Source organism: Streptomyces sp. Act143 (genome assembly GCF_003143935.1).
Lineage (GTDB): Bacteria > Actinomycetota > Actinomycetes > Streptomycetales > Streptomycetaceae > Streptomyces.
The window spans coordinates 5,224,946-5,280,905 of record NZ_QFRX01000001.1; the positions used below are offsets into that span (position 1 = coordinate 5,224,946).

The following is a 55,960-nucleotide window of genomic DNA, read 5'->3' on the forward strand; positions in this document are numbered from 1 at the left end:
CAGCAGCTGCAACGACGCCGTGTCCGCCGCGTGGACGTCGTCGAGGACGAGCAGGACGCCGCCGCCCGAACCGGGCGCGCCGCCCGAACCGGGCGCCGCGGCCAGCGCCAGCAGCCCCGAGACCGCCGAATGGATACGCTCCCGCTCGTACTCCGGCCCCCCGCCCCACGCCGGCGCCGACCCGGTCCGGCCCAGCGCGGGCAGCAGGGCCGCCAGTTCGGGGTACTCCGCGGCGATCCCGGCCCGGTCCTCGACCGAGCGTCCCGCGAGCCAGCCCTCCAGGGCCTCCACGAACAGCCCGTACGGCGCCTGCGGCCCCTCGTCGTGGCCCGCGCCCCACAGCACGGCCGCCCCGTTCGCCGCCGCCCGCCGTGCCGCCTCCGCGGCCAGCCGTGTCTTGCCGATGCCGGCCTCGCCGGCGATCACCGACAGGGCGGGGCGGGCGGGGTTGAGCAGGCGTTCCAGCTCCGCCCGGCGGCCCACGAACGGTGCCTCGGAGAGGGAGCGCAGCACGGCCGGGGGCGGGGGCGCCGGGCGCGCGGGGGCGGGACGTCGTACCGCCGTCGGGTCCGTGGCCAGGGCCGCGCGGTGCAGTGCCTCCGTCTCGGGGCCGGGCAGCACGCCCCACTCGGAGTCCAGGGCGCGCCGGCACCGGTGGTACTGGGCGAGCGCGCGGCGGCGCATGCCCTGGCGGAGGTAGGCGGCGATGAGCACCCGGTGGGCGCGTTCCTCGGCGGCGCTGTCGGCCAGGACGGCACGGGCGGTGGCCGCGGCCCGCTCGGTCTCGCCGTCCGCCAGACAGGATTCGGCGAGCGCGAGCCGTACCGAGTCCCGCAGCGCGTCGAGGCTCTCCCGCCGGGCCTGCACCCAGGGGGTGTAGCGGTGCTCGGGGAGCAGCTCACCGGTGAACGCCTGCAGGGCGCGGGCCAGCTCGGCGGTGCTGCCGGAGCGCAGCGCCCGCTCGGCGAGGCGCTCGGCGTGGTCGGCGTCGATCCACACCGTCTCGGCCGGCAGCCGCAGCAGCGCGCCCTCGCCGACCAGGTACGCGGAGGGCAGCCGCGGGGTCAGCTCGGGTTCCAGGGCGCGGCGGGCGGCGTGCAGGGCGACGCGGAGGCTGCCGAGGGCGGCGGGGGTGCCGGCGGTGTCGGGCCAGCACATCTCGATGATCTCCTCGCGGTGCCGGACGCGGCCCGGGGAGACGGCGAGCAGCTCGACGAGCCGCCGGGCGCTGGGCCGGGGCCAGCGCGCGGCCACGGGGGCGCCGTCGGCGCGTTCGGCACGGAAGCCGCCGAGCAGGTACAGCCGCAGGACGGGCGGCGTCGTACGCCGTCCGCCGTCGTCCGCCGGCTGTGTATTTCCGCTGGTCATGAGGGCGGCACTCTAGCCCGGCTTCCTGCTCCGGCGGGATTCGCGGTCGCCTGCGCGGCAGTCGGCGGGCGGCGGGCGGCAGGCGGTGAGGGTGAGGGGGCACGGGGGTACGGGGTACGGGGGTGCGGGGTGCGGGGGCCCCGCATTTCACGCTCCAAGAGCAACCTCATCGGCGCGCGGGGCCCCCAGGTGTATCCCTACCCCCCACAGGAGGGATACGGCGGCTCCCGTCCCGAGGGGCATGACCCTGCCCTGCTGCTGGCCAATGTTCGGAACAGGGCCGAGGAAGACGACCTTAGGCAGCGAGCGTTACTGACGAATTACTGAGTCTTTAGGTCCGGAATGCGGACAATCCCGTGCTTCATCTCCCGTATTCCGTGCGCTGGTTGACCGTCGGTTGACCAGCTCGCGGGGAATTCCGGACCGATTCCGGACCGATTCGCGGGCGAGCCGGGAACCGGCCCGGCCCTAGATTCGGCGCATGCCCCCGATCCCCTCCGGAACCCTGCCCGTCCTGCCGTACCGCAAGCCCACCAAGGGCCGCGACTACTGGGTCCTGGACGACGTCCTGCCCGACGCGCACGCCGTACGGGAGCGGTGTCTCGCCAAGGACGACTGGGTCGAGGGGTATCCGCACCGGCCGGAGACCTGGCCGGGGCTGCGGGCCATGCCCGGTCTGGAGCCGGGGGAGCTGGCGCGGGTCGAGCGGCTGGTCCGGCAGGCCACCGGCGCCAAGGAGCTGTGGGTGCAGTCGGCGCCCGGCGGCGGCACCCTCAACCACAACTGCGTGCAGGTCGTCGGCGAGGGCGAGAGCACGCCCCGCCCGCACACCGACTCGCGCGCCCTGTGCCGGTACGCGGCGGTGCTCTACCTCAACCCGGACGTCCCCAAGGACTGCGGGACCAGCTTCTACCGGCAGTCCCTGCCCGGCGGCCGGCTCGGCGGCAACGTGGTGCAGGCCCCGCACAACAACCTCGTCGAGGCGCTCGGCACCCGGTTCGTGGCCCCCGACGCCTTCGAGGAGGACGTACGCGTACCGCACCGCTTCAACCGGCTGCTGCTCTACAACGCCAACCTCGTGCACAGCGCGACCGGCTACTGCGGCACGACGCTGGCGGAGAAGCGGATGACGGCGGTGTTCTTCTGGATGGCGTGAGCGACGCTCAGTAGCGGACCGCCCGGGCCACCTCGGTCGTTCCGTCGCCGGACAGGTCGCGGTTGCTGCGGGCGGTGGCCTTCTTGGTGCCGCCCGCGGGCACGTCGGAGACGGTGACCGCGACCGCGTCCGCCAGGTCGCCGCCCCCGTCCTTGAAGTTCACCTGCACCAGGAAGGACTTCTGCGAGCCGGCGGTGTTGCGGACGGTGACCTCGACCGTGGTGCGGCCGTCGGAGCCGGTGTCCGGGGCGCCCAGGGTCACGTCGTCCTTGACGTCCACACCGCTCTTGACCTCGTCGAACTTCTCCCCCGCCGCGGCCGTCGCGGAGGCGTACACGTCCGTGGCCCGGGAGGCGACGGACGCCGCCTTGCTCGCCACGGAGGAGGGCGTGTCGTCATCGGAGCAGCCCGTCAGTGAGGTCAGCGCGGCCAGCGCGGCGAGGGCGACGACGGCGGTGGGGGCGCGGTACGTGCGGTAACCGGTCATGGCCACCAGTGAAGGCCCCCGGGCCCGGCCCCGCACCCGGGCCGTCACCCGAACGGCGCAGTCCCCGTGGGCACCGCCCCGCACGCGCGCGGATGGTCGAAGCATCACCGAGACCGACGCGCGGACCCGCGCGAGAGACGGGGTACGGACATGACCCAGCAGCCGCACACGACACCGTCCAGCACGCCTCCCATGTGGGACCAGGGCCACCAGCAGGCCGAACCCGCCCCGCCGCCCGGCCGGTCCGGCGGTGAGTGGGCCACCGGCGGGCTGGTCTTCGCCGGTGTGCTGATGCTGGTCAACGGGGTGCTGGCGATCCTCCAGGGGATCTCGGCACTGGCCAAGGACGACGTGTACCGCCGGGTCGGCGACTACATCTACAAGATCAACCTCACCGGCTGGGGCTGGATCATGCTGGTTCTCGGCGCGGTCCTGGTGGGCGTCGGCTACGGCGTCCTCAAGGGCGCCTGGTGGGCCCGGATGACCGGCATCTTCCTGGCGTCGGCGGCGATGGTGCTGCACTTCCTGTTCCTGCCGTACTCGCCGGTCTGGTCCGGGCTCATGATCGGCGTCGACTTCTTCGTCATCTGGTCCCTGGCGACCGCGCCCGGCACCTCCGGCGCCGCACGGCACGGCAGGGCCTGAACCGGACCGCATGAAGAGGGGCCGCTCCGCCCGTCCGGCGGGGCGGCCCCTGCCGTGGGTCCGCTGTCAGGCGTGCCGGACGTGATCAGACGTGTCCGGCGTGCCGGACGTGATCAGACGCGTCAGACGTGTCCGAGGCCGCCGCTGCCGAAGCCTCCGCTGGACCCCGGCAGCCAGCGCCGACGGTTCTGGTCCTTTCCTCGTTTGCTGCCCGAGTGATGGAGCTGGTACGGCATGAGCCGTTCCTGCTCAGCGAGCGGGAGCTCGTCCGGTTCCCGCATCTCTCTGATCTCGTGGACCGCGCCGGTGCTGGGAAGACTGGGCTGTTCCTCGGGACGCGGCCGGGGGAGTTCTCGGTCCCGGACCCGCATGCCGAACTGTACGGCCCAGATCAGTGCCCCGGCGATGACCGCGCCACCGACGAATGCGGCGATCACGTTGAGCACATCGCTCCCCGCGGCCGCGACTACGAACGCTGCCGTACTCATGTGGCAATTATCGCCGAAACGGCAGAAATAGGGAGTCCTGGATTCCGAGGAACGCGCCTTCTCCTCGCTCCGTTCCAATTGAAGGGAAGAACAGAGGAGTTGGGCCCACGACGGATCACGCCGGCCGGCCAAGACCCCGTCGTCGGCAGTGACGATCTGTGGCGCGCCGGTCGCACCGCGTACGCCGTCCAGCACCGCCCGGCCCGCCGACCTCTACGGCTTCCGGAACAAGGTGGGCCACACCTTCGGCCTGGACGACTTCTACGACTGGACGCCGACCGGCCAGTGCTGTTTCCTCATGGAGGCCGGATCGGCCACGCGGATCATGGAGTTCGACCAGTGGATGCCGCGTGACTTCCGGCGCCGACTGAAGGGCCGTTAAGGCCACTTGACAGCGTGGGCGGGCGACGTGGACAAGGTCCTGGTGACAGGCGGCAGCGGTTTCGTGGGCAGCCACCTGGTGAAGCGGCTGCTGGAGCGCGGCTACCAGGTCCGTACGACGGTCCGCTCCACCGCCGACACCCGGAAGACCGGCCCCCTGAACGCGATGCGGGCCCAACACCCGGACCGGCTCGCCCTGTTCGAGGCGGATCTGCTCGCCGACGGCTCCTTCGACGAGGCAGCCCGGGGCTGTACGACCGTCTTCCATGTCGCCTCGCCGTTCCTCATGCCGGAGAAGATCAAGGACGGGCAGCGGGACGTCGTCGACCCGGCGCTCCTCGGCACCCGCAATGTGCTCGGCACGATCGAGCGCACACCGACCGTCCGCCGCCTGGTGTTCACGTCCACCGTCGGCGCGATCTTCGGCGACTACAGCGACGTCCTGGAGATGAAGGACCGCACGCTCGCCGAGGAGTACGTCAACACGACCAGCACGGTGGCGAACAACCCGTACCACTACGCCAAGACGGTCGCCGAGCGGGCGGCCTGGGACGCGGCGGAGGCCCAGCACCGGTGGACCATGGTGTCGGTCAACCCCGGTCTGGTGCTGGGGCCTTCGCTCACCCCGGCGTCCGAGTCGGGCAGCCTCTTCCTCCTGGAGGAGCTCTTCAAGGGCTACTTCTTCTACGGTGCCCCGGACTTCAGCTTCACCACGGTGGACGTGCGGGACCTCGCCGACGCGCACATCGCGGCGGCGGAGAACGCGGACGCCCACGGCCGGTACATCGTCGCGGCGGCGGAGATGACCTCCTTTCACGAGATGGCCCGCATCCTGCGCGCCCACTACCCGCGCGACCTCCGGCTGCCCCGAACCCGCCTGCCCCACTGGCCGGTTCGGGTCCTGGGTCCCGCCTTCGGTCTCACCCAGGACTACATCCGCAAGCACCTGGGCATCCGCTTCCGCGTCGACAACAGCCGGAGCGTCCGTGAACTCGGCCTCACCTGCCGGCCGGTCGAGGAGACCCTCCTCGACCACTACCGGGCATGGCGGGGATGACCTCGTCCGGGTCGGACGTCGGCGCGTACCGTTCGCGGGCGCCCGGCGCGAGGTCGGCGTGGACGGCGCGGGCGACGCGCTGGATCGTCGTGACGCCGTACGTCATCGTCGTGTTGCCGTGGCTGAGGACGGCGAGGGTGTAGTCGTGGCCGCCGCCCCGGAAGGCGCCGACGCTGTGCACGCGCCAGCCGTTGAAGGAGCGGGGCAGCCAGCCGTTCTTGAGGTGCACGGTGGCCGCCGCCGGGGCGCCCGCGGAGACGCCCCAGCGCTGGGCCGGCACGACCTTCGCCATCAGGCCGAGGAGGTAGGCCCGGGAGGCGGACGTGAGCACCGAGTTCCTCGTGGTGACCAGGTCCAGGAGGCGGAGCTGGTCGGCCACGGTGATCCGGGTCAGGCCCCAGTAGCCGTACGGGTTCGGCTCGGTCGCGGTCATCCGGGCGGCCGTGAGGAAGGCGCGTACCTTCGCCGTGCCGAGCCGCGCCCACAGGGTGTCCGTCGCGCTGTTGCTGGACCGCGTGATCATCGCGGTGGCGAGGGACTTCTCGGACTTGGTCAGGCCGCGGCCGTCCCGCTGCGCGTCCCGGAGCAGGGCCGCCAGCACGGTCACCTTCACCACGCTCGCCGCGTCGAAGAAGGTGCCGGGGCGCAGGGTGCAGGTGGTGCCGCTGGTCCGGTCGTGCAGGCCCACCGCGACCGTGCCCGCGCGTCCGGCCAGGGCGGCGGTGATGTGGGCGCGCAGATCGGCGGCGAGCTCCGCGTCCCGGGAGGCACAGGTGACGCGGGGCGCGAACTCGGCCGGGGCGAGCGGGGCGGCGCCAGTGGCCGGGGCGGCGCCGGTGGTCGATGCGGCTAGTGGGGCCGCGGTAATCGGTGCGGCTAGTGGGGCCGCGGTGATCGGTACGGCTGGTGCGACCGGTACGGCCCGTGCGACCGGTACGGCCCGTGCGACCGGTACGGCCTGTGCTGCCGGTTCGGCCGCGGTCAGCAGGGGCGCCAGCAGAACGACCACGAGCCAGGCGCCGGTCGTGCGTAAGCGAGGGGAGAGAACCATCGGGACCGCCCTTCCGTCCCTCCCAGCTCACCTGACCCGGCGGGCGGAGGAAACGCGTGGCGGCCGAACGGGTGAGCGGGTCAGGCGTCGCGGGGCACGACCGTCACCCGGTGGAAGTTGCAGGCGCCCGAGGTGTCCTGCTGGGGCGCCTGATGGGCCTTGAGGGCCATGCTGACCAGGCTCAGCAGCAGGTCGACGTCCGTGTCGCAGTCGAGGTGGACGGTGACCCAGCGGGAGCCCGGGACCAGCCGGATGGCCGTCGACTCCGAGAGGTCGCCCGCGAAACGGTCCAGGGCCCGGTCGGTGAGATGGAGGTCCACGTCGTGGTCGGAGTGGAAGTGCACGATCTCGCTGCGGCCGGCGTGCAGGGCGCGTCCGGTGCCACAACTGGCCTGTCCCGTCCGGAGATCGGGCCAGACTTGCAGGCGCTCCAGGGCGCGCTGAGCGGGCGTCATGCCCTCATCGTCGCCCGCTCACCGCTTCGCTACCAGAGGTTGAGCGAAACGTAACCCGCGCGTGAGGTGGCCGACCGCGTTCCTCCCTTCGGACGAACTCCGGCGCGACTTTCGGTTCAACAGGCAACCCCCGCACATCGTTTACCAGTCTCACAGGTTGCTCACAGATCCCGTCCGGGCGCGTTGGGGTGCGCCCGTCCCGCCGGTCGGCGGGGTGGGGCCGTGGGCTGTCCAGTCCGATGCCACTGACCATGGCACTCGCAGACGAGGAACCGATGACCAGTCAGCACCATCGCAGCCGCGCCCGACGCGTGGCGCTCGCCGCCTCGGCGGCGCTCACCGTCGTCGTCACCGGCGCCGGGGCCGCTCCCGGAGCCGGTGCGGCGCAGGCCGCCACACCCGGCAAGCCGAAGCTGAAGCTGATCGCCGCGTCGAACTCCGTGACGCTCGACCGGTGGGAGGGGGAGCCCGGGGTCTACCTCGACCTCGGGACGTACGTGACGGTCGACAACGCGCCGCTGGAGTTCCAGGTGAAGCGCAAGTCGTACAAGGACCCGGTCGTCGCGCAGCAGATCCTGCGCGACGCCAAGGGGAAGAAGATCGGGACGAAGGCCCTGCCCGCGGGGCTGGTGAAGGACTTCTCCGGGCTGCCCGGCTTCCTGGAGGTGTCCGTCAAGGACGCCCAGGGCAAGGAGGTGTCCACGTCCAAGGGCACGTTCTGTCCGAACAACGCCTCCGGCCGGCTCCGCCCGGACGCCCCGGCGACCTCGCACTACCCGGAGAGCTGCCCCACCAACCCGTTCACGCTGGGCTCGGTGTGGGGCGTGGAGAAGGGCTGGGCGGCCAACTCCTCCACCGTCGACTACGACAAGCCGGTCGACCTGCCGGCCGGTGAGTACACGGCCAAGGTGTCCGTCGCGAAGAAGTACCGGGACCTCTTCGGCATCCCGAACGACCAGCGGACCATCAAGGTGACCGTCCGCCAGATCACCGACGGCGGCGGGGGCCAGGGCCGTGGCATGTCTGCCATGCACGGCGGCCATGCCATGAGCGGCCACTCGATGTCCGGCCACTCGATGTCCGGCCACTCCATGGCCCACCACTACGGCCCGCGAGGCGCCGACGAGCCCACCCCGGGCGCCCTCTCGCACGCCCTGGAGGACCGCGGCCTGGCCCACCACCTGGGCGACGGCACCGGTCACACCGACGGCTCCCGGATCGCCCCCGCGCTGAAGCCGGCGAGCAAGCGGCCCACCGGCCGGGCGGGCGCCCCGGCGAACGTGCCCAAGCCCGACCTGCGGTCGCTGCCCGCCTGGGACATCGCCATCACCGACGGCGAGGACGGCGACGTGCCGGGCAAGGACTACCTCGCCTTCAGCGCCAACGTCTGGAACGCGGGCCCGGCGCCCCTCGTCGTCGACGGCTTCCGCAAGCCGGGCGCCGATCTGATGGACGCCTACCAGTACTTCTACGACGCCAAGGGCAAGCAGGTCGGGTACGCGCCCACCGGCACCATGGAGTGGGACCCGCGGGTCGGGCACGAGCACTGGCACTTCACCGACTTCGCCAGCTACCGGCTGCTCGCCGCCGACCAGCACGAGATCGTCAAGAGCGGCAAGGAAGCGTTCTGCCTCGCCAACACCGACGCGATCGACTACACGGTGAAGAACGCCAACTTCAAGCCGTACAACACCGATCTGTCGACGGCCTGCGGCCAGCAGAACTCCATCTCGGTCCGTGAGGTCCTCGACGTCGGCTCCGGCGACACCTACACCCAGTACCGCCCCGGCCAGTCCTTCGACGTGACGGACCTGCCGAACGGCACGTACTACATCCAGGTCATCGCCAACCCGTCGAAGCGGCTTCAGGAGACGAACCTCGGCAACAACGTCGCCCTGCGCAAGGTGATCCTGGGCGGCGAGCCGGGCAAGCGCACGGTCAAGGTGCCGCCGCTGGACCTGATCGACGCGCCGTAGCCGGGCATGTGAGGTGAGCGCACGCCCGTGCGGGTCTCCTTCCGGGGGCCCGCACGGGCAGCCGGGTGCCGCCGCCTTCTCCACGCCGGCAGGCTCCGACACCCGTGGTGCGGACGGGAATTGTGAAACATGGCGTGACGGGTGGGGGAGATTCCGCACCGGAGTCCCGGGGAGGCGGCCGATGCGCGAGAGGCTCGGATCCCGCAGGGCCGATGTCGCCGTGACGTGAACCGGCCGCCCTGCCGCGCAATCGCCCCGGAAGGCCCTGGAACGTGAACGCTCGCACCCCCCACAGAACCACCGCTCGCCTCGCCCTGGCGGCCGGCTCCGCCCTCCTGCTCACCTCCTGCGGGGTCGTCGACGCCGCCGAGGGCGGCGGTGAGCAGAGCCCGGCGAAGGGCGACGACATCACGGTGGGGCTGCTCCTGCCGGACAAGGACACGACCCGTTTCGAGCGGTTCGACCACCCCCTCATCAAGGCGCGCGTCGCCGAACTCACCCACGGCAAGGGCAAGGTCCGGTACGCCAACGCCGGTGCCAGCGCGAAGCAGCAGAGCCGGCAGTTCGGCCAGATGATCGACGCCCGCGTCGACGTCGTCCTGGTCGACGCGGTCGACGCCAAGGCCATCGCGCCGGACGTCCGCAAGGCCAAGGAGGCGGGCATCCCGGTCATCGCCTACGACCGTCTCGCCCAGGGCCCGATCGACGCCTACATATCCCACGACAACGAACTCGTCGGCGAGGTGCAGGGCCGTGCCGTCGTCGAGGCGCTCGGCGACAAGGCCGAGAGCAGCAAGATCGTCATGCTGAACGGCTCGCCCGCCGACCCCAACACCGCCCGCTTCAAGCAGGGCGCCCTCGGCGTGCTCCAGAACAAGGTCGTCATCGCCAAGTCCTACGACGTCGAGGAGTGGCTGCCGAAGATCGCCGAGGCGGACATGGCGAAGGCCATCGCGGCCATCGGCGTCAACGACATCGCCGCGGTCTACTCGGCCAACGACGGCATGGCGGGCGCGGCGATCGACGCCCTGAAGAAGGCGGGCGCCACGACGATCCCGCCGGTGACCGGCCAGGACGCCGACCTGCCGGCCGTGCAGCGGATCGTCGCCGGCGAGCAGTACATGACCGTCTACAAGTCGTTCCTGGAGGAGGCCAACGGTGCCGCGGAGATCGCCGTGGCCAAGGTCCAGGGCCAGGACATCATGTTCGACGCCCTGACCCAGGACTCCGTGGACAGCCCCACCCGCAACGACATCCCGTCGATGCTGGTGCCGGTGGTGGCGCTGACCCGGCACAACATCGAGGAGACGGTGATCAAGGACGGGGTCTACACGGTCAAGGACATCTGCACGGCGGCCTACGCGGCCAGGTGCGCGGCGATCGGCCTGGGCTAGGGCGGGCCGGCCGGCCTGTGCGGCCTGGCCCGATCAACAAGAACCTTCTAGGGTCGGGGACATGTCTCTGACCGCGGCGGACGTCAACCGCTTCGAGGCCTCCAGGTATCGCCTGCAGGCGCTGGCCTACCGTCTTCTCGGCACCGTCGCGGAGGCCGAGGACCTCGTGCAGGAGACGTTCCTGCGGTGGCAGGCCGCCGACACCGAGCGCATCGAGGTGCCGGAGGCCTGGCTCACCAAGGTCCTCACCAACCTGTGCCTCAACGAACTGACCTCGGCCCGCGCCCGGCGCGAGACCTATGTCGGCCAGTGGCTGCCCGAGCCGCTCCTCGGCGGCGACCCCATGCTCGGCCCCGCCGACACGGCCGAACAGCGCGAGTCGGTGTCGTACGCCGTGCTCACCCTCATGGAGCGGCTGACGCCCAACGAGCGCGCGGTGTACGTGCTGCGCGAGGCGTTCGACTACCCGCACCGCGAGATCGCCGACATCCTGGACCTCACCGAGGCCGCCAGCCAGCAGATCTACCACCGGGCCAAGAAGCACGTCGCGGACGGCAGGGCGGGCAGGGCCCGCGAGGAGGTCGGCGAGGCCGCCGCCCGCCGGATCGCCGAGGAGTTCCTCGCGGCGGCGACCAGCGGCGACACGGGCTCCCTGGTCCAGCTGCTCACCGGCGACGCGATCAGCGTCGGTGACGGCGGCGGGAAGATCCCGGCGCGCACCACGCCGTTCACCGGCGCCGTGGCGGTCGCGAAGTTCCTGTGGGGCCTGTTCAAGCCCGCCGAGGTCAAGCGCGGCTACGTGGGCGGCCGGGCCGAGATGTACGCCTGGACGGCGAACGGCGAGCCCGCCGCCGTGGCGGTCGTGAACGGCCGGGTCGTGGGCGTCATGAGCCTGGAGGTCACGGACGAGGGCATCGTCGCGGTCCGCAACCAGATCAACCCCGACAAGCTGGAGCGGGCGACCGCGCAGTGGGCTGCCGTCGACCACGGAGAGCCCCTGCGCCTGGTGTTCTGAACGACTGGTGTTCTGAACGACTGGTGTTCTGAACGATTTGGTGTTCTGAACACCATCCAGGGAGATGTGGCTCAGGTCACATCCGCTATCTGTCAGGGATCGACGGCCTGTCCGGTTCAAGATGCGCAACCGAACCGGACAGGAGCATGAATCATGAAGCACCGCATCGTCGTCCTCGGGGCCGGATACGCCGGAGCGATCGCCGCCGGGCGCATCGCCCGACGGCTGCACCGCGAGGACGTCCGGATCACCCTCGTCAATGCCGAGCCCGACTTCGTCGAGCGCGTCCGGATGCACCAGCTGGCCGTCGGACAGGACCTCCCGCCCCGCCCGCTCGCGGACGTGTTCGCCGGCACGGGCGTCGAGGTCCGCGTCGCCCGGGTCACCTCGGTCGACGTCGAGGCCAGGACGGTCACCGTCCTCGACGGCACGGCGGAGGACCGACTCGACTACGACACCCTGGTCTACGCCCTCGGCAGCGGCTGGACCGACCAGGGTGTCCCCGGTGTCGCCGGGCACGCCCACCAGATCGCGAGCCGCCCCGGCGCCCTCCGGCTGCGCGAGCGCCTCACCGAACTGACCGCCGGCGCCCCCGTGGTCGTCGTCGGCGCCGGCCTCACCGGCCTCGAACTCGCCACGGAACTCGCCGAGACCCGGCCCGACCTCGACGTCCGCCTCGTCGCCCGCGGCGGCCTCGGCGACTGGCTGTCCCCGAAGGGCCAGGCCCATGTTGCCGAGGTCGTGGCGGACCTGGGCATCACCGTCCACGAACACACCACGGTCACCGCCGTCGAGGCCGGCACCGTCCACACCACGACCGGCTCGATCCCGTCGGCCGCCACCGTCTGGACGGCCGGCTTCGCGGTCCACCCCATCGCCGCCGCCACGACCCTGGAGGTCACCGGCACCGGTCAGATCGTCGTGGACGGCACCATGCGCTCGGTCTCGCACCCCGATGTGTACGCCATCGGCGACGCCGCGTACGCGATGGGCCCCGGCGACAAGCCGCTGCGGATGTCCTGCGCCTCGGGCACACCGGCCGCCTGGCAGGCCGCCGACGCGATCGCCGCGCGCCTCGCGGGCGTCAAGATCCCGAAGGGGCTGATCCGTTACTTCCACCAGTGCATCAGCCTGGGCCGCAAGCAGAGCCTCATCCAGATGGTGAAGGCCGACGACACGGTGACCGACCACGCGTGGGCGGGCCGCGGGGCCGCCGCCTACAAGGAGTTCATCTGCAAGGGCGCGTACTGGAGCGTGGCCAGGCCGCTGATGTACCCGGTGCGGCGCAGGAAGGTCGTGGCGCGGCCGGCGGCGGAGCGCCGGCAGCGGGCGGCCGAGACCACTGCCGCGTGAGCCGGGCGGCGAGGAGCTTCAGCGCCGAGCGCCGGCCCGCTGATCCGGCTGTGCTCACCGTCGCGCACCCGTACGAACCAGTCGCACGGGTGCGCGGGAGGTGTCACAGCGTGACCGGCACGCCTCCGAACGTGACCACCAGGCTGCCGTTCGAGGCGAAGGACCAGCCCAGGGCGCCCGCGTACGACGAGCAGCGTGACCCGTTCGTGCCGGACCAGAACTGGTTGGAGCTGTCCGCGTCGCCCACGTAGCGGTCGTTGGCGCCGCTGTTGCAGGACGTGTTGGAGCGGAAGACGGACGTACCCGTCTCGAAGTTGAAGTTGCGTTCGGTGTTGCTCACACCGACGTTGCTCGTGATGGTCATCGAGCCGGGGTTGGAGTTGTACGTGAACCCGTGGTGACCGTTGCCGTAGGCGATGCTGTGCCGGACGACGTGGTTGACCGCGATGGAGTCGCCGCCGAGCTTGTAGCCGTTGCGGTCGCCGTTGCCGGACTGGGAGCCGTCGCTGAGCCTGCCGTTGTTGTAGGACAGGGAGTACTCGATGGTCACCGGGCCGATCGCGCCGGTGTCGGTCTTGGTGTAGAGGTCCCAGCCGTCGTCGATGTTGTTGTGCGAGACGGCGTACCGGAAGACGTTTCCGGTGCCGGTCGTCAGCTTCGCGGCGAAGCCGTCCGCGTCCTCGCCGTCGGAGTCGGCGTTGTCGTGCGACTCCGCGCTGAGGACCAGGTTGTCGGACGGCCACTGGCTGCTCGGGGTGGAGGAGGAGATCCGGCCGAGCTGGAGACCGGTGTCGCGGTTGAAGCGGGTCACCGTGCGCTCGATGACGTTGTTGCTGCCGCCGACGTAGATGCCGTTGTCGCCCGCGCGCTCGACGACGAGGCCGTAGATCTTCCAGTAGTCGGCGAACAGCTGAAGACCGCGGTTCGACGAACTCTCGCTCTGCGCGCCGAAGTTGAGGACCGGGGTCTCGCCCGGGTACGCGGACAGCAGCGTACGGGCGCTCGCCGAGCCGTTGCTGCCGGCCGGGATGGTCACCGTGGAGGAGTAGGTGTACGTGCCGCCGCGCATGTAGATCGTGCCGCCGGCCGCGATGCGGCTGATCGCCGAGGTCAGGGTGGTCGGCGCGGACGCCGTGCCGGCCGCGCTGTCCGTGCCGGTGGGGGAGACGTACAGGGCCGTGGCGGAGGGCGGGGTGGTGGTGCCGGACGACTCCACGTCGATGTAGTCGATGTTGGCCAGGCCGTTGGCGCTGGTCGGGTTGAGGCGGATGGTGTTGCTGCCCGCGTTCACCGGCACGGTGAACGTCTTCGTCGCCCAGGTCGTCCACGCGCCCGTGCCCTCGAAGGACGCCGAGGTGGTGGTCGAGCCGTTGACGATCACGTCCGTGGCGCGGGCCGTGCTGGTGCCGTTGGCGAAGCGGACGCTGACGGTCGCGGTGCCCGCGGCGGAGGCGGAGACGGTGAACTGGGAGTAGGCGTTCGCGGCGTTGGTGCCGTTGCAGTAGCCGCTGCCGGAGTAGCCGGTCCACTCCGTCTCGACGGCGCCGGTGCAGACGGCGGGGGAGGTCTCGGCCTCGTAGCGGGTGGTGGCGGCGTGCGCGGTGGTGCCGGAGAGGGCGACGAGGGTGCCGGCCAGGAGGCCGACGGTCGCGACTACGGGTCTCGTCCGGTGCCCGGAGAGCTGGGTCATGGAGCCGTGCCCTTTCTGTTGCGGGTTGGGGTGTGGCACCGTGGCGGTTCGCGTGAATGAACGCGCCACGGGGCGCGGCACCTCGTGCAGAGAAGGGAAAGCGCTTTCTCGGGACCGTAAGGGCCTGCAATGTACGCGTCAATAGACGTGTACATGATTGCTGTTCATGACCATGAACTCGTGGAGGCTCACGTCGGACCGCGGCGACCTCCCTGAGCCCGGTGCGGCAGGGCGGGGGGTTGTGTGGTCCACAGCCGGCAGGTCAGGCGGAGGGAGGGCCTGTGGGGGCCCGCGTCCAGGCCCTCCCCGCTCTCAGCTCTCCGGGTTCGCCTTGGGAGCCGCCTGCTGCACGACCTCGAAGGACCACAGCGTCGCCCCGGTGGCGGCGGGCTTCGGCCGCTCGGTGCCGTCCGCGGCGCCGCCCTCGCCGCCGCCGTGCGAGGCCCGCCCCATCCCGGCCATCCACTTCTCGAAGTGTTCCTCGCTGCGCCAGCGCGTGTACACGAGGTAGGTGTCGGTGCCCTCCATCGGGCGCAGCAGCTCGAACCACTCGAACCCGTCCGAGCCCTCCACGGCTCCGGCCCGAGCGGCGAACCGCTTCTCCAGGACCTCGCGCTGCTCCTCGGGAACGGTCAGGACGTTGATCTTCACGATGCTCATGCGTTCATTGTCACCGCAGGTGTCCGCGCCGGAGCTCCGGGACCCGTGGGGTGCGGGGGCTCGCGGCCGCAAGGACCCGCTCGGCGACCCTTGACGGGGCGGGAGACCGCTCGGCATCTTGGGAGCGCTTCCAGGCAGACAGTCGGCCCTTCTCTGCCGGTCCCCCTCTGCCGGCCCCTCCGCTGTCCGCAAGCGCACCCGACTGGAAAGCGTGGCCCTCATGCAGAGTCAGACCAAACGCCGCCTGTCCCCCGCCGACCTCGACGCCCTGCTGCGCTCCTCGGCCGGAATCGGCGGCCGGCCGGAGGCCGAGCTGACCGACGGCTGTTACAACACGGCCTACCGCGTCCTCCTCGACGACGGCCGTCCCGCGATCGTGAAGCTGGCCCCGCTGCCGGAGGTGCCGGTCCTGCGGTACGAGCGCGGGATCATGGCGACGGAGGCGATGGTCTACCGCCGCATCGCGGAGCTCCCGGACGGTCACGTGCCGGGCCCCGAACTCCTGTATGCCGACGACGAGTTCCTCATGGTGTCCCTCCTGGAGGGCACGCCCTGGGACAAGGTGGCGGCGACCCTCTCCCCGGCCGCCACCAGCACCCTGCGCCGCGAACTGGGCGCGGTCACGGCCCGGTTGAACACCCTCACGGCCCCGGACGGCCGGTTCGGCTACCCGGCGGCGGAGTCGGGCCTGTCGGGGCCGGACTGGCGGACGGCGTTCACGGTGATGGTGGAAGGGCTGCTGGAGGACGCGGAGCGCTGGAACTCGCGGCTGTCCGAAGAGCCGGACACGATCAGGAAGTTGGTGGCCGAGGGCGGCTACGCGCTGGACGAGGTCACCGAGCCCCGCCTGGTCCACTTCGACCTCTGGCCGGGCAACGTCTTCGTCAACGGCGGCGACAGGCCCCGTGTCACCGGCCTCATCGACCATGAGCGCGCCTTCTGGGGCGACCCGGCGGCCGAGCTGATCTCCCTGGCCTTCGGGGGCGACGTGGGCCCGGACAGCGACGTGGTCGCCGGCTACCTGGAAGCCGGCGGCGCCCTGGACTTCACCCCCGCCTTCCGGCACCGCCTCGCCCTCTACCAGCTCTACCTGGGCCTGATCCTGGTCGTCGAGGACGGCCCGCGCGCCACGGACGACACGGAGCACGTCGCGTGGACGGGGGAGTACCTGGCGGAGGCGGTGGCCCGGGTGCGGGCGCTGGGGTGAGGCGACGGCTCGCCCCCCGGCCTGTCGGCCTTGCCGTGCGCTGATTCCGGTACCGGCGTGCCCGCCCCCGGCGGAACTCCATCGCTTGTCGAGCGGTGCGGTCGAAGCTGGGGTGCGGGCCGAGGCGCGAGGCCATGACAGACCCTCCTTGACCGGGCCCCGGCCGGGGCCACTGACAACGGCGCCCGGCGAGTGATACCTTCACGAAGGAATTTTTTTGGCGCCCGGCACCGTGCCGGGCCCCGAGGGGGAGGTTCTGGGAATGACGCTGGTGGCGGGAATGGACCGCGGGGTCCGGGTCGACGCGGGGCGCAGGCCCACCTACCTGGTCTTCTGCGACGTCGACGAGACGCTCATCGACTGCAAGAGCATGTTCGACTTCCTGCGCTTTCAGCTGGTACGGCGGTTCGGGGAGGAGGGCGAGCACCGGTACCGGCTGATCGAGGCCGACCTCAAGGGGCGGTCCGCCGCCGGGGTGCCCCGGGAGGACGTGAACCGGGCCTACTACCGCTCCTACGCCGGGGAGAGCGCCGAGGAGATGGCCGCCCTCGGGCGGGAATGGTTCGCCCGCGCCGCCTCGGCCCCCGGGTTCTTCATCGCCGCCACCGTCGCCGAGCTGAACCGGCACCGCGCCGCGGGCGCCGAGATCGCGCTCGTCTCCGGGTCCTTCCCGCCCTGCCTGGACCCCGTCGCCGAGTACGTCGGCGCCCGGTACGTCCTGTGCTCCTCGCCCGTCGTCCACGAAGGCCGCTACACCGGTGAGCTGACCGAGCCCGTGATCGGCGAGGGCAAGCGGGCGGCGGCCCTGCGGCTGCTCGCCGAGCACCCCGGCGTCAATCCGCGCGACTGCTTCGCCTACGGCGACCACCCCTCCGACTTCCCCCTCCTCGACTGCGTCGGCCACCCCCGTGGCGTCGGCGACGACCCCGTCGTACGGGGCTACCTCGCCCGGCGTGCCGACCGGGCCGCGGTGGCCGTCTCCGGGTGCGCGCTGGCCTGCTGGTCCATGGGCCGCGACGAGCAGTCCGAGGGCTGCTCCGGGGAGTGCGCCCTGCCGCTCGGCTGAGGTCACGCGACGGCACACGGGGGAGGGGCGGAGGGCTGCTGCGGCCCTCCGCTCCTCCTCTGTGCAGGGGTGCGGGGTCAGTCGATGCTCCGGCAGATGTGGGGCTCCAGCTCCGCGTCGTCCGCGTCGCCCGCGAGGTGGAGGACCGGTCGCCGTGCCTCGGTCCCGGTGGCCGGCAGGTGCCGGGTGGCGGGGACCCGGGAGAGGGAGGGGCCGCGGGAGAGGGAGGGGACGCGGGGGAGGGAGGGGACGCGGGGGAGGGAGGGGACGCGGGGGAGGGAGGGGCTCTTTGTCTTCGCCATGGTGATCATTCACCTCGCCCCGGCCAGTACCGGCTCCCGCACCTCTGCCGCCGCCCCTGCCGCCGCCTGCGCCGTCGGCACCTGCGCCTGCGTCCGGACCCGCGCCGGGCGGGCATGTGCCGTCGGGGCCCAGCGGAACAGGGCGGAGCCGACCGACATGCCGCCCCCGAAGGCCGACAGCACCGTCAGGTCGCCCTCGGTGAACAGACCGCGGCGGTGCGCCACGTCGAGGGTGATCGGGACCGACGCGGCACCGGTGTTGCCGTGGTGGGCGAGGGCCAGGTGCATCCGGGCGGTGTCCAGGCCGAGCGCGGGCCACACCTCGGCGAGCATCACGCCGTTCGCCTGGTGCGGGACGAAGTGCCGTACCGCGCGCGCCGGTACGCCGGCCCCGGCCAGCAGCTCGTGGACCGCGGCGGGCAGGTTGTCGTGCACGAAACCGCGCACCCCGCGTCCGTCCATCGTGAACCAGTGCGCGCCCTCCGCGACCGTGGCCGCCGACGCCGGGCGCCTGCTGCCGCCGGCCGGCACGCTGATCAGCCGGTGCTGGTCACCGCGCGTGGTCAGGCTGGTGGTGATGCCGCCGGTCCCGGCCGGCACCGGCCCGAGGACGACGGCCCCCGCGCCGTCGCCGAACAGGATGGCCGTCCTGCGGTCCGCCGGGTCCAGGATGCGGGAGTAGATGTCCGCGCCGATGACCAGGGCGTACGGCCCCTGCCCGGACGCGTCGCGCGGCTCGGCGCGCAGCATGCGGTCGGCGGCCGTCAGCGCGAACATGAAGCCGCTGCACACCGAGTTGACGTCGAAGGCGGCGGCCCGGCGGGCCCCGATGAGGTCGGTGACGATGGCCGCGGTGGCGGGCTGCGGGTGGTCGGGGGTGGAGGTGGCGACGACCACGTACGTGATCTGGTCCGCCGTCAGGCCCGCCTGGTCCAGGGCGCGCCGGGCCGCCTGCGCCGCGAGGTCCGAGGTGGCCTCGTGCGGGGCGGCGCGGTGTCGTCGTCGTATGCCGGTCTTGCGTTCGATCCATTCGGCGGTCACCCCCGCCGCCGCACCGACCTCGTCGTTGTGGGCGACGGTCGCGGGCAGGTAGGAGCCGGTGGCGATGATGCCGATCGGGGTGCTGTCGGACATGGGGAGTCTCCTCGTACGAAGGGGCTTTCGCGACGGGTCAGTTGGCGGGCTCGGTGGTGAACTCGCCGAAGCTCGGGCCCTGGAGTTTCAGCTGGGCGTGGATGTCGCCGCCGAGACCGAAGTGGCCGATGGCCCCGCCGTAGTTCTGCTGGTAGCTCATCCACAGCACGACCACGTTGATCACCCGGTTGGCGCCGGGGGTGCCGGGCGCGGGGAAGGGGTTGGGGAGGGTCGCCCGGTAGTGGGCCATGCCGTTGCTGTCGCTGATGAAGGCGTTCGGCACGCCGAGCGGACCGGGACGGGTCGGGCCGGCCGGGTCGAGGTCGTGCTCGCGCAGCGACATGACCGTGTAGAGGCTGTCGGGGATCAGGCCGGTGAAGGCGAAGGAGAAGTCCGCGCCGCGCCGGTGCGCCGGGACGTGCACCTCCAACTGGCCGCGCGCCTTGGCCCATTGGCCCAGGGTGATCGGCTCGCGCACCTTCGGGCCGTCCTCCTCGCGCAGGTCCGGGATGGGGGCGCCGTGCAGCGGGTAGCTGGGGCGGCGCACGTCGTGGGCGTCGGGCCGCTGCTCGGGGGCGAACAGCATCGGGTAGTTGTTGCAGGGCAGCGGGAGGGGCAGCGTGAACAGCTGGACCTGGGCGTCGGGGCCGGTCGGGTCGGTGAGGTCGAGTTCGCGGACGATGTCGTACGGCAGGTTCTGGCCGAGCGGGGGCAGCGGGCTGTCCGGGGAGACCACCGCGCCGCCCCAGGTGGAGACGGTGGTGCCGTCGGGGCCGGGCCGGTTGACGCGGCCGATGACGACGAAGTCGCCGTTCTCGTCGACGATCTCGCTCGGCGGGTAGAGGGGGCCCTGGGTGGTGACGCTGAGGTCGTAGGTCCGGGTCATGGGGGCGGCCGGGACGGCTGCGGGGGCAACGGGGACAGCGGGGGCCGTGGGGGCCACGGGGGAGATGGTCATGTCGGGTGCTCCTTCGCCGACGCCGGGGAGTGAGAGGGAAGAGGGACGGCCGGCCGCGCAACGCCGCGCTCAGTGCACAGGGGTTCCGCGGCCGGCCGTGGGACGGGGGAGGGTGGGGCGTCAGGCGGTGACGCGCTCGTAGATGCGGGTGTACAGGCCGTTGTCGCCTCCGGTGATGTAGGTGTCGCCCGCCTCGCGGACGATCTGCTGGTAGCGCGGCGAGGTGAAGGCCTCCATGTACTTCGCGGGGTCGGCGTCGAAGCCGGACACGAACATCACGCCGGGCTCGGTGCTGGCCAGGGAGTGGAAGGCCTGGAAGCTCTTGACCTCGTCCGTGGTGCGCACGACGTCGAAGATGGTCTCCTCGCGCCAGGCGCGGTACTGCCGGTAGACCCGCGGCACGACCTCGACGTGCCGCATCTGCACGTAGTGCGTGTCGGGCAGGGCGCCGGCGGCCGGCTTGGGGGCCTCGACGAACTGAAGGAACTGGCGGCGGAAGTCGCCCTCGCCCAGCGGGCCGACGGCCTCCCACAGCTTCCACCAGTCGGCGCGCAGCTCCTCCATCCGCTCGAACCCGTCGGTCAGCGGGGCGAGTTCGAGGACGGAGTTGCTCTCCAGGCCGCGGTAGAGGATGCGGCCGTCGAAGCCGGACGCGTCGTTGTGGGCCTGCCAGGCCTCGGCGACGGCGTCGATCTGCTCGGGCTTGGCGAACAGCTCGGTGGCGGTGATGAGGGCGGCGGAAGCGGACATGGTGGTTCTCCTTGGGTGGGTTGCTGAACTGGTGTGTGTATGAGGGGAGTTGCGGCGGAGCCGGGGCGGCTCAGGCGCCGACCAGCGCCGGCTGCTCGACGGTCACCCGCGTGGCGGCGTTCCGCACCGTGTGCTCCACGGCGAACCGGCCGCGGCGGTGCTCCTTGGCCTCGATGACCGGGGCGTCGAAGGCGGTGTAGGTGACGGTGGTGAGGGAGGCGCGGCGGTCGGCCTGGTGGAGGGAGATCTCCGCGGCGAAGGACAGCCGGTCGGGGTTGTCGAGCTCGGCGCGCAGCGAGTGGTAGACGACCGTGGCGTCGACGGGGAAGAGGAAGTTCTCGAAGTCGGTGTTCATCGATTCGATGACGTAGTAGTAGGAGCGGTCGAGGTAGCGGCAGGCGTGGTAGCGCTCGCTGACCGCGAGGAACATCTGCCGGGCGGCCTCGACGGCGACCATGCCCTGGACGTGCTCGCCGGTCTGGTGGTCGAGGAGCAGCTCGTTGTCGTTGTGGACCCGCAGGGTCGCGGAGAACAGGTCGGCCCCGTCCCGCCTGAGGTCGGCTATCAGGGTGTTGCAGCTTCGGTGTTTGTGGGCCTCGCCGCGGCCGGCCAGGGCGGTGGGCCGGAAGTCGAGGTCGAGTCGGTCGCCGAGGCCGAGCAGCAGGGCCGCGTCCCGGACGAGGTCCGCGTCCTCGGCGGTGACGCCCTGACCGGCGCGCACCCGGACCGGCCGGTTGTCCCAGGAGTACACCCCGAGGCGCATCTCCTCGATGAACTGGCTGACGGTGACGACGTCCTGCTGGGCGGCGAATCCGGCGAAACGGTCACCGACGAGCAGCAGGGTCCGGAGGGTGGCTGTGGCTGACATGCGTTTCTCCTTGGTGAGGGAGGAGCGTCGAGGTCGAACGGATACCGCAGGTGGAACGGGTACGGCTGACGTGCCGGACGTGCGGGACGCAGGGGCCTGCCGCCGTTTTCCGCACCGGATCTCCTGGGGATTCCCGGGGTGGCGGGGCCGATGTGAAAGACCGTAGAGGAGTCGCGGTGAGAGTGCAACCATCTAGTTGGTTTTTCTGAACCATCCAGTTGGTTGCAGGGTGGACTACGCTGGTCCCATGGCTGAGACACCCAAGGCGCAGGCGACCCGCGCCAAGCTTCTGGAAGCCGCCGAGGCGGAGTTCTCCGAGCACGGCCTCGCGGGTGCGCGCGTGGACCGCATCGCCGAGCGCTCCGGCGTCAACAAGCAGCGGATCTACGCCTACTTCGGCAACAAGGAAGCCCTGTTCTCGGCCGTGATGGCCAAGGTCTACGCCCATATGTCGGACGCCGTCCCCATCCCCGTCACGGAGGAGGGGCTGCGCTCGTACGTCGGCGAGGTCTTCGACTACCACCGCCGGTCCGACCTCGTCCGGCTGCTGGCCTGGGAGGGGCTGCACTACCGCGACAAGCCGATCCCGGACGAGAAGGAGCGCGAGGCGTACTACGTCCACAAGACGGCCGCGCTCAGCCTCGCCCTCGGCGTCGACGACCCCGCGACCGCCGCCCGGGTGCTCATCGCCCTGATCGGCATCGCCTCCTGGCCGTTCATCGTGCCCCAGCAGCGCCGGCTGATGCTGGGGCCGGACGGGGACACGGAGAGCGGGTGGGCGCTGCTGCGGGCGAGCGTGGTGGCGCACGGGCACTCGATCATCGACAACGTGCTGCAAGGGTCCGTCTGACGCCCGCCGCGCCCCGCGGGGGCCCGTTCGGCTGAGGGAGTCCGGAGTGTTCCGGGCTCCCTTTCTGCTGGTCGGGAGCGGTTGAACCATCTGGTTGGTTCTTAAAAACCAACTAGATGGTTGCGCACGCTCTCCAACCCGGCTACCTTCTTCATCACCAGGCCGAACCCGCCTCGACCGGGTCGCCGGTCAGATCTGACGTCTCGTCACCTGCCGTCTTGCGTACGGGAATTGAGGAAGCCATGAACGCCACCCCTGTCATCGTCGTCTCCGGCGCCACCGGAGGCATGGGCTCGGCCGTCGTCGAGGAGCTCGCCCGCTCGGACGCCACCGTCGTCCTGCTCGGCCGGGACGCGGGCCGCCTGGAGCGGACCCGGCAGGAGATCGACGCCCGCACGGGCGGCGCGGGCCGGCTCGTGACCTACGAGACCGACATCAACTCCGCCGCCTCGGTCGACGCCACCGTCGCCGCCCTGGTCGCCGGGCTCGGCCGGGTGGACGGCCTGGTGCACACCGCCGGCGACGGCCCGCTCGCCCCGCTCGCCGAGGCCGACGACGCGATGTGGCAGGCCACGTTCAACGGCAAGCTCATGGGCGCCGTACGGCTCACCCGGGCGCTCGCCGGACCGCTCGCCGAGGACGGCGGCGGCTCGGTCGTCCTGGTCAGCGGCGTCTTCCGCAAGGACCCCGACCCGCTCTTCCCGGTGAACAGCGCGGTCAACGCAGCCCTCGCCGCCTTCGCGAAGGCCGTCTCCAAGGACCTCGGGCGCGCCGGCGTCCGGGTCAACGTCCTCGACCCCGGTGCCGTCCGCACCCCTCTCTGGGACGAGATCGCCCAGGCGATCGGCGACCGCACCGGCGCCACCGCCGAGCAGGTCACGGCCCAGGTCGCCGCGCAGACCCCGCTCGGCAGGCTCGCGGACCCGGCCGACGTGGCCCGCCTCGCCGCCTTCCTCCTCTCGCCCGCCGCCCGGCACCTCGCCGGCGCCGCGCTCACCCTCGACGGCGGGGCCTCCGCGGGTCTGTGACCCGGCGCCCGCCCGCCACCCCGCTCGACCCTCAACCCCCGTACGCCACAAGGAGCTTCGTCATGCCCATCCTCTCCATGACCACCTGGCCCAACCAGACCGACGAGAAGTGCCAGGAGCTCATCGAGGAGCTCACCGCCACCGTGCACCGCGTCATCGGCGCCCCCCTCGACAAGATCACCGTCTACATCCAGGAGATCCCGCAGAACCGCTGGGGCGAGGGCGGGGTGCTCGGCACGAACCCGGAGTTCGCCGAACTCAGCCGCCGCCGCGCCGCGCCGGTGGACGCCTGACCCGCGCCACGCCCCTCCCCCCACCCCTTCCTCCCGAGGAGAGAGTTTTCATGGCCATCCTGACCCGGTCCGCGCGGACCGACCGGCGCCCGGAAGCACCGGTCGGCGCGCCGCCCGCCGCCCCCCGGTCCAGCTCCCCCACCACCGTCCTCGCCGCCGCCCTGCTCGCCTTCTTCGTCATCTCCCTCGACGGTTCGGTCGTCAACGTCGCCCTCCCGGCCATCTCCCACAGCCTGGGCGGCTCGATGGCCGACCTGCAGTGGATCGTCGACGGCTACACCCTGATGTTCGCGGCGTTCATGCTGTCGGCCGGCACCTTCTCGGACCGGATCGGCGCCAGCCGCGCCTACGCCTGGGGCCTCGCCGCCTTCACGGTCGCCTCCCTGGCCTGCGGAATCGCCCCGAACCTCGGCACCCTGATCGGTGCCCGCATGGTGCAGGGCGGCGCCGCGGCCCTCATGGTCCCGGCCTCCCTCGCGCTGATCCGGCAGACCTACACCGACCCCGGCAAGCGGGCCCGGGCCATCGCGATCTGGACGGCCGCCGGTTCCGTGGCCGTGGCCGTCGGACCGGTCATCGGCGGCATGCTCACCAGCGGGCTGAGCTGGCGCGCGGTGTTCTACCTCAACCTCCCGGTCGGCGCCCTCGGCCTCGCCCTGCTGACCCGCATCACCCCCTCGCCGCGCCGTGCGGCGCCGGTCGACCTGGTCGGCCAGCTGTCGGTGGTGGCGTCCCTGGCCGGCCTGACGTACGCGGTGATCGAGGGCGGACGCGCGGGCTGGACCGGCGTGGACGTGCTGGGGACGCTGGCGCTCGCCGCGGTGGCGATCGCGGTGTTCGTGGTGACGCAGTCGCGGCGCGAGCAGCCGATGGTGCCGCTGAGCATCTTCAAGAACCGCACGGTCCTGGTCTGCCTCGCGGCCGGCTTCACCATCAACGCGGTCTTCTACGGCGCCATCTTCCTGCTCGGCATGTACTTCCAGCAGGTCCGCGGCGCCTCCCCGGTCAGCACCGGCGCGATGTTCATCCCGATGTGCGCGCTGATCTCCGTCGTCAACATGGCGGGTGTGAAGCTCGCGGCCCGCAAGGGCGCCTGGGTGCCGATGACGATCGGGCAGCTGGTGATGACGGCCGGCTCCCTGGTGATGCTGATGGTCACCGACACCACGTCGTACTGGATCCCGGTGCTGCTGCTGGTCCCGATCGGCCTCGGCGGCGGGCTCGCGGTGCCGTCGCTGACCGCGGCGATTCTGGAGAACGTCGACGGCGAGCGGGCCGGCACGGCGGCGGCGGTGCTCAACACCTTCCGCCAGGTGGGCAGTTGCATCGCGGTGGCGGCCTTCGGCGCGCTGATCGCGGACACGGCGCACTTCCAGCGGGGCTTCGACGCGAGCTTCGTGGCGTGCGTGGTGATGCTGCTGGTGACGGCCGCCGGGACGGCGCTGCTGCTGCCGAAGGTGGCCAAGAAGACCGGTGCGTAGGTCCTCGGCCGCGGTCCCGCGGCCGGCCGTGCGGTTCCCCGTGCCCCTGGTGGGCGCGGGGAATCCGCGGTGTGCGGCACGGGTTTCGCAAACAGCAGTTAAAATACCTTCACGAAGGAATTTAAAGCGGGCAGGATGGACCCATGACCGTCATGGAAGAACACACCGTTCCCCATCCCCCACCGGCCTGCCCGGTCGACGACATCGTCGACCCGCTCGACATCCGGGCGGTGCTCGTCCAGGCCCTCACCGCGCTCCGGGCCAGACACACCGACCCGCACCGCGCCGCCGCGTCCTTGCGCCACTGAAGCCAGCAGACCCTCCCGGGGGAAGGATCACCATGTCCGTGAGCGACACCACGACCGAGTACGCGGCCCACGACCGCAAGCGACCCACCGCCTACGTCACCACCCACGCCGAGAAGTACTCCCTGGAGGAGGTCGTCCGCATCAGCGGGCTCGACGCCGACACGCTCGGCTGGTACGAGCGGCAGGGGCTGATCGAGGGCGCCGAGGAGGACCCGTACGGGGTGCGCGCCTACAGCCCCGTCCACCTGCGCTGGCTGGAGTTCCTCAACCATCTGCGCAGCACCGGGATGTCCCCGGCGGACATGAACCACTACGTCGAGCTGTACCGGGCGGGCGACTCGACCATCGCCGCCCGCCGGGACCTGCTGGAGCGGCACCGGGAGGTGCTGCGCCCGCGGGCGGCGGAGTTCACCGCCACGCTGCGCTACCTGGACTGGAAGATCGGCTTCTACCGGGAGCGGGAGGCGGTGCTCGTGCGGGCCGCCGCCGCTGCGGCGTCCGCGCCGAGCGCGGTGGAGGCGTAGGCGGCGGCGACCGGCTCCAGGCGGAGCACCCCGTGCGCGGCGACCGTGTGCACGTCCCGCCACAGGCGGGTGAGCTCGCCGGAGGCGTCGCGCACATGGGCGCCGCCGGTGCGGAAGAGGCGGTCCACGGCGTCGGCGAGGAGGCCGGCGGCCACGGCCGCGTCCCGCTGGTTGCCGGTGACGAGCGCCGGGGTGACCGGGTCGGTGTCGGCGCGGTGCGCGGCCCGCTCCAGGAGCAGGCCGGCCGCGTCGATGTGGGCGGAGGCCACGGCGAGCGTCTCGCGCACCGCCGCGCTGTCGTGCTGCGGACGCCCGCTGCCGGGCGCCTTCGACGCCGCCCACGCGGACCACACCGCCAGCGCCCGGCGGGCCGCGCCCAGCGCGGGCGCGCAGAACATCAGCCCGCCGGCCAGCTGGGCGGGCGCGGTGTGACAGCGGGGGCGGCCCGGGGTGGTGGCGCCGCGCATCAACGCGGCCATCGGGAAGCTGAGTTCGTACGGGACAAAGGCGTCCCGCACGACCGCGGTGTGGCTGCCGGTGCCGCGCAGCCCGGTGGCGTCCCAGGTGTCGAGCACGTCGACGGCGGTGCCCGGCACGGCGAACACCCGGGTCTCCCCGTCCGCCGCGGGCGTGGCCACCAGCACCCACTGCGCGCTGCCGACGCCGCTGACGCAGTTCCAGGTGCCGGACAGCCGCCAGCCGCCGGGCGCCTGTGCGGCGCTGCCGGACGGGGGCATGAGGGCCGCGGAGATCCGTATGTCGGGGGAGTCGCCCCACAGGGTGCGCTGTCCCTCCTCGGGGAGCAGTGCCGCGAACCGGCCGTGCGCGGCCCAGAGCATGGCGACCCAGGCGGCCGAGGCGCAGGCCTCGCCGACCTCGGCGACCTGGTGCAGCAGCGCCGTGAACGTCCCCTCCGTACCGCCCCAGCGGCGGGGCACGAAGTGCCGGGCCGTACCGGCGGCGGTCAGGGCGGCGACCACGGAGGGCACCAACTGCCGCTCGTCGTCGGCCTCCTGGGCGTGTGCGGCGGCGGTGGCGAGTGCGGTGGCCGAGGCGGGCATGCGCGTGCTCCTTGTCGGAAACGTCGGAAGGAAGCGGGGGGAACTCTGTCAGCAACGGGTAAAAAAAGTGCGTTCAAGAAGGTATTGTTCGAGGGCCCTGGCCGCTCTCCCGCCGCTCCGGCCACCATCCGAAGGGACACGTGATGGCGAAACAGGCGCGCTCACTGCGCACCCATGAACTGGTCCTCGACGCCGCCGCGGCCGAGTTCGTCCGGCACGGGTACCCGCGCGCCAACCTCCAGCACGTGGCGGCCCGCACCGGCCTGACCAAGGGCGCCCTGTACGCCCACTTCGCCTCCAAGGAGCATCTGGCGCGGGCGCTGACCGGGCATCTCGACGAGGTCGTGGACGAGCTCCTCGCCCGGCACACGGACGGCGGCCTCCCGGCGCCCGAGCGGCTGCGCGCCCTGTGCTGCGCCCTCGCCGAGCGGGTGGAGTCGGACGTGCGGTTCAACGCGGCGCTGCGGCTGGTGACGGACGAGGCCCAGTCCGCGCCCGAACCACCGCGGCTGGCGGCCGACTTGCGGGCGCTGGCCGCGGGCGGCGGGGACGCCCTGGCGGAACCGGTGTCGGCGGAGTCGCTGGCGGACCTCGCGGTCGTGATCCTGGTGGGCGCCTACTGCACGGCGCCCGATCCGGAGCGGCGCGGACTGGCCGGGCGGGTGCGCGGTCTGTGGGACACCGTCGACCGGAGCCGGACGGCGGACGGGGGTCAGGCCGTCGAGGAAACGGCGACCCGGTGATCCCGGTGCCCGGCGCCGCCGTCCGCCGCCCGGCCGGCCGCGCCCCACAGGGTGCGGCAGGCGGCGACCGGGGTGCCGTTCTGCACGGCGTCCAGGGTCAGCCGGGTGCGGCCGGAGCCGGTCTCCGTCCGGCGCTCGCGCACCACCAGGTCGATGGGGGCGTCCAGTTCGCCGAAGGCCCGGCAGTCGACCTGCATGCCGAGCAGGCTGTGTCCGGCGCCCCGGGCCATGTCGCCGGGGTGCAGCAGGAGGTGGCCGAGCTGGCGGAAGCCCTCCAGGGTGACCATGAGCGGGACGTGGTCGCTGGGGTGGTCGAAGAAGATCGGGTGCTCCACGTCGATCAGCAACTGCCAGGGGCTGTCGGGGCGTTCGCGCACCAGCACGCTGTCCTTGGCGCGCAGCCGGCCCACCGCCTCCGGGTGCACCCGCTCCAGCGTCCGCGGGGCCGGACCGGCCACGGCGACGCCGCGCGGCTTGGCGCCCCGGCCGCGCAGCATGGCGTACCGCTTGTCGTCCACGGCGACGACGTGCAGCGAGCCGCGCCCGCAGGCCCGGCCGCCGACGGTGAGGATCACGTCGAGACGCATGCCGTACCGGTGTGGCGGGCGGTTGCCGACCCACACCCACCGGGCCTCCAGGACGACCGGGACCGGTTCGCCGCCGATGCGCAGGGCGGCCGGGTCGGTGATCTCGAACTCCGAGCCGAAGCCGATGAAGCGGTGGGTGAGCGGCACGGCGTAGTACTCGTGCGCGAGGTAGACCAGGGCCTGGCGGATCGTCTCCATGAACAGCAGTGGGTCGCTGGTGCCGTCGCTGCCGGGCGAGTAGAGGGCGTGGTCGCGCGGCCACTGGGCGGCGACCAGGAAGCCGTCCTCGCCGGTGCGGACGGCGTCGGTGAGGAAGACCTCGGCGATGGCGGCGCGGTGCACCATGTGGCGCGGGACCGGCTGGAGGTAGCTGAGCTGCGGGTGCGCGGAGGGCGCGGGACGGGCGGGGGGCTCCGGGGGTGGTGCGAGAAGCAGCGGACCGTGGGATTCCGCTCGTACGGCGGTCGAGCCTGCCGTGGCCCGTATGGGCGTGGAGACAGGTGTGACGACAGGCTGATGCATGGTCTGAACCCCCAGTGAATGATTCACGCAGACAGCAACACCGGCACAACACCGGCACAGGACTTCCGCCGGTCGAGCCGCCACTTACAATACATTCCCGAAGGTATATTTCAAGGAACGCCAGAGGATGGACAGCATGGCCGTGGAACGCAGCGCAGCCAGGTCCCGGCCCGCCCGGGACACCGCCCCCCGCCACCGGGACACGGGCCTGAAGCAGGAGCGGGCCGTACGCACCCGCGGGCAGGTCCTCGACGCGGCGGCGGAGGCCTTCGCCACCCAGGGCTTCCCCGCGGTGACCGTGCAGGACGTGGCCGCACTCGCCGGAGTGACCAAGGGCGCGGTCTACTTCCACTACGCCAACAAGGAGGCCCTCGCACAGGCCTGCGCCGAGGAGTTCTACCACCGGCTCGGCGTCATCGGGCAGGAGGTCGAGGAGGCCGACCTCTCCCCGCTCCAGGCGGTGACCGAGCTCCTGGAGCGCACGGCGGTCGCCTTCCGGGACGAGACCATGGTCCAGGCCGGCGCCCGCCTCCAGATCGAGCGTTCCCTGATCGGCGCCGAGATGCCCATGCCCTACCTCGGCTACACCGAGTCCCTCACCGGCTGGCTCCGCCAGGCCCGGGAGGCGGGCCAGCTCCCCGCCGGCACCTCCCCGGAGGCCATCGCCCGCGTCCTCGTCTCCGCCTTCTTCGGCGCCCAGCACATCTCCTGGGTTCTCGACGACCGCGCGGACATCGCGGACCGGGTGCAGGAGATCCTGGCGGCGGTGGTGCCGGTGGCGGCGCGGAACGCAGGGTGAGGTCAGGACCCGTGCCGGACAGTGAGCCGGAGCCGGACCAGGGCGTCGACCTCGACCGCGCCCTGGCGGTCGCGACCGAACTGGCCGCCTGGGCCGCCGAGTCGATCCGCCGCCCGCGCCCCGATGCGGTCCGGGAGAAGGACGGCCCCGCCGACATCGTCACCGACACCGACGAGGCCGTGGAGCGACACGTCCGCGAGACGCTCGCCGCGGCCTTCCCCGGGCACGGGATCACGGGCGAGGAGTACGGCGTCACACGGGGCTCCGCCGACGCCCCGCACTGGGTGGTCGACCCGGTCGACGGCACCACCAACTACGCCCACGGCATCGGCTGGTGCTCCTTCTCCCTGGGCCTGGCCGCCCCCGACGGCACCCCGCTGCTCGGCGTGGTCGCGGACCCCTGGCGGCGCGAGACGTTCACGGCGGTCAGGGGCCGGGGCGCCCGGCTCGACGGCACCCCGGTGCACGCGGCCCCGCACACCGCCCTCACCGGCCATGTCTTCCTCACCGAGTGGGCGGCCCACGCCCACTGGCCCGGCATGGACGGCCTGCTGGCCACCCTTGCCGACCGGCACTGCACGGTCCGCGTGATGGGCTCCACGGCACTCTCCCTCGTGCAGGTCGCGGCGGGCCGGGCCACGGCGGCCGGAATCGGCTCGTTCCACCACGTCGACGGTCTCCCGGCCCTGCTGATCGCACGCGAGGCCGGCGCGGTCGCCGTGCCCGAACTGCCGCGGTACGGCGAGCCGTTGCTGCTGGCGGCGCCCGGGGCGGCGGAGGAGGCGACGGAGGTGTGGCGCCGGTTCGTCCGCCCGGACACCTAGGCCCTGGCGTCACCTGCCCGCCTGCCCGGCCCGCCGCTGCGGCGACGGACCGGGCAGTGGGTGCTTCAGCCGGCCGGATCAGACCGTCGGCGAGGCGCTGAACAGGTGCTTCTTGTCGCCCGCGCCGTCGCTGTCCCAGTCGAGGTGCAGCTCGCCGTCGCCCAGGCCCTTGGCGGAACCGATCTTGTAGCTGATCGTGCCGGTGGTGTACGAGCCGTTGTAGTTGGCGTTGGAGTCGCTGTTCTCCAGCTTGTCCTCGATGCCGTAGAAGTTCTTCGACTTCTTCACCGGGTCCGTGCCGGACTGCGACTTCTTGATCTGGACCTTGAAGTAAGCCGCGTCGAAGATCGTGTAGTCGTCGACCTGGCCGTACAGCGGGCCGTCCCAGCTGATCTTGGCGTAGCTGTAGACGGTGGAGCCGGAACGCTTCGCGCAGACCTTGACGGTGAAGTCCCAGTTGTCGGCCCACGGACCCGAGTACGACGGGTCGTCGATGGACTTCTTGCTGGTGGTGCACTTGTAGTCGGCGGCGGCGGCCGGGCCGGCGGCCGTGATCGCCGTGGTGCCCGCGAGCGCGGCGACGACAACCGCGGCGGACGTGGCGCGCTTCAACTTGCGCATGGGGAGCCTTTCTTCGGTCAGGTGCGGTTCACTCGCTGCACAGGAGGTGTGGGGGAGTACCTCGGGCGGGATCGCCCTGCGCGCGTCGTCGTGCAGCGAGCTTGATCGTAACGGGCCTGGCCGGGACGTGAGTTGCCGCCCCGGCAGGGCGGGCGGCATTCCCAGCCGATACACAGGTCCCTGCCATGTGGGCTTTAAGTGTCGACGAAATCGTCGGTGACATGGTCAACTCATCGCACGGACACCAGCCCCGTACGCCCGCCCAGCACCGCTCCCGCCGCTGGTTCATGAACAAGGCGCTCCTCGCGGGCGGCGTCTCCGCCGTCGCCGTCATGGGCGGCTACGCCGCGAGCCAGGCCGGCGCCGAGACGGCGTCCGACGCCGACGCCACGGCGAGCGCCTCCCCCTCCGGCCCGCCGCCCGGCGGCGGCTTCGGGCAGACCATCGCCTACGACGACTTCGTCGGCGTCACCACCGACGGCACGGTCCTCGACGACCTGTACGCGATCCACCGCACCGGCGTCTCCACCACGCCGGTCGTGCGGGCGGGCGCGGCCTTCGTCGACGCCCTGACCGACGAGCAGAAGTCGGCCACCCTCTTCGACATCGACGCCGACCAGTGGCTCGACTGGACCAACGTCGACTCCAACGACCGCGACGGTCTCGCCCTGCGCGACATGACCGAGAAGCAGTACAAGCTCGCGATCAAGCTGCTGAAGGCCGCCCTCTCCGCCCGCGGCCTGGAGAACGCCACCCAGATCCGCAAGCTCAACCACTTCCTCGGCGAGTACGGCGGCGACACCACCAAGGCGCTCAACTACGACGCCTACTGGTTCACGATCATGGGCACCCCGTCGGCGACCGCCCCCTGGGGCTTCCAGTTCGAGGGCCACCACCTGGTCGTCAACTACTTCGTCCTGGGCGACCAGGTCGTCGCGACGCCCACCTTCCGCGGCTCCGAGCCCACGAAGATCACGTACGACGGTGTCGACTACCACCTCTTCCGGGAGGAGACCGCCGCCGGCCTGAAGCTGCTGCGCGCGCTGGACGCCACCCAGCTCGCCACCGCCGCCCCCGGCACCGAGTCGAAGACCGGCACCAACCTGACCGTCGGCGCCGGGAACGACAACGCGGTCCTGCCCTACAAGGGCCTGAAGGGCTCCGAGCTCGACCGCAGGCAGCAGAAGCTGCTCCTCGACCTCGTCGAGGTCTACACCGGCACCATCGACGAGGGCCACTCCCGGGTGTGGCTGCGGGACATCGAGAAGCACCTCGACGACACGTACTTCTACTGGATCGGCGAGTCCGAGGACGACTCGGCGTTCTACTACCGCGTGCACTCCCCGGTCGTCCTGATCGAGTACGACGCCGAGTCCCCGCTCGCGTACCACGAGGACGACGACGCGAGTTCGGCCTCCCCGAGCGCGTCGGCGACCGCCTCGGCCACCGCCTCGGCCGGTCCCGGCGGTGGCATGGGCGGCCCCAACGGCACCCCCACCCAGCAGCACATCCACACGATCATCCGCACGCCCAACGGCAACGACTACGGCGTGGACCTGCTCAGGCTCCACCTGGAGACCGACCACTGAGTCTGTGCCGCTCCGCCCTCTGTGCCGCTCCGCCCTGTCTGTAGTGTGCGGAAATGACAAGAAGTGAGCGGCTCGCGGAGCAACTGGACTGGTACTGGCGCAAGAACCTGCGGCCCCGGCTGGAGGGTCTCAGCGACGAGGAGTACTTCTGGGAGCCGGTGCGCGGCTGCTGGAGCATCCGCCCGCGGGGCACGTCGGCCGCGCCGGCGTCGGAGGGTTCGGGGGCCTGGACGATGGACTCCGCACCCCCCGGCGCGGTGCCGGAGCCGGCGCCGGTGACCACGATCGCCTGGCGGCTGGCCCACATCACCGTCTCCTGCCTGGGCTATCGGGTCGGCTGGCACTTCGGCGGCCAGGACGTCGAGTCCGAGACCTTCGCCTACGCGGGGACCGCTGACGAGGCGCTGAAACAGCTCGACGAGATGTACGGGAGATGGAACGCCGGGGTCCGCGAGCTCTCGGACGCCGACCTGGACCACCCGCCCGCGGTGGGTCCCGAGCGGCAGCCGTGGGAGGTCATCGTCCAGCACGTCAACAAGGAACTGATCCACCACGGCGCCGAGATCTCCCTGCTGCGCGACCTCTACCTCTGGCGGGACGGAGCCGCACCGCACCGGATCTGACGCGCCGTGGACGTGTGCCGCACCGCTCACCACCCGGTGCGCAGCAGGTGGTTGAGGAGCAGCGCGAGCACCGCCTGCGCGAGCAGCCACGCGCGCGGGCGGGTGAGGAACGCGCACGCCGGGAGCAGCCACACCGCGAACGGCAGCCAGATGCGTTCCGTCTCCGCCTTGCTCATGCCGGACAGGTCGGCGACCAGCAGGGCGAGCAGGGCGGCGGTCACGAGGAGCGCGAGACGCGTCGTTCCGGAGTGGCCGCCGCCCTCCCGTCGCAGCAGCAACACGCCCGTGCGGCGCAGGCCGGCCGTCGTCGCCAGGCCGGTGATCAGCACCGCGCACGCCAGGTTGGCCCACACCCAGTAGCCGTAGGGGCGGATGCCGCCCGCGCCCTGGTGGTAGCGGGTGACGAGCAGGCGGTACGCCTCCCACCAGTCGAACCCGGCGAGCGTGAACGCGGTCGGGACCACGGCCAGTCCGGCGAGCAGCGGCACCAGCAGGGCGGGCCGGGCCCGGACGCCGGACCGGCCCAGGACGAGGACCGCCGCCGCGATCAGGGCGACGAGGGTGAGGCCGTAGGAGAGGTAGCAGGTCAGGCCGAACAGCAATCCGGACCCGCCCGCGCACCACAGGGACCCCCGGGTGACCGCCAGGGCCAGCAGCGCCACCGACCAGGCCGCGACCGCCGCGAAGTACGCGTCGGCCGAGGTGCCCATCCACACCGCGGCCGGGGCCAGGACCAGGAAGGGGGCCGCCCGGCGGGCGAGGCTCTCGTCGGCGAGGGCGCGGATCGTGACGAGCACGGCCACGCAGGCCGTCGCACCGACCACGATGCACCACACCCCGGCCCAGCCGCCGCCCCGCAGCCCGATCCGGTCGAGGAGGACGAAGGTGAGGGTGGCGGCGGGCGGGTGGCCGGCGATGTGGGCGGGCCAGTGGTCGGGGGAGCCGAGCAGGATGTGGTCGGTGAAGGTGCGCAGGGTGCCGTGGATGTCGTCGAAGCGGTCGATGACCTGGAGGTACTCGTAGCGGGTGGTCAGGCGGCGGGCGATGCCGCGGTGCCAGCCGTCGATCAGGGCGAGGGAGAAGATCCACACCGTGGCCGTGCCCCAGGCCGCGGGCAGCAGGGCCCGCCAGGGCAGACGGGCGGCGAGGGCGGGACCGTAGGCGACGGTCGCGGCGGCGACGAGGACGGCCGCCGGGGTGCCGGGGCCGAGGTGCGGGTCCCAGGAGGCCAGTAGCGGGGGCCAGGAGACGAACAGGGTGTGGCGGGTGTCCTGGAGGTGGCGGCCGACCAGGACGGCGGCCGTCACCAGCAGGACCGCGGCCCCGGCGGCGTACAGATCACGGCGGAGGCCGGGGCGGGGGTCGCGAGGGAGGTCGTGGCGGGAGTCGCGGCGGGAGTCGCGGCGGGAGTCGCGGCGGAGATCGCGGCGGGAGTCGCCGGAGAGCGAGCGGGTCACGTCGCAAGACGCTAGGCCGGGTCGCGGCCCGTGGCCCGGCTCCCGGGCCGGACGTCAGCGTTTCGTCATGGGTCGCGCACCCTCTCATGGGGTGGTCCGGGCCTACCGTCGGGCCATGCGAGACGATCCGCGGCTTCCCACCACCCCCGGCTTCTGGCGCAGCCCCCTGCGCGGCCCCTGGTTCACCTCGGTGCTGGGGCTGGTTCTGCTCGTCGGCATCACCGTGCTGTTCGTGACGGGACTGCTCTCCTACGCCGCCTACAATCCGGACCTGTCGCCGGTGAACGACAAGACGCCGGACAAGGGGCTCCTCGGCTTCTACCTCTTCGCCTGGCCGACCCACCCGCACTGGCTGTACCGCCTCAACCAGGGCGTGCACGTCACGCTCGGGATCACTCTCATCCCCGTGCTGCTGGCCAAGCTGTGGTCGGTCGTGCCGAGGCTCTTCACGCTGCCGCCGGCCCGCTCGCTCGCCCACGCGGCGGAGCGGATCTCACTGCTGCTCCTGGTCGGGGGCGGGCTGTTCGAGTTCGGCACGGGCGTCCTCAACGTCCAGCTCGACTACGTCTTCCCCGGCTCCTTCTACCCCCTGCACTTCTACGGCGCCTGGGTGTTCTTCGCCGCCTTCGTCGCGCATGCCTTCCTCAAACTCCCCACGGCGCTGCGGGCCTTGAGGCACCTGCGGGAGGAGCGGGACGGGGACAGCGGCCTCGTGACCCCGCGTCCGGCCGCGCCGACCGTCACGCGGCGCGGCGCGCTGTGGTTCGTCGGGGGCGGCTCGCTGCTGCTGTTCGCGACGACGGTGGGGCAGACCCTCGGCGGCCCGCTGCGCCGCACCGCCCTCCTCGCCCCGCACGGCGGCGGCGACCCCGGCAGCGGCCCCAACGGCTTCCAGATCAACAAGACCGCCGCGTACGCCGGGATCGACGCCGCCGAGACCGGCGCGGAGGCCTGGCGCCTGGTCGTGACGGGCCGCACCGGCACGGTGCGGTTGAGCCGCGCGGATCTGCTCCGGCTCCCGCTGCACAGTGCCGCGTTGCCCATCGCCTGCGTGGAGGGCTGGTCGACCGCGGACCAGTGGTGGCGCGGGGTACGGCTGCGGGATCTCGCGGCGCTCGTCGGCCACGACGGCGACGGCCACGCCGTCCCGGACGTGTTCGTGGAGTCCCTCCAACGCCACGGCGCCTTCCGCCGCGCCGCGCTGCGCGCCAACCAGGTGGCCGACCCGCGTTCCCTGCTCGCCCTGTACGTCAACGGCGAGGAACTGTCCCCCGACCACGGCCACCCGGCGCGGATCATCGTGCCCGCGGCGCCCGGTGTGCTCAACACCAAGTGGGTGGCCCGGCTGACGTTCGGAGACCTGTGATGCGCAAGCCGGTTGTCGGAAGCCCCCTCCAACTCCTCCTTTTCGCGGGCTCGTTCGCTCTCGCCGCCTACGCGGGGGTGCGGCTGCTCGCCGACGACTGGTTCGGCGTGGCGCTGTGGATCGCGGGGGCCGCGCTGCTGCACGACCTCGTGCTGCTGCCGCTGTACGCGGTGGCGGACCGGCTGGCCGTGCGCGGGCTGGGCGCGGCGGGCCGCCGGGAGTGGGCGATGTACGTCCGCGTACCGGCCGCCCTGTCCGGGCTGCTGCTCCTCGTGTGGTTCCCGCTGATCAGCGGGATGGTGGACCGGCGCTACCGGTCCGCCACCGCGCTGTCGCCGGACGGCTTCCTCGGCCGCTGGCTGCTGATCACGGCCCTGCTGTTCGGCGGTTCGGCGCTGCTCCTCGTGCTGCGGGTGCGCAGGGCGACGAAGCTGCGTCCGCCGGCCGACCACTGACACTCCCGCTGCCAGCCGCGCGCGTACCGCAGCAGGGCCGGGGTGCCGAGCCGCGCCCAGGGGAAGGGGGCGCCGGTGGTGGTGCGGGCGTCGGTGAGGTGGACGTGGACGCGTTCGTCGATGTCCACGGGGGCCGTCTCGGCGATCAGCAGGCCGCCGGGGCGCAGGAGTTCGGCCGTGCGGTCCAGCAGGGCGCGCGGGTCGCCGCCGATGCCGACGTTGCCGTCGATGAGCAGGACGGTGCCCCAGCGGCCCTCGCCGGGCAGTGGCTCGAAGACCGAGCGCCGCAGGGCCTGGCCGCCGAGGCGGACGGTGTGGTCGACGGCGGCCTCACTGACGTCGATGCCGAGGGCTGCGCGGGCCTGGGCGGCGAGTTCGGCGACGAGGCGTCCGGGGCCGCAGCCGACGTCCAGGACGGTGCCCTCGCAGCGGGCCAGTACCGCACGGTCCACGTCGTCCGCGCGGGCGCACCAGCGTTCCACCTCCAGGGGGAGGAGCCAGCCGTCGGCGCGGCGGAGGTAGAGGGGGCCGTGGCCCGTGCGGAGGGCTGTGGTGTAGGGGTCCGCGGTGGCCCAGGCAGGAGTGGTCATCGGGGGAGGTTCTCCGGCTGCGGGTGCGTGGGGGCCGGTCGCGCCGTTCCCCGCGCCCCCAGGGGGGTGCACTGGGCGAGCCTCGTCGCGAACCGTCCGTGCGGGGCCAGTGATGCCACCGTCTGCGCGTCCCGCGCCGTGTCCACATCCCGCAGCCGCACCATGTCCCGTACCCGCAGCCCCGCCGCCACCAGCCTGCCGCGCTGCACCGCCCCCGTCCACGACGTCGACATCGGCACCCCCCGCAGCAGCCCGGGATCGGGGTCGGCCAGCCCCAGCGCCCAGAACCCCCCGTCCTCCGCCGGGCCGAAGTACGCCTCGCAGTCCGCGAAGTCCACGGACAGCAGCTCCGGCGTCACCTGCGGGGTGTCCATGCCGATGAGCAGGGTCGGGCCGGTGCAGTGGGCGAAGGCGTCCGCCAGCCGTTCGTCCAGGCCGCCCGCGCACTGCCGGACGATGTCGAAGCCGGGCGGCAGCCAGGGGCCGGGGGCCCCGTCGAGGGCCAGGACGCGGCGAGCAGCGGGGGTCGCCGCCACCGTGCGCAGGGTGTCCGTGAGGGACGCCTCGGCGAGGGAGGCGGCCTGCTCGGGCGTGAACGGCGGGGTCAGCCGGGTCTTCACCCGGCCCGGCACCGGTTCCTTGGCGATGACGAGCAGGGTGGTCACCGTACGGCCCTCCCGGCGGTCGGCGCCTCGCCCAGCACGCGGCTCATGTCCCGTACCGCCTGCCAGGTGCCGCGCCAGGTGCCGGTGACCTTCGAGGCGCCGGTGCGCGGCAGGTACGGCACGTCGTGCTCGGTGATCCGCCAGCCCGCGTCGGCGGCGCGGACGACCATCTGCAGCGGGTAGCCGCTGCGCCGGTCGGTGAGGTCGAGGTCGAGCAGGTGCTTGCGGCGGGCGGCGCGCAGCGGGCCGAGGTCGTGCAGGCGCAGGCCGGTGCGGCGGCGCAGCATGCGGGCGAGGGCGAGGTTGCCGGCGCGGGCGTGCGCGGGCCAGGCGCCCCGGCTCCGCGGGCGGCGTCGGCCGAGGACCAGGTCGGCCTCGTCGTCCAGGACCTCGCGGACGAAGGGGACGAGGAGCGCGGGGTCCAGGGAGGCGTCGCAGTCGCAGAAGCAGACCACGTCGGCGGTGGCGGCGGTCAGCCCGGCGTGGCAGGCGGCGCCGAAGCCGCGGCGCGGTTCGGGCACGACGGTCGCGCCGAGGGCACGGGCGAGGTCGGCGGAGCCGTCGGTGGAGCCGTTGTCGACGACGAGGGCGCGCCAGCCCGCCGGAATGCGGCTCAGCACCCAGGGCAGGGCCTCGGCCTCGTTCAGGCAGGGCAGCACCACGTCGACGTCGGAAGGAGTCGTCGTCACGGTCTCACCCTACGAACGCGAATCGGGCATACCGGACTCCTGCTCCTTACGAAACGCGGACGTCCGGGGCCGCGGCCCGCCCGCGCACCGCACCGGCGGGCGCGTGGTGCCAGGCTGGAGGCATGCAGCAGCCGTATCAGGGTGAGAAGACCGCCCCGCGGATTCTCGTCGTCGACGACGATCCGACCGTCGCCGAGGTCGTCGCCGGGTATCTGGACCGCGCGGGATACGTGGTCGACCGCGCCGACGACGGGCCCACGGCCCTCGCCCGGGCCGCCGCCCACCGGCCCGACCTGGTCGTCCTCGACCTGATGCTGCCCGGCATGGACGGCCTGGAGGTGTGCCGCCGGATGCGCGGCGACGGGCCGGTCCCGGTCATCATGCTCACCGCCCGGGGCGACGAGGACGACCGCATCCTGGGCCTGGAGGTCGGCGCCGACGACTACGTCACCAAGCCCTTCAGCCCCCGTGAGCTGGTGCTGCGGGTGGAGTCGGTGCTGCGCCGCAGCAGGCCCGCCGTCTCGGCCCGGCGGCTGGGCGCGGCCGGTCTCGTCCTCGACCCCTCGGCCCGCCGGGCCGCCAAGAACGGCATCGAACTCGCCCTCACGCTGCGCGAGTTCGACCTGCTCTCCTTCTTCCTGCGGCACCCCGGGCGGGCGTTCGCCCGCGAGGACCTGATGCGCGAGGTGTGGGGCTGGGACTTCGGCGACCTGTCGACCGTCACCGTCCACGTCCGGCGCCTGCGCGGCAAGATCGAGGACGACCCGGCCCGGCCCCGGCTGATCCAGACGGTGTGGGGCGTGGGCTACCGCTTCGACCCGGCCGGCGCGCGGGAGGCCTCGTGAACGACACCGTCCTCATCGCCCTGTACGCCTTCCTCGGCGCCGCCGGCACCGGGCTGGCCGGGGCCGCCGTGCTGCGGGTGGTCCGGCACCGGTCGCTGACCGTGTCCATGGCGGTGGTGGCGGCCGTCGGCGTGGTCGCGATGCTGGCCGGGACCCTCGCCGTCGCCTGGGCGATGTTCCTGTCCCCGCACGATCTGACCGTCGTCACGACGGTCGTGGCGATGGCGGCCGTGGTCTCGCTGGCCACCGCGTTCCTGCTGGGCCGCTGGGTCGTCGCCCGCAGCCGCGAACTCGCGGTGGCCGCACGCTCCTTCGGGGACGGCGGCAGCTTCGCCGCGCCCCCGGTGCCCGCGACCGCCGAACTGGAGTCCCTCAGTCGTGAGTTGGCCGCCACCAGCGCCAGACTCGCCGAATCCCGGGAGCGGGAGCGGGCGTTGGAGACCTCCCGGCGGGAACTGGTCGCCTGGATCTCGCACGACCTGCGCACCCCGCTGGCCGGGCTGCGGGCCATGTCGGAGGCGCTGGAGGACGGCGTCGCCGCCGACCCCGACCGCTATCTGCGCCAGATCCGCACCGAGGTCGAGCGCCTCAACGCCATGGTCGGCGACCTCTTCGAGCTCTCCCGCATCCACGCAGGCACGCTGCCGCTGTCGTACGCCCGGATCTCCCTCTACGACCTGGTCGGCGACGCGCTGGCGGGCGCCGATCCGCTGGCCCGGGAGCTCGGGGTGCGGCTGGTGGGCGGGCGGGTCGAGCCGGTGCCGGTGGAGGTGGACGGCAAGGAGATGAGCCGGGTCCTGGGCAACCTGCTGGTCAACGCCATCCGCCGGACCCCGGCCGACGGCACGGTCGCGGTCGCCGCCGAGCGCGGGCCCGACGGTGCCGTGGTGCTGTCCGTCACGGACGGCTGCGGCGGCATCCCCGAGGAGGACCTGCCCCGCGTCTTCGACACCGGCTGGCGGGGCAGCCACGCCCGTACCCCGCCGGCGGGGGCGGGACTGGGGCTCGCGATCGTGCGGGGGATCGTGGAGGCGCACCAGGGGCGGACGACCGTGCACAACATCCCCGGCGGCTGCCGCTTCGAGGTGGTGCTGCCCGCCGCCGCTTCCTGAACGCGGGCAGCACCACCGGTCCTAGGGCCGCATTCCGGCCCGCGCGAACTCCGTCATGCCCTCCTCGAAGCCGACCGCCGGCTTCCACCCCAACGCGCCGCGCAGCCGCGAGGAGTCGGCGGTGACGTGCCGTACGTCGCCCAGCCGGTACTCCCCGGTGACGACCGGCTCGGGGCCGCCGTAGGCACCGGCCAGGGCGCGGGCCATCTCGCCGACGGTGTGCGGGTCGCCGCTGCCGGTGTTGTACGAGGTGAGCGTGCCGGGGGCCGAACCCGCCTCCAGCGCGGCGAGGTTGGCCGCGGCCACGTCCCGTACGTGCACGAAGTCCCGGCGCTGGCAGCCGTCCTCGAAGACGCGCGGCGCCTCGCCGCGGGCGAGCGCGGAACGGAAGAAGGAGGCGACGCCGGCGTACGGGGTGTCCCGGGGCATCCCCGGCCCGTACACGTTGTGGTAGCGCAGCGCCACCGCCGAACCTCCCGTGCAGCGGGCCCAGGAGGCGGCCAGGTGTTCCTGGGCGAGCTTGGTCGTCGCGTAGACGTTGCGCGGGTCGACCGGCGCGTCCTCGCCGACCAGGCCGGGGGCGAGGTCCGCCCCGCACACCGGGCACGGCGGCTCGAACCGCCCGGCGTCGAGGGCGTCCACGGCCCGCGGCCCGGGGCGGACGACCCCGTGCCGGGGGCACTCGTACCGCCCCTCCCCGTACACGACCATCGACCCGGCGAGCACCAGGTGCCGGACGCCCGCGTCCGCCATGGCGGCCAGGACCACGGCGGTGCCGAGGTCGTTGTGGGAGACGTAGTCCGCGGCGTCGGCGACCCCGTTGCCGAGCCCGACCCTGGCGGCCTGGTGGCAGACGGCGTCGATGCCGCGCAGGGCGCGGGCGACGGCCGCCGCGTCCCGCACATCGGCGGCCGGGTCGACGCGGATGTCGTACCCGACCGCGTCGTGCCCGTGCGCGATCAGCGCCTGGACGATCTGGGACCCGATGAACCCGGCACCGCCGGTGACCAGTACACGCATGGGGCCACGCTAGATCCGCGCCCGCCCCGCGCCAGGGGAGCACGCGGGTACGTCATGACTCCGTAAGGGGTTCAGCGGGCGGGTTCAGTGGGCGGGTTCAGGGCGGTGGTTCAGCGCACCGGTTCAGCGGGCGGCTTCGGGGCGGTGGTTCAGCGCGTCGGCTCAGGGCGGGGGTTTGGCGCACCGGCTCAGGGCGGGGGTTTAGCGGGCGGGTTCAGCGGGCGGGTTCAGCGCGCGGGTTCAGGGCGGGGGTTCAGCGCACGAGCTCAGCGCACGAGCTCAGCGCGCGGGCTCGGCGCCCGGGTTCGGCGTGGTTCAGCGCACCGGGAAGCCGAAGCTGTATCCCTGCTCCTTCAGCCAGGGCAGGACCTGGCGCAGGGCCGCCACCGTCTGGGAACGGTCGCCGCCGGCGTCGTGGAAGAGGATGGTCGGGCCGTCCGCGATCTCCTGCCGGACGGTGGCGACGATGGCGTCGGTGCCGGGCCGCTCGAAGTCCTTGGTGTCCACGTTCCAGCCCAGCGGGCGCATGCCGCGGGAAGCGGCGAGCTTGCGGCTGTAGGGGGTGAAGGCGCCGCCGGGAGCCCGGTAGTACATCGGCCGTACGCCCCCGGAGGCCTCGGTGATCATGCGCTCGGCGTCGAGGATCTGCTGCGACTGGTAGGCCTGCGGCTTCTTGTCCATGGTGGTGTCGTGCGACACCGAGTGGTCGCACAGCCGGTGCCCGGCCGCGACGACCTGCTTCACCAGGTCCGGGTACGCCTGCGCCTGGGTGCCCACCATGCAGAACGTGGCCTTCACCCCGTACTGCGCGAGCACGTCGAGGACCTGCGGGGTCCAGACGGGGTCGGGCCCGTCGTCGATGGTGATGTTGACGCCGCGCGTGCCCTGGTCGGAGGCGTGCACGATGCTCACGTCCACTGGCTTGACCGCGCCCGGCGTCGCCGACGCGGTCGCCCTGGGCGCGGAACCGGTGGCACCGGCCTGCGCGGTCCACACCGAGGCGCCGGTGGCCAGCACCGTCACCCCGAGGGCCGCCCCGATGACCTTGCCGTACCAGCCCCGCCCGCCACCGTGCCGCGCCATGTCCGCCCCACTCTCCCGCTGTTGCTCGCCGACCCCCGGCCGTCCGCACGACCACAGGGGAGGACGAGGAACGGTGCCCCGGGGATGCGTCCGTTACGGATCACGGACAATTCCGGGGGAGTTCGCGGACAACCGGGGGAGCAGCCCGCCTCCCCCGGCCCCGTCCGGCGCGGCGCGGGCCGCCGGTACCGTGGTCGCCATGGCCACCACGCCCAGCGACCGTCCGCCCTCTTCGTCCGGCGCGCCGACCGGCGGCGCACCCGACGGGTTCCGCCTCGCCGTGCTGGGCGCCGAGCACGCCGAACAGGTTCTGACGATCTACCGACTCGGCATCGACGAGGGCAACGCCACCTTCGAGACCACCGCCCCCACCTGGGAGCAGTTCGACACCGCCAAGCTGCCCGAGCACCGTTACGTCGCCCTCGACGACAGCGGCAAGGTGCTGGGCTGGGTCGCCGCGTCGCGGGTCTCCGACCGGTGCGCGTACGCCGGAGTCGTCGAGCACTCGGTGTACGTCCACCCCGCCGCCCGCGGCCGTGGCATCGGCGCGGCGCTGCTCCGCGAGCTGATCAGGTCCACGGAGGCCGCCGGGGTCTGGACGATCCAGTCCGGCATCTTCCCCGAGAACCTGGCGAGCCTCACCCTGCACCGGAAGGCGGGGTTCCGCGTCGTGGGCACGCGCGAACGCCTGGGACAGCTCCACGGTGTGTGGCGGGACGTCGTACTGATCGAACGCCGCAGCCGCGCCGTCTGAGCCGGCCGCACCTCACTGCCGGGCCGCCGAAACCTTTCTGGCGTGCAGCACATGACCGTCCAGCGGCAGCGGGGAGCGGCTCACCAGTGTCAGGCCGGCGTCGGCGAACAGCCGGGCGTAGTGGTCGGCACGCCGCTCGCGCCCGCCGACGTTGCACATCATGTGCAGGTCCCAGGCGGTGGCCAGCGACACCGAGCCGTCGTCGGGCAGGACGCGTTCGACGACGAGCAGATCGGCGTGGTCGGGCATCGCCCGGGCGCAGTGGCGCAGGATCTCGCGGCAGCGCTCGTCGTCCCAGTCGTGCAGGACGCGGGACAGGACGTAGACGTCGCCGCCCGCGGGCACGTCCGCGAAGTCACCGGCCAGGAAGGCGCACCGGGTGCCGTGGCCGGCCTCGTCGAGTCGGCGCCGGGCGGTCTCGACGGCGTGCGGGCGCTCCAGCAGGACGCCGTTCAGGTGCGGATGCGCATCGAGGATGCGGCCGAGCAACTCCCCGTTGCCGCCCGCGACATCCACCACCGTTCCGCCGCCGGGCGCCTCGGCCGCGGCGGTGAGCACCGGATGCAGGGGGACCGGGTCGAACATGGCGGACCCGGCGGCCATGGACTGGTCGAAGAGCTCCGCGAGGTGGGGGTCGCGGGCGAAGTGGTCGAAGTGGTTCTCGCCGTGGAGGTGCTCGAAGGCGACCTCGCCCGTGCGGACGGTGTGCCCGAGCTCGCCGAAGGACCGGTAGAACGGGCCGCCGTACATCAGCGCCAGCGCCCGCATCGACCCCGGGGCGTCGGTGCGCAGCAGTGTGCCCGGCCCGGTGAGCCGGAAGCCGTCGCGGCCCTCGGTCACCGCGCCCAGCATCACGAGGTACCGCAGCAGCGTCGCCAGGTTGTCCGGCCGTGCGCCCGCCTTCCGCGCCAGCTCCTCCACCGGCGTGCCCCGTTCGACGTCCATGGCGTCGGGCACCCGCAGCCGCGCGAACGTGGCCAGGGCCTGGGTGGTCCAGGCCCCGGTCAGCAGTCGCAGAAGCGTTTCCGCCGGGTGCTGTGCGCGGTGCTCGTCGAGATGCGCGTCCAGCAGATCGCGGTGGTCGCCGGGCACGTACAGCTCCATCCGCCGGTATCCGGCCTTGCCCTCGGGGGGCGTCCGGAAGTAGAAGACCGTGCCGTTCTCGTGCGGGTTGTAGCCGCCGCCGTCCGGGACCGCTCCGTGGCGCGCGAGGCTCGCGCACAGGCCGCGCAGCACCAGCGGGCCGGGCGCCACGACGTCGAAGGCGACGTGCGCTTCGTGCTGGTGCTCCCGCTCGGCCGCGGCGACCGCCTCCAGCCCCGAGCCCGGCGGCACGGTCAGCGCGAACACCTCGACCGTCCGGTGCGCCCCGTCCGCGCCGACCACCGCGGGACGCAGGATGCGCACGTCCAGCTCGGCGGCCGGCCGCCGGTGCCGCAGGGCCAGCCGCTCGCGTACGACGACACTGGGCCGCGGCGCCGCCCGGGCGACGAGCCCGCAGGCGGCGAGCAGCGCGTCCGACTCGGCCTGGCCGGACGGGCAGACGAGCAGCGCGGCGTGCGAGAAGCGGCAGGCCTCCGAGAGAGCGCGCAGCTCGGGGCCGTCGAGCCCGGGCAGCAGGAGCGGCAGCAGGGTGGCGGTGTCCTGCTCCTTGACGAAGTCGACCGTCGCGAGCAGGCGGGACGTGTCGCCCGACAACGTCGTGATCATTACGGCAAATCCTCAGGTAGGGGGACGCGGGTCAGGAGGGAGGGAGGACGAGGACGAGGACGAGGGCGAGGACGAGGGCGAGGGCGAGGGCGAGGGTGAGGGGCGTCACACGCCGACGTAGTGCTCGGCGAACCAGTCCTGACGGCTGCGGGACGTGCGCAGCGAGGCGAGCCGGGAGTCGCGCAGGCCGTCGTGGAAGGGGGACGGGCCGTCCGGGCCGGACGGCCGGTGCAGCAGCCCGATCATCCAGTGCGAGAACTCCTGCGCACGCCAGATGTGCGTCAGGCACCGCGCGGAGTAGGCGTCGAGCCCGTCGGGGTCGTCGTGGCGCAGGTCGGCGATCAGGGCGTGGGCGAGGTGTTCCGCCTCCAGGACCGCGAGGTTGGCGCCCTTGGCCGCGGACGGGCTGACGAGGGCGGCGGCGTCGCCCGCCAGGAACAGCGAGCCGTGGCGCAGCGGTTCGAGCACGTCGGACTCCAGGTCGACGACGGCCCGCTGGACGAACCGGCCCCGGTGCAGCGGCCCGTGCTCCTTCGCCCGCATCCGCAGATCCAGCTCGTCCCAGACGCGCTCCTCGGACCAGGACCCGGCCCGGGTGCCGCGCTCGCACTGGAGGTAGTAGCGGGTGATCTCGTCGGTCCGCGCCATGTGTCCGGCGAACCCCCGCGCGTGCACCGCGTAGCCGACGGCGTCCAGGCTGGGCGGTGCCTCGGCGAGCAGTCCGAGCCAGGTCACGCCGTGATCGCAGGCATGGCGGCGCACCGCGCCGGGCGGCAGCGACCGCCGGGCCGCGCCGTGCCGTCCGTCGCACCCGGCCACGTACCGCGCCCGCCGGTGGCCGGGCCGTCCGTCGGGTTCGCGCACGGTCACCGCGGGGTGGTCGGTGTCGAGGTCGACGACGGCCACCGCCTCGGTGCCGAACTCGACCCGTCCGCCGGCCTCCAGGAGCCGTGTCAACAGGTCGGCGACCAGCAGCTGCTGGGGGTAGACGGTGTGCCGCTCGCCGCGCCCCAGCCCGCCGTAGTCCAGGCGGAACGATCCTGCCTCGGTGCGGAACTCGCAGGTGCTGTGGGCCTGTCCGTGCCGGCGCAACCCGGCGGCCAGGCCGTGCCGCTCCAGAATCCGTACGGTGTGGGCGGCCAGGAACCCGGCACGCGCCCGCGTCCGGAGGTGCGCGCGCTCGGCCCGCTCCAGGACGAGGCAGTCGATCCCGTTGTCCTGGAGGAGGTTGGCGAGCACGAGCCCGGCCGGCCCGGCACCGAGGACGACGACCTCGGCCGTCATACTCCCGTTCATCCTGTCTGTCACGAGATGGGATGCTAAGTGGAGGAGAGACGTTCATCCGGCCGAATTCACCTGAATGCGGCATCAGTTGGGGCGGGTGTGATGCGCGGCCCGGTCGTCGCGCTGGACCAGATGGACAGGGGAGGGGCCCGCACACTGCCCCTCCGCGGCACAGGAAAGCGCGCTCCATGACGACCCTCCAGCACAGCCGGGCCGGCAGACGGCAGGCCATGCGCCGCATCCGGCCCCGGCGTTCCCCCGCGGCCCCCCTTCTCGCCCTCTCCTGTGCGGGCGCGGGGGCCGTGCTGTGGCTGTGGTGGCACCACACCCCGGCCGTCGCCGCGACCACCGCCGACCGCTTGGTCAACGCGGGCCGGATCACCGGACTGCTGGCCGGGTATCTCATCGCCCTGGTGATCGCCCAGATGGCCCGCGTCCCGGCCCTGGAACGCCGGGTGGGCTCCGACCGGGTGGTGCGGTGGCACGCGAGGAGCGGCCGCCACGCCCTCTCCCTGACCCTCGCCCACGTCCTGCTCACCCTGTTCGGGTACGCGTTGCAGGCGGACACCGGCGTCGTGGCGCAGACGGTCACGGTCGTCACCGAGTACCCGAGGATGGCGGAAGCGGCCGTGGGCACCCTGCTGCTGCTCCTGGTCGGACTGGTGTCCGCGGGCGCCGTACGCCGCCGGGTGCGCTACGAGACCTGGTACTACCTGCATCTGCTCACCTACGCGGCGGTCTACCTCGCCTTCTGGCACCAGCTCGCGACCGGCAGCGAGTTCGTCGCGGACGCCGCCGCCCGTACGGCCTGGTACGCGCTGTACGGCGGGGTCGGCGCCCTGCTGCTCTGGTACCGCGTGCTCACCCCGCTGCGGCTCAACCTCCGGCACCGGATGCGGGTCGAGTCGGTCGTGCCGGAGGCGCCGGGCGTGGTCTCGGTGCTGATCCGGGGGCGGCGGCTGCACCGGCTGGGCGCCGAGGCGGGGCAGTTCTTCCGCTGGCGGTTCCTGACCAGGGGCCTGCGCTGGACCGCGCACCCGTACTCGCTCTCCGCGCCGCCCCGCCCCGACCTGCTGCGGATCACCGTCAAGGCCGCCGGCGGCCACAGCGCGGCGCTGGCCGGGCTGCGGCCGGGCACCCGGGTCTGGGCGGAGGGGCCGTACGGGGCGATGACGGCGGCCCGCCGCAGCCGCGGCAAGGTGCTGCTGCTCGCGGGCGGGGCGGGCATCACCCCGCTGCGCACCCTCTTCGAGACGCTGCCCGCGGCACCCGGCGACCTGACCCTCCTCTACCGGGCCCGCACGGCCGAGGAGCTGGCGCTGCGCGACGAACTGGAGGAGATCGCGGACGAACGCGGCGCCCGGCTGCTGTACGCGGTCAACGGCCCGGACGGGCGCAGGCCCGCGATCACCGCGAAGATGCTGCGCCGGATCCTGCCGGACATCGCGCGTCACGACGTGTACCTGTGCGGTCCGCAGGGCCTCGCCGAGGAGTCGTACGCCGCGCTCCGTGAGGCCGGGGTCCCGCACCGCCGTATCCACCACGAGTCCTTCGTGTTCTGAGGTGCCGCTGTGACACCCCCTGCCCCGGACACGCTGGAACTGCCATGAGGAAGAAGCATCCGTTCCGCCACGCGCTGCTGGCGACCGTCGGCACGGTCTCCGGCATCGTGCTGCTGCTCGCGCTCAAGCCGACGACGGACCCCTCCCTCCCGGCGGCCGCCCCCGCGGCCACGTCACGGACGGCCGTGTCCGCACCGTCGGCCACGTCCGCGGCGCCCGCACCCGTGTCCCCCGCGCCGTCGAAGGCGGACCAGAAGAACAAGCGGACGCCGTCCCCCACCGCGAGTGCCTCGCACCCCCCGTCGACGGCACCCACGAGGACCGGCACCGCCACCCCCTCCGCCCCGCGGACCACCTCCCCGGCCCCCGCCCCCGCCACCCGCACCGTCACCGGCGCCACGGCCGAGACGAAGTACGGCCCGGTCCAGGTGCGCATCACCGTCACCGGCGGCAGGATCACCGCGGCCGACGCCGTCCAGTCCCCCGACGAGACGGCACGCAGCAGGGACATCAACTCCACGGCGATCCCCAGGCTCGACCAGGAGACGCTCCAGGCACAGAGCGCGCGCATCGACACGGTGTCCGGCGCCACCTACACCAGCGCCGGCTACCGGCAGTCCCTGCAGAGCGCCCTGGACCGGGCGGGCCTGTGATCCGTCCCGCTTCGGCGGCGGGCGCGCGGCGAAGGCGCGCCCCTCGGCGAGCCAGGCGCCGAGCCCGTCGTACCCGGTGACCGCGCTCCCGCCGACCACCACCCAGCCGCGTCAACGACCCTGCGGGTCGACACACCCAGCCGCCCGGATACTGCTCCGGTATCTCCCGCTCCGGCACGCCGTCCGCCGCAATCCTGACGCCCCGGTGACGGTTTCTTAGCGCCTCACCGGCACGCAGAGCCCGGGGAACACTGCCGGGAACCGGCAGTGCGAGGGCGCGTGTCCGACGGGCATCATGCCGTGCGGGGAGCACTGCGGATGGTTCCGGTGCCGGGCACCGGCAGGTGCGCGGCACCGGAAACGGCGCAGGCGATGGGGCGTCCACGGGGGCGCCGAGTGCCGGAAAGGGGGCCAAGGATGCGGACACTCGTCGAGGCCGCCACCGGGTTCCCCGTGATCCTGTGCACCACCGCCCTGATCGTGGTCGCGGGGTTCTGGCTGCTGGTCGCGGTCGGTGCCACGGCCGTGCACAGCTTCGACGCGGACCTCGACCTCGACGCGCTGGGAATGGGCGGCGTGCCGGTGGCGGTCGCGATGTCCCTGCTGACGGCGCTCGCCTGGCTTCTCGGCGTGGGCACGGCGCTGATGCTCGACGCGCTCGCGTCGACGGGGGCCGCGGCCGGGGTGCTGCGGCTGGTGGCGCCGGTGGCCGCGCTCTTCGCCGCCTGGCGGCTGACGTGTCTGTTCGTACGGCCGCTGCACCGGCTCTTCCCCGACGAACCCGGCCCCGGCCGCCGCACGGCAGGTGACCGGGCCGCCTGAGTCCCGGATCGCCTTCCCCGGGGCGCCGCTGCGCCCTCTCCCGGGAGTCCCGCGGCTCCCACGACTTCCTCATGCCTGAAGGACGTATGCCATGAATGCCGTCACCCTGGGCATCGGCGTGCTCGTCGCCGCCTGCCTGCTCGCCCTCTTCGTCGTCTCCCAGCTGTTCCGCAAGGTCGAGCAGGGCAAGGCGCTGATCGTCTCCAAGCTGCGCAAGGTCGACGTGACCTTCACCGGCCAGGTCGTGCTGCCGGTGCTGCACAAGGCCGAGGTGATGGACATCTCGGTGAAGACCATCGAGATCACCCGGGCCGGCAAGGACGGGCTGATCTGCAAGGACAACATCCGCGCCGACATCCGGATCTCGTTCTTCGTGAAGGTCAACAAGACCGTCGAGGACGTCGTCAAGGTCGCCCAGGCCGTCGGCACCCAGCGGGCCAGCGACCAGAAGACCCTCCAGGAGCTGTTCCACGCGAAGTTCTCCGAGGCGCTGAAGACCGTCGGCAAGCAGCTGGACTTCACCGACCTCTACACCAAGCGCGAGGAGCTGCGGTACCGGATCATCGAGGTCATCGGCGTCGACCTCAACGGCTACCACCTGGAGGACGCGGCGATCGACTACCTGGAGCAGACGCCGCTCACCCAGCTCGACCCGGCCAACGTCCTCGACGCCCAGGGCATCCGCAAGATCACCGAGCTGACGGCCGTGGAGCACGTCCGCACCAACGAGGCCCAGCGCACCGAGGAGAAGGAGATCACCCGGCAGAACGTCGACGCCCGGGAGGCCATCCTGGAGCTGGAGCGCCGCCAGGCCGACGCCGAGATCAAGCAGAAGCGGGAGATCGACACCGTGCGGGCCCGTGAGGAGGCCGAGACCGCGCGGGTGGTGGAGGAGGAGCGGCTGCGGGCCCAGGGCGCGTTCCTCAGGACCGAGGAACAGCTCGGCATCCAGCGCGAGAACCAGGCCCGTGAGATCGCCGTCGCCGCGAAGAACCGCGAGCGGGTCATCGCCGTGGAGAACGAGCGCGTCGAGAAGGACCGGCTGCTGGAGGTCATCGCCCGCGACCGGGAGACCCAGCTGACCCAGATCGCCGCCGCCAAGGAGGTCGAGGCGGAGAAGCGGGAGATCGCCGAGGTCATCCGGGAGCGGGTCGCGGTGGACCGTACGGTCGCCGAGCAGGAGGAGGCCGTCAAGACCCTGCGCGCCGTCGAGGACGCCGAGCGGCAGCGGAAGGCCGTCGTCATCGCCGCCGAGGCCGAGGCGCAGGAGCAGCTGGTCAAGGACATCAAGGCCGCGGAGGCCGCCGAGCAGGCCGCCACGCACCGCGCCGCCGAGGAACTCACCCTGGCCGACGCCCGGTTGAAGACCGCCGACCTCGACGCCCGGGCCAAGCTGCGGCTCGCCGAGGGGGTGCAGGCCGAGGCCGCCGCCGAGGGGCTGGCCGCCGTGCAGGTCCGGGACAAGGAGGCCGAGGTCATCGAGAAGGCCGGCCGTGCGGAGGCCGAGGCCACCCAGGCGCGGATGCGGGCCGAGGCGGAGGGCGCCCGGGCGAAGGCGCTCGCCACGGCGGAGGGCGCCAAGGCGCAGGCCCTCGCCGAGGCGGCGGGCATCGGGGAGAAGCTGAAGGCCGAAGCCGAAGGGCTCACCGAGAAGGCGGCGGCGATGGCCGCGCTGGACGACGCCTCGCGCGGGCACGAGGAGTACCGGCTGCGGCTGGAGGCGGAGAAGGACATCCGGCTCGCGGGTCTGGAGGTGCAGCGGCAGGTCGCCGAGGCGCAGGCCACGGTGCTCGCCACCGGGCTGGAGAACGCCGACATCGACATCGTCGGCGGGGAGTCGGTGTTCTTCGACCGGCTGGTCGGGTCGATCGCGCTCGGCAAGGGCGTCGACGGGTTCGTCCAGCACTCCGAGACCGCGCGGACCCTGGCGAAGCCCTGGCTGGAGGGCACGTCGAGCTTCACCGACGACCTGAGCCACATCCTGGGCTCGGTCTCCACGGCCGACGTGCAGAACCTGACCGTCTCCGCCCTGCTGATGAAGCTGATGAAGACCGGCGGCGCGAACGCCGGACAGCTCCGGCAACTGCTGGAGAAGGCGGGCGAGCTGGGTGTCGCGGACACGTCGCTCGCCGCCCTGAACGGCAGCAGCAAGGGCTGACCGACCCGTGGTCCGGAGCCGCCGCACGTGGGGAGGGCGGCTCCGGACCACGTTTCTCACCGACTTCCTGAGAGGCACCCATGACCACCGGCCCGGCCACCGGAACGCACGGCACGCTCGACACCGGCAGCTACGAGGTGCTCCGCGACCGCCTCACCGCGCAGGCCGCCGAGCTCGCCCGCCGCGCCGAGGCGCTCAACGCCCGCCGGACCGAGGAGTTCGGCGCGCTGCGGCTCGAACTGGCCGGCACCGAGCGGCTGCGCACCGAGCACACCTGCGTGCCCCGCGACCTCGTCGCCGTCGGCGACACCCTGCTCTTCGGCCACAACGTGTTCCCGGGCCTGAAGCCGGAGACGACCGTCGGCGACGTCTTCGCCCTGCACGACCGCGACCTGAACCGGCTGCCCGACGACGCCGTGCCCGGCCTCCTCGACGACCCGGCCTTCGTCCGCGAGTTCACCGCCCTCTACCGCTACTACCGCCAGGCACACCTGCTCCAACTCCGCCGTGTCGACGGCAAGTTGCTGGCCGTCTTCCAGACCGGCGAGAAGGCAGGCGACATCCGTGTCCTGCGCTGGGCGGTCACCGAGGACGGACAGGCGGCCTTCCTCGACGCGCGTGGCGACCGCGACCACGTCTTCCCGCCCTCCCACGACTTCGAGTGGACCCCGGCCACCCGCGAGGACCACGTCCTCGGCCGGCACCCGCACGTCTCCATCGAAGGCGAGGTCTTCGTCGAGACCGTCGGCGGCACCCTCACCGTCAAGGCCGAGAACAACACCGAGACCGGCGAGGGGATCCACGCCGAGCCGGTCGCCGAGCCGCTCCAGTCCCTCGCCGACGCGGACATCGCGTACGCGCGCGTGGGCGTGCTGATCCTGCTGCGGATCCGCCCTTACAAGGAGGACACCGACCGCCATCTGGTGTTCAACACCCTCACCAGGACCGTCGTCCGCCTCGACGGCATCGGCCAGGCCTGCCGCCGGCTGCCCGAGGACCAGGGCATCGTCTTCCCCGGCGGCTACTGCCTGGCCACCGGCGCCCACAAGACGTACGAACTCGACACCGCCGACCTGGAGTTCGAGCGCGAGGTGCGCTCACCCAACGGCGAGGACGTCCTGTACGCCTTCCACGCGCGCGTGGAGGGACGCAGCCTGCTGCTGCCTTACAACATGATCCGCAAGGAGGTCGCCACCCCGCTGTCCTGCCACGGCTGGGCGCTCTTCGACGACGGCACGCTCGTCGTGCTGCGCGGGGACCCTGCGGGAATCAACGCCGAGCCGCAGCGCGTGCACCCCGTCCAGCTGTGGAACTCCCCCTACGTCTCCGACACCCACGCCGCCGCCCGGCCGGCCGGCACCGGCCCGCTGGCCCGCGTCGGCAACACCGACCTCGTCCGCGGCATCTCCGACTGCCTGTCCCTCACGCGCGCGGTCGCCGAGACGACCCCGACGAGCGAGGTGTACGAGGCGCTGGCCGCCGCCTGCGTCCGGGCCGCCGACACCTACCACTGGCTGGGCGAGCCCGAACTCGGCGATCTCCTCGGCCCGTTGTTGCAGGTCCAGGTCACCGCCGAACAGGTGCTGGCCGAGTTCGAGACCGTGCAGGCCCTCACCCGCCAGGCCGCCGACGCGCTCGCCGAGGCCGGCGCGCGGGTCGCCGGAGTCGTACGACGTCTGCGCGGCGAGGCGCCCCGCAGCGCCGCCGCCTGGGTCACCGGCCTGACCGAACTCCGGCACGCGCAAGGGCACTTGCTGACCCTGAAGGATCTGCGGTACGCGGACACCGCCCGCATCGACGCCCTCGCCGCCGACGTCGAGGCCGACCTGGCCTCCTTCGGCCGGCGAGCCGTCGCCCACCTCGCCCGCGAGGACGCCTTCGCCGACCACCAGGCCGACATCGAGCGGCTCGTCGCCGACGCCGCGGCCCTCACCACCGTCGCCGAGGCGGCCCCTCTGACGTTCCGGCTCGGCGAACTCGCCGACGGGCTGCGCACGGTGACCGAGGTCGTCGCCGGACTCGACATCGCCGACGCCACCGTCCGCACCGGCATCCTGGCCCGCATCGCCGAGGTCCTCGGCGGCGTCAACCGCGCCCGCGCCACCCTCGACGGCCGCCGCCGCGCCCTCCTCGACTCCGAGGGGCGGGCGGAGTTCGCCGCCGAGTTCGCCCTGCTCGGCCAGTCCGTCACCGGCGCCCTCGCGGCAGCCGCGACCGAGGACGCCTGCGACGAGCAACTCGTCCGTCTGCTCGTCCAGGTGGAGAACCTGGAGTCCCGGTTCGCCGAGTTCGACGACTTCCTCGGGCAGCTGGCCGGCCAGCGCGACGAGATCCACGAGGCGTTCGCCGCCCGCAAACAGACCCTCGCCGACGCCCGCGCCCGCCGCGCCGAACGTCTCGCCGACTCGGCCGCCCGGGTGCTGAGGACCGTCACCCGGCGGGCGGTGGCGCTCCCCGACGCGGACGCCGTCGCCACCTACTTCACCTCCGACCCGATGCCCGCCAAGGTCGGCCGCATCGCCGCCGAACTGCGCGAACTCGGCGACCAGGTCAGGGCGGAGGAGCTCGACGGCCGCCTGAAGTCCGCCCGCCAGGAGGCCCTGCGCGCCCTGCGCGACCGCACCGACCTCTACACCGACGACGGCCGCACCCTGCGCCTGGGCAGCCACCGCTTCGCCGTCAACACCCAGCCCCTCGACCTCACCCTGGTCCCGCAGGGCGAGGGCCTGGCCTTCGCCCTGACCGGCACCGACTACCGCTCGCCGGTCACCGACCCCGCCTTCGCCGCCACCCGCCCGTACTGGGACCGCCCCCTGCCGTCGGAGTCCCCGCGGGTCTACCGCGCCGAACACCTCGCCGCCCGCCTCCTGGACGCACACGGCCCGGCCGCGCTCGCCGACACCGACGACCTGCCCGCCCTGGTGCGGGAGGCGGCGGAGGCGGCGTACGACGAGGGCTACGAGCGCGGCGTCCACGACCACGACGCGGTGCTGATCCTCACCGAGCTGCTGCGCCTGCACGAAGGCGCGGGCCCGCTGCGCCACGAGCCCGCCGCCCGCGCCGCCGCCCAGCTGTTCTGGGCCCACGGCACGACCGCCGACGCCCGCCGCGACTGGCAGCGGCGCGCGGTCTCGCTGGCCCGCGCCCGCGACACGTTCGGCCTCGCGCCCGCCATCGACGACCTGCGGCGGGAGCTGGCGCGGGCCATCGGGGGCGAGCGGGCGGACGCCGCCGCCGGGTACCTCTTCGAGGAGCTGACCGGGGGCCCCGACGGCTTCGTCCTCAGCGCCACCGCGCGCACCCTCCTCGACAAGTTCCGCCGGACGGTGGGCACATCGGCCTACGACGACGACCTCGCCGCCCTCGGCGACCCGGCCGCCCGGCGCCAGCTCGTCGAGGCGTGGCTCACCTCGTACACCGCCTCGACCGGCACCGACGTCCCGGCGGGCGACCTGGCCGAGGCGGTGGCGGCCGAGCTCTGCCCCGAGCTGGCCCGCTACGACTGCGAGGCGCCGCTGACCGGGACGGTCGGGGGACTGCTCGGCGTGCACCCGCGTATCAGCGAGGGGAGGTTGACGCTGCGCGTCGACGAGTTCCTGGCCCGCACCCACGCGTTCCGCACGCACGAGGTCCCGGCCCACCGCGCCTACCAGCGCCGCCGCACCGAGGTGGTGGCCGCCGAGCGCGCCCGGCTCCGCCTGGACGAGTACCGGCCCCGGATCATGTCGGCGTTCGTCCGCAGCCGCCTCATCGACGAGGTGTACCTGCCGCTCGTCGGCGACAGCCTCGCCAAACAGCTCGGCACCACCGGCGCGTCCAAGCGCACCGACACCGGCGGCCTGCTCCTGCTCATCTCCCCGCCCGGCTACGGCAAGACGACCCTCATGGAGTACGTCGCCGACCGCCTCGGCCTGATCCTGGTCAAGATCAACGGCCCCGCCCTCGGCCACACCGTCACCTCGCTCGACCCGGCGGAGGCCCCCAACGCCACCGCCCGCCAGGAGATCGAGAAGATCAACTTCGCGCTGGAGGCGGGCAACAACACCCTTCTCTACCTCGACGACATCCAGCACACCGCACCGGAGCTGCTCCAGAAGTTCATCCCGCTGTGCGACGCCACCCGCCGCGTCGAGGGCGTGCGGAACGGCGAGGCGCACACCTACGACCTGCGCGGCAAGCGCTTCGCCGTCTGCATGGCCGGCAACCCCTACACCGAGTCCGGCAGCCGCTTCCGGGTGCCCGACATGCTGGCCAACCGGGCCGACGTGTGGAACCTCGGGGACGTCCTGACCGGCAAGCAGGACGCCTTCGCCCTCAGCTTCGTCGAGAACGCGCTGACGGCGAACCCGGTCCTCGCGCCGCTGGCCGGCCGTGACCGCGCCGACCTCGACGTGCTCGTCCGCCTCGCCACCGGGGACCCG

The 55,960-nt window shown here is 72.9% G+C and carries 53 protein-coding genes (2 of these 53 cut by a window edge); 30 read left to right on the forward strand and 23 right to left on the reverse strand.

Annotation, left to right across the window (positions count from 1 at the left end):
* Positions 1–1,368: the 5' portion of an AAA family ATPase gene (locus DI272_RS23640; protein WP_109497288.1), read on the reverse strand. It extends 777 nt beyond the left edge of the window; the window shows 1,368 of its 2,145 coding nt (coding positions 1–1,368); its start codon is at positions 1,366–1,368; its stop codon lies off the left edge, out of view.
* A 481-nt stretch (positions 1,369–1,849) separates the two neighbouring features.
* Here DI272_RS23640 and DI272_RS23645 point away from each other — a divergent pair, with 481 nt between their 5' ends.
* A complete protein-coding gene (locus DI272_RS23645) occupies positions 1,850–2,524 on the forward strand; it encodes a DUF6445 family protein (RefSeq protein ID WP_109497289.1) in 675 nt (224 codons plus the stop codon).
* A 7-nt stretch (positions 2,525–2,531) separates the two neighbouring features.
* Here the strand turns inward: DI272_RS23645 and DI272_RS23650 are convergent, their stop codons facing one another.
* Positions 2,532–3,011, reverse strand: a complete 480-nt coding sequence (locus DI272_RS23650; RefSeq protein WP_109497290.1) for a hypothetical protein — start codon at positions 3,009–3,011, stop codon at positions 2,532–2,534.
* A gap of 150 nt (positions 3,012–3,161) precedes the next feature.
* On the opposite strand from DI272_RS23650, the gene DI272_RS23655 reads away from it, so the two are divergent.
* Positions 3,162–3,656, forward strand: a complete 495-nt coding sequence (locus DI272_RS23655) for a hypothetical protein (RefSeq protein WP_181387296.1) — start codon at positions 3,162–3,164, stop codon at positions 3,654–3,656.
* Positions 3,657–3,778: 122 nt separating this feature from the next.
* Here DI272_RS23655 and DI272_RS23660 read toward each other — a convergent pair whose 3' ends face one another.
* On the reverse strand, positions 3,779–4,144 hold the full coding sequence (locus tag DI272_RS23660; RefSeq protein ID WP_109497292.1) for a DUF6479 family protein: 366 nt from the start codon (positions 4,142–4,144) through the stop codon (positions 3,779–3,781).
* Positions 4,145–4,292: 148 nt separating this feature from the next.
* On the opposite strand from DI272_RS23660, the gene DI272_RS23665 reads away from it, so the two are divergent.
* Both DI272_RS23665 and DI272_RS23670 read left to right on the forward strand, forming a co-directional pair.
* Positions 4,293–4,526: a hypothetical protein gene (locus DI272_RS23665; protein ID WP_109497293.1), complete on the forward strand. Its 234-nt coding sequence runs from the start codon at positions 4,293–4,295 to the stop codon at positions 4,524–4,526.
* A 27-nt stretch (positions 4,527–4,553) separates the two neighbouring features.
* Positions 4,554–5,582 (forward strand): NAD-dependent epimerase/dehydratase family protein, encoded by a 1,029-nt coding sequence (locus DI272_RS23670; protein ID WP_109497294.1) that lies wholly within the window; start codon positions 4,554–4,556, stop codon positions 5,580–5,582.
* On the opposite strand, the gene DI272_RS23675 is transcribed toward DI272_RS23670, so the two are convergent.
* Both DI272_RS23675 and DI272_RS23680 read right to left on the reverse strand, forming a co-directional pair.
* Positions 5,524–6,633, reverse strand: a complete 1,110-nt coding sequence (locus DI272_RS23675; RefSeq protein ID WP_109497295.1) for a serine hydrolase — start codon at positions 6,631–6,633, stop codon at positions 5,524–5,526. The genes DI272_RS23670 and DI272_RS23675 overlap by 59 nt on opposite strands.
* 80 nt (positions 6,634–6,713) lie before the next feature.
* Complete coding sequence (locus DI272_RS23680) at positions 6,714–7,088, reverse strand: luciferase family protein (RefSeq protein ID WP_109497296.1); 375 nt, start codon at positions 7,086–7,088, stop codon at positions 6,714–6,716.
* A gap of 251 nt (positions 7,089–7,339) precedes the next feature.
* Between DI272_RS23680 and DI272_RS23685 the strand changes: the two genes are divergently transcribed.
* The 4 genes from DI272_RS23685 (at position 7,340) to DI272_RS23700 (ending at position 12,826) form a co-directional block, all read left to right on the forward strand.
* A complete protein-coding gene (locus DI272_RS23685; RefSeq protein ID WP_109497297.1) occupies positions 7,340–9,064 on the forward strand; it encodes a lysyl oxidase family protein in 1,725 nt (574 codons plus the stop codon).
* Positions 9,065–9,336: 272 nt separating this feature from the next.
* Positions 9,337–10,458: a sugar ABC transporter substrate-binding protein gene (locus DI272_RS23690; protein WP_109497298.1), complete on the forward strand. Its 1,122-nt coding sequence runs from the start codon at positions 9,337–9,339 to the stop codon at positions 10,456–10,458.
* Between the two features lie 61 nt (positions 10,459–10,519).
* Positions 10,520–11,473 carry an RNA polymerase sigma factor SigJ gene (gene sigJ / locus DI272_RS23695; RefSeq protein ID WP_109497299.1) on the forward strand — a complete coding sequence of 318 codons (954 nt, stop codon included), beginning with the start codon at positions 10,520–10,522 and terminating at the stop codon, positions 11,471–11,473.
* 153 nt (positions 11,474–11,626) lie between these two features.
* Positions 11,627–12,826: an NAD(P)/FAD-dependent oxidoreductase gene (locus tag DI272_RS23700; protein ID WP_109497300.1), complete on the forward strand. Its 1,200-nt coding sequence runs from the start codon at positions 11,627–11,629 to the stop codon at positions 12,824–12,826.
* A gap of 103 nt (positions 12,827–12,929) precedes the next feature.
* Here the strand turns inward: DI272_RS23700 and DI272_RS23705 are convergent, their stop codons facing one another.
* Both DI272_RS23705 and DI272_RS23710 read right to left on the reverse strand, forming a co-directional pair.
* On the reverse strand, positions 12,930–14,516 hold the full coding sequence (locus DI272_RS23705) for a carbohydrate-binding protein (RefSeq protein WP_109497301.1): 1,587 nt from the start codon (positions 14,514–14,516) through the stop codon (positions 12,930–12,932).
* A 312-nt stretch (positions 14,517–14,828) separates the two neighbouring features.
* Complete coding sequence (locus tag DI272_RS23710; RefSeq protein ID WP_109497302.1) at positions 14,829–15,176, reverse strand: antibiotic biosynthesis monooxygenase; 348 nt, start codon at positions 15,174–15,176, stop codon at positions 14,829–14,831.
* Between the two features lie 220 nt (positions 15,177–15,396).
* Here DI272_RS23710 and DI272_RS23715 point away from each other — a divergent pair, with 220 nt between their 5' ends.
* Together DI272_RS23715 and DI272_RS23720 are read left to right on the forward strand one after the other, a co-directional pair.
* A complete protein-coding gene (locus tag DI272_RS23715) occupies positions 15,397–16,383 on the forward strand; it encodes a phosphotransferase family protein (protein ID WP_109497303.1) in 987 nt (328 codons plus the stop codon).
* Positions 16,384–16,645: 262 nt separating this feature from the next.
* Positions 16,646–17,449 carry an HAD family phosphatase gene (locus DI272_RS23720; protein ID WP_258314642.1) on the forward strand — a complete coding sequence of 268 codons (804 nt, stop codon included), beginning with the start codon at positions 16,646–16,648 and terminating at the stop codon, positions 17,447–17,449.
* A gap of 77 nt (positions 17,450–17,526) precedes the next feature.
* Here DI272_RS23720 and DI272_RS23725 read toward each other — a convergent pair whose 3' ends face one another.
* The 5 genes from DI272_RS23725 to DI272_RS23745 all read right to left on the reverse strand — a co-directional run bounded on the left by DI272_RS23725 (position 17,527) and on the right by DI272_RS23745 (position 21,461).
* A complete protein-coding gene (locus tag DI272_RS23725) occupies positions 17,527–17,751 on the reverse strand; it encodes a hypothetical protein (RefSeq protein WP_146238383.1) in 225 nt (74 codons plus the stop codon).
* A gap of 9 nt (positions 17,752–17,760) precedes the next feature.
* On the reverse strand, positions 17,761–18,885 hold the full coding sequence (locus DI272_RS23730) for a 3-oxoacyl-ACP synthase III family protein (RefSeq protein WP_258314643.1): 1,125 nt from the start codon (positions 18,883–18,885) through the stop codon (positions 17,761–17,763).
* Between the two features lie 37 nt (positions 18,886–18,922).
* Positions 18,923–19,843: a hypothetical protein gene (locus DI272_RS23735; protein WP_109497305.1), complete on the reverse strand. Its 921-nt coding sequence runs from the start codon at positions 19,841–19,843 to the stop codon at positions 18,923–18,925.
* Between the two features lie 120 nt (positions 19,844–19,963).
* Positions 19,964–20,593 carry a hypothetical protein gene (locus DI272_RS23740; protein ID WP_109497306.1) on the reverse strand — a complete coding sequence of 210 codons (630 nt, stop codon included), beginning with the start codon at positions 20,591–20,593 and terminating at the stop codon, positions 19,964–19,966.
* Between the two features lie 70 nt (positions 20,594–20,663).
* Positions 20,664–21,461 (reverse strand): AfsA-related hotdog domain-containing protein, encoded by a 798-nt coding sequence (locus DI272_RS23745; RefSeq protein ID WP_181387297.1) that lies wholly within the window; start codon positions 21,459–21,461, stop codon positions 20,664–20,666.
* A 247-nt stretch (positions 21,462–21,708) separates the two neighbouring features.
* On the opposite strand from DI272_RS23745, the gene DI272_RS23750 reads away from it, so the two are divergent.
* From DI272_RS23750 to DI272_RS23770, 6 genes are all read left to right on the forward strand, one after another.
* Complete coding sequence (locus DI272_RS23750; RefSeq protein ID WP_109497308.1) at positions 21,709–22,311, forward strand: TetR/AcrR family transcriptional regulator; 603 nt, start codon at positions 21,709–21,711, stop codon at positions 22,309–22,311.
* A gap of 242 nt (positions 22,312–22,553) precedes the next feature.
* Positions 22,554–23,339 carry an SDR family NAD(P)-dependent oxidoreductase gene (locus DI272_RS23755; protein WP_181387298.1) on the forward strand — a complete coding sequence of 262 codons (786 nt, stop codon included), beginning with the start codon at positions 22,554–22,556 and terminating at the stop codon, positions 23,337–23,339.
* Positions 23,340–23,401: 62 nt separating this feature from the next.
* Positions 23,402–23,632, forward strand: a complete 231-nt coding sequence (locus DI272_RS23760) for a tautomerase family protein (RefSeq protein WP_059194211.1) — start codon at positions 23,402–23,404, stop codon at positions 23,630–23,632.
* Positions 23,633–23,682: 50 nt separating this feature from the next.
* Positions 23,683–25,113: an MFS transporter gene (locus DI272_RS23765; protein WP_109497310.1), complete on the forward strand. Its 1,431-nt coding sequence runs from the start codon at positions 23,683–23,685 to the stop codon at positions 25,111–25,113.
* 143 nt (positions 25,114–25,256) lie between these two features.
* Positions 25,257–25,421 carry a hypothetical protein gene (locus DI272_RS44615; protein ID WP_181387299.1) on the forward strand — a complete coding sequence of 55 codons (165 nt, stop codon included), beginning with the start codon at positions 25,257–25,259 and terminating at the stop codon, positions 25,419–25,421.
* A gap of 38 nt (positions 25,422–25,459) precedes the next feature.
* The gene (locus DI272_RS23770) at positions 25,460–25,945 is read left to right on the forward strand and encodes a MerR family transcriptional regulator (protein WP_181387300.1); all 486 of its coding nucleotides are present in this window, start codon (positions 25,460–25,462) and stop codon (positions 25,943–25,945) included.
* On the opposite strand, the gene DI272_RS23775 is transcribed toward DI272_RS23770, so the two are convergent.
* Complete coding sequence (locus DI272_RS23775) at positions 25,870–27,006, reverse strand: acyl-CoA dehydrogenase family protein (protein WP_109497312.1); 1,137 nt, start codon at positions 27,004–27,006, stop codon at positions 25,870–25,872. The genes DI272_RS23770 and DI272_RS23775 overlap by 76 nt on opposite strands.
* 143 nt (positions 27,007–27,149) lie before the next feature.
* Here DI272_RS23775 and DI272_RS23780 point away from each other — a divergent pair, with 143 nt between their 5' ends.
* A complete protein-coding gene (locus tag DI272_RS23780; protein WP_109497313.1) occupies positions 27,150–27,749 on the forward strand; it encodes a TetR/AcrR family transcriptional regulator in 600 nt (199 codons plus the stop codon).
* Here the strand turns inward: DI272_RS23780 and DI272_RS23785 are convergent.
* On the reverse strand, positions 27,719–28,858 hold the full coding sequence (locus DI272_RS23785) for a ScbA/BarX family gamma-butyrolactone biosynthesis protein (RefSeq protein ID WP_258314644.1): 1,140 nt from the start codon (positions 28,856–28,858) through the stop codon (positions 27,719–27,721). The genes DI272_RS23780 and DI272_RS23785 overlap by 31 nt on opposite strands.
* A gap of 127 nt (positions 28,859–28,985) precedes the next feature.
* Here DI272_RS23785 and DI272_RS23790 point away from each other — a divergent pair, with 127 nt between their 5' ends.
* Positions 28,986–29,657, forward strand: a complete 672-nt coding sequence (locus DI272_RS23790) for a ScbR family autoregulator-binding transcription factor (protein WP_181387301.1) — start codon at positions 28,986–28,988, stop codon at positions 29,655–29,657.
* 11 nt (positions 29,658–29,668) lie between these two features.
* On the forward strand, positions 29,669–30,481 hold the full coding sequence (locus DI272_RS23795) for an inositol monophosphatase (RefSeq protein ID WP_109497315.1): 813 nt from the start codon (positions 29,669–29,671) through the stop codon (positions 30,479–30,481).
* Between the two features lie 78 nt (positions 30,482–30,559).
* Here the strand turns inward: DI272_RS23795 and DI272_RS23800 are convergent, their stop codons facing one another.
* Positions 30,560–31,102 carry a hypothetical protein gene (locus DI272_RS23800; RefSeq protein ID WP_109497316.1) on the reverse strand — a complete coding sequence of 181 codons (543 nt, stop codon included), beginning with the start codon at positions 31,100–31,102 and terminating at the stop codon, positions 30,560–30,562.
* Positions 31,103–31,323: 221 nt separating this feature from the next.
* On the opposite strand from DI272_RS23800, the gene DI272_RS23805 reads away from it, so the two are divergent.
* Positions 31,324–32,691, forward strand: a complete 1,368-nt coding sequence (locus tag DI272_RS23805; RefSeq protein ID WP_258314645.1) for a DUF3500 domain-containing protein — start codon at positions 31,324–31,326, stop codon at positions 32,689–32,691.
* A 53-nt stretch (positions 32,692–32,744) separates the two neighbouring features.
* Positions 32,745–33,314, forward strand: coding sequence for a DinB family protein (locus tag DI272_RS23810; protein WP_109497317.1), 570 nt, complete (start codon positions 32,745–32,747; stop codon positions 33,312–33,314).
* A 26-nt stretch (positions 33,315–33,340) separates the two neighbouring features.
* On the opposite strand, the gene DI272_RS23815 is transcribed toward DI272_RS23810, so the two are convergent.
* Entirely contained in the window at positions 33,341–34,771 is a 1,431-nt protein-coding gene (locus DI272_RS23815) for a hypothetical protein (protein WP_375138061.1), read from the reverse strand.
* Between the two features lie 115 nt (positions 34,772–34,886).
* Between DI272_RS23815 and DI272_RS23820 the strand changes: the two genes are divergently transcribed.
* On the forward strand, positions 34,887–36,137 hold the full coding sequence (locus DI272_RS23820; protein WP_109497318.1) for a molybdopterin-dependent oxidoreductase: 1,251 nt from the start codon (positions 34,887–34,889) through the stop codon (positions 36,135–36,137).
* A 310-nt stretch (positions 36,138–36,447) separates the two neighbouring features.
* On the opposite strand, the gene DI272_RS23830 is transcribed toward DI272_RS23820, so the two are convergent.
* From DI272_RS23830 to DI272_RS23840, 3 genes are read right to left on the reverse strand one after another with little or no spacing between them, the layout of a single operon-like run.
* Complete coding sequence (locus tag DI272_RS23830; protein ID WP_109497319.1) at positions 36,448–37,182, reverse strand: bifunctional 2-polyprenyl-6-hydroxyphenol methylase/3-demethylubiquinol 3-O-methyltransferase UbiG; 735 nt, start codon at positions 37,180–37,182, stop codon at positions 36,448–36,450.
* On the reverse strand, positions 37,179–37,847 hold the full coding sequence (locus DI272_RS23835; protein WP_109497320.1) for a DUF2064 domain-containing protein: 669 nt from the start codon (positions 37,845–37,847) through the stop codon (positions 37,179–37,181). Before DI272_RS23835 ends, DI272_RS23830 begins: the two co-directional genes overlap by 4 nt.
* Positions 37,844–38,536: a glycosyltransferase family 2 protein gene (locus DI272_RS23840; RefSeq protein ID WP_109497321.1), complete on the reverse strand. Its 693-nt coding sequence runs from the start codon at positions 38,534–38,536 to the stop codon at positions 37,844–37,846. Before DI272_RS23840 ends, DI272_RS23835 begins: the two co-directional genes overlap by 4 nt.
* A 122-nt stretch (positions 38,537–38,658) precedes the next feature.
* On the opposite strand from DI272_RS23840, the gene DI272_RS23845 reads away from it, so the two are divergent.
* On the forward strand, positions 38,659–39,381 hold the full coding sequence (locus DI272_RS23845; protein WP_109497322.1) for a response regulator transcription factor: 723 nt from the start codon (positions 38,659–38,661) through the stop codon (positions 39,379–39,381).
* Positions 39,378–40,493 (forward strand): sensor histidine kinase KdpD, encoded by a 1,116-nt coding sequence (locus tag DI272_RS23850; RefSeq protein WP_109497323.1) that lies wholly within the window; start codon positions 39,378–39,380, stop codon positions 40,491–40,493. The genes DI272_RS23845 and DI272_RS23850 overlap by 4 nt, the downstream gene beginning before the upstream one ends.
* 21 nt (positions 40,494–40,514) lie before the next feature.
* On the opposite strand, the gene DI272_RS23855 is transcribed toward DI272_RS23850, so the two are convergent.
* Both DI272_RS23855 and DI272_RS23860 read right to left on the reverse strand, forming a co-directional pair.
* Positions 40,515–41,513: an NAD(P)-dependent oxidoreductase gene (locus DI272_RS23855; RefSeq protein ID WP_109497324.1), complete on the reverse strand. Its 999-nt coding sequence runs from the start codon at positions 41,511–41,513 to the stop codon at positions 40,515–40,517.
* Positions 41,514–41,828: 315 nt separating this feature from the next.
* Positions 41,829–42,596, reverse strand: a complete 768-nt coding sequence (locus tag DI272_RS23860) for a polysaccharide deacetylase family protein (protein ID WP_109497325.1) — start codon at positions 42,594–42,596, stop codon at positions 41,829–41,831.
* A gap of 199 nt (positions 42,597–42,795) precedes the next feature.
* Between DI272_RS23860 and DI272_RS23865 the strand changes: the two genes are divergently transcribed.
* A complete protein-coding gene (locus tag DI272_RS23865; protein ID WP_109497326.1) occupies positions 42,796–43,350 on the forward strand; it encodes a GNAT family N-acetyltransferase in 555 nt (184 codons plus the stop codon).
* 12 nt (positions 43,351–43,362) lie between these two features.
* On the opposite strand, the gene DI272_RS23870 is transcribed toward DI272_RS23865, so the two are convergent.
* On the reverse strand, positions 43,363–45,060 hold the full coding sequence (locus DI272_RS23870; protein ID WP_109497327.1) for a methyltransferase: 1,698 nt from the start codon (positions 45,058–45,060) through the stop codon (positions 43,363–43,365).
* Positions 45,061–45,165: 105 nt separating this feature from the next.
* Positions 45,166–46,356, reverse strand: coding sequence for a 4-hydroxybenzoate 3-monooxygenase (locus DI272_RS23875; RefSeq protein ID WP_109497328.1), 1,191 nt, complete (start codon positions 46,354–46,356; stop codon positions 45,166–45,168).
* Between the two features lie 176 nt (positions 46,357–46,532).
* On the opposite strand from DI272_RS23875, the gene DI272_RS23880 reads away from it, so the two are divergent.
* The 5 genes from DI272_RS23880 to DI272_RS23900 form a co-directional block, all read left to right on the forward strand.
* Positions 46,533–47,906, forward strand: a complete 1,374-nt coding sequence (locus DI272_RS23880) for a ferric reductase-like transmembrane domain-containing protein (RefSeq protein ID WP_181387303.1) — start codon at positions 46,533–46,535, stop codon at positions 47,904–47,906.
* Between the two features lie 44 nt (positions 47,907–47,950).
* Positions 47,951–48,559: an FMN-binding protein gene (locus DI272_RS23885; RefSeq protein WP_109497329.1), complete on the forward strand. Its 609-nt coding sequence runs from the start codon at positions 47,951–47,953 to the stop codon at positions 48,557–48,559.
* 417 nt (positions 48,560–48,976) lie between these two features.
* Positions 48,977–49,381 (forward strand): hypothetical protein, encoded by a 405-nt coding sequence (locus DI272_RS23890; protein WP_109497330.1) that lies wholly within the window; start codon positions 48,977–48,979, stop codon positions 49,379–49,381.
* Between the two features lie 91 nt (positions 49,382–49,472).
* A complete protein-coding gene (locus tag DI272_RS23895; RefSeq protein WP_109497331.1) occupies positions 49,473–51,539 on the forward strand; it encodes a hypothetical protein in 2,067 nt (688 codons plus the stop codon).
* Between the two features lie 80 nt (positions 51,540–51,619).
* A protein-coding gene (locus DI272_RS23900) for a DNA repair ATPase (protein ID WP_109497332.1) crosses the window boundary here: on the forward strand, positions 51,620–55,960 show its 5' portion. 576 nt of this gene lie beyond the right edge of the window; only the first 4,341 of its 4,917 coding nucleotides appear in the window; it begins with the start codon at positions 51,620–51,622; its stop codon lies beyond the right edge, outside the window.

Coding starts and splice junctions, on each gene's coding strand:
- DI272_RS23645 (WP_109497289.1), top strand. CDS start 1,850: ATGCCCCCGATCCCCTCCGGAACCCTGCCCGTCCTGCCGTACCGCAAG.
- DI272_RS23650 (WP_109497290.1), bottom strand. CDS start 3,011: ATGACCGGTTACCGCACGTACCGCGCCCCCACCGCCGTCGTCGCCCTC.
- DI272_RS23655 (WP_181387296.1), top strand. CDS start 3,162: ATGACCCAGCAGCCGCACACGACACCGTCCAGCACGCCTCCCATGTGG.
- DI272_RS23660 (WP_109497292.1), bottom strand. CDS start 4,144: ATGAGTACGGCAGCGTTCGTAGTCGCGGCCGCGGGGAGCGATGTGCTC.
- DI272_RS23675 (WP_109497295.1), bottom strand. CDS start 6,633: ATGGTTCTCTCCCCTCGCTTACGCACGACCGGCGCCTGGCTCGTGGTC.
- DI272_RS23680 (WP_109497296.1), bottom strand. CDS start 7,088: ATGACGCCCGCTCAGCGCGCCCTGGAGCGCCTGCAAGTCTGGCCCGAT.
- DI272_RS23685 (WP_109497297.1), top strand. CDS start 7,340: ATGGCACTCGCAGACGAGGAACCGATGACCAGTCAGCACCATCGCAGC.
- sigJ (WP_109497299.1), top strand. CDS start 10,520: ATGTCTCTGACCGCGGCGGACGTCAACCGCTTCGAGGCCTCCAGGTAT.
- DI272_RS23700 (WP_109497300.1), top strand. CDS start 11,627: ATGAAGCACCGCATCGTCGTCCTCGGGGCCGGATACGCCGGAGCGATC.
- DI272_RS23705 (WP_109497301.1), bottom strand. CDS start 14,516: ATGACCCAGCTCTCCGGGCACCGGACGAGACCCGTAGTCGCGACCGTC.
- DI272_RS23710 (WP_109497302.1), bottom strand. CDS start 15,176: ATGAGCATCGTGAAGATCAACGTCCTGACCGTTCCCGAGGAGCAGCGC.
- DI272_RS23715 (WP_109497303.1), top strand. CDS start 15,397: ATGCAGAGTCAGACCAAACGCCGCCTGTCCCCCGCCGACCTCGACGCC.
- DI272_RS23720 (WP_258314642.1), top strand. CDS start 16,646: ATGACGCTGGTGGCGGGAATGGACCGCGGGGTCCGGGTCGACGCGGGG.
- DI272_RS23725 (WP_146238383.1), bottom strand. CDS start 17,751: ATGGCGAAGACAAAGAGCCCCTCCCTCCCCCGCGTCCCCTCCCTCCCC.
- DI272_RS23730 (WP_258314643.1), bottom strand. CDS start 18,885: ATGTCCGACAGCACCCCGATCGGCATCATCGCCACCGGCTCCTACCTG.
- DI272_RS23735 (WP_109497305.1), bottom strand. CDS start 19,843: ATGACCATCTCCCCCGTGGCCCCCACGGCCCCCGCTGTCCCCGTTGCC.
- DI272_RS23740 (WP_109497306.1), bottom strand. CDS start 20,593: ATGTCCGCTTCCGCCGCCCTCATCACCGCCACCGAGCTGTTCGCCAAG.
- DI272_RS23745 (WP_181387297.1), bottom strand. CDS start 21,461: ATGTCAGCCACAGCCACCCTCCGGACCCTGCTGCTCGTCGGTGACCGT.
- DI272_RS23750 (WP_109497308.1), top strand. CDS start 21,709: ATGGCTGAGACACCCAAGGCGCAGGCGACCCGCGCCAAGCTTCTGGAA.
- DI272_RS23755 (WP_181387298.1), top strand. CDS start 22,554: ATGAACGCCACCCCTGTCATCGTCGTCTCCGGCGCCACCGGAGGCATG.
- DI272_RS23760 (WP_059194211.1), top strand. CDS start 23,402: ATGCCCATCCTCTCCATGACCACCTGGCCCAACCAGACCGACGAGAAG.
- DI272_RS23765 (WP_109497310.1), top strand. CDS start 23,683: ATGGCCATCCTGACCCGGTCCGCGCGGACCGACCGGCGCCCGGAAGCA.
- DI272_RS44615 (WP_181387299.1), top strand. CDS start 25,257: ATGACCGTCATGGAAGAACACACCGTTCCCCATCCCCCACCGGCCTGC.
- DI272_RS23775 (WP_109497312.1), bottom strand. CDS start 27,006: ATGCCCGCCTCGGCCACCGCACTCGCCACCGCCGCCGCACACGCCCAG.
- DI272_RS23780 (WP_109497313.1), top strand. CDS start 27,150: ATGGCGAAACAGGCGCGCTCACTGCGCACCCATGAACTGGTCCTCGAC.
- DI272_RS23785 (WP_258314644.1), bottom strand. CDS start 28,858: ATGCATCAGCCTGTCGTCACACCTGTCTCCACGCCCATACGGGCCACG.
- DI272_RS23790 (WP_181387301.1), top strand. CDS start 28,986: ATGGACAGCATGGCCGTGGAACGCAGCGCAGCCAGGTCCCGGCCCGCC.
- DI272_RS23800 (WP_109497316.1), bottom strand. CDS start 31,102: ATGCGCAAGTTGAAGCGCGCCACGTCCGCCGCGGTTGTCGTCGCCGCG.
- DI272_RS23805 (WP_258314645.1), top strand. CDS start 31,324: ATGGTCAACTCATCGCACGGACACCAGCCCCGTACGCCCGCCCAGCAC.
- DI272_RS23810 (WP_109497317.1), top strand. CDS start 32,745: ATGACAAGAAGTGAGCGGCTCGCGGAGCAACTGGACTGGTACTGGCGC.
- DI272_RS23820 (WP_109497318.1), top strand. CDS start 34,887: ATGCGAGACGATCCGCGGCTTCCCACCACCCCCGGCTTCTGGCGCAGC.
- DI272_RS23830 (WP_109497319.1), bottom strand. CDS start 37,182: ATGACCACTCCTGCCTGGGCCACCGCGGACCCCTACACCACAGCCCTC.
- DI272_RS23845 (WP_109497322.1), top strand. CDS start 38,659: ATGCAGCAGCCGTATCAGGGTGAGAAGACCGCCCCGCGGATTCTCGTC.
- DI272_RS23855 (WP_109497324.1), bottom strand. CDS start 41,513: ATGCGTGTACTGGTCACCGGCGGTGCCGGGTTCATCGGGTCCCAGATC.
- DI272_RS23860 (WP_109497325.1), bottom strand. CDS start 42,596: ATGGCGCGGCACGGTGGCGGGCGGGGCTGGTACGGCAAGGTCATCGGG.
- DI272_RS23865 (WP_109497326.1), top strand. CDS start 42,796: ATGGCCACCACGCCCAGCGACCGTCCGCCCTCTTCGTCCGGCGCGCCG.
- DI272_RS23870 (WP_109497327.1), bottom strand. CDS start 45,060: ATGATCACGACGTTGTCGGGCGACACGTCCCGCCTGCTCGCGACGGTC.
- DI272_RS23875 (WP_109497328.1), bottom strand. CDS start 46,356: ATGAACGGGAGTATGACGGCCGAGGTCGTCGTCCTCGGTGCCGGGCCG.
- DI272_RS23880 (WP_181387303.1), top strand. CDS start 46,533: ATGACGACCCTCCAGCACAGCCGGGCCGGCAGACGGCAGGCCATGCGC.
- DI272_RS23885 (WP_109497329.1), top strand. CDS start 47,951: ATGAGGAAGAAGCATCCGTTCCGCCACGCGCTGCTGGCGACCGTCGGC.
- DI272_RS23890 (WP_109497330.1), top strand. CDS start 48,977: ATGCGGACACTCGTCGAGGCCGCCACCGGGTTCCCCGTGATCCTGTGC.
- DI272_RS23895 (WP_109497331.1), top strand. CDS start 49,473: ATGAATGCCGTCACCCTGGGCATCGGCGTGCTCGTCGCCGCCTGCCTG.